Annotated in this window: 51 protein-coding genes (2 of these 51 running past the window's edge); 37 read left to right on the forward strand and 14 right to left on the reverse strand. The window is 72.8% G+C overall.

Going from position 1 to position 57671, the window contains the following annotated elements; all coding sequences use genetic code 11:
• The 5 genes from AB0B72_RS05535 to AB0B72_RS05555 all read right to left on the reverse strand — a co-directional run.
• Positions 1-809 carry the 5' portion of a S28 family serine protease gene (locus AB0B72_RS05535; RefSeq protein WP_367737111.1) on the reverse strand. 538 nt of this gene lie to the left of the window's left edge, so 809 of the gene's 1347 nt are visible here — the first part of the coding sequence; its start codon is at positions 807-809; the stop codon falls past the left edge of the window.
• Between the two features lie 161 nt (positions 810-970).
• Positions 971-2104 carry an LLM class flavin-dependent oxidoreductase gene (locus tag AB0B72_RS05540; protein ID WP_367737112.1) on the reverse strand — a complete coding sequence of 378 codons (1134 nt, stop codon included), beginning with the start codon at positions 2102-2104 and terminating at the stop codon, positions 971-973.
• Positions 2101-3090, reverse strand: coding sequence for an ABC transporter substrate-binding protein (locus AB0B72_RS05545; protein ID WP_367737113.1), 990 nt, complete (start codon positions 3088-3090; stop codon positions 2101-2103). Before AB0B72_RS05545 ends, AB0B72_RS05540 begins: the two co-directional genes overlap by 4 nt.
• Positions 3087-3848, reverse strand: coding sequence for an ABC transporter ATP-binding protein (locus AB0B72_RS05550; protein ID WP_367737114.1), 762 nt, complete (start codon positions 3846-3848; stop codon positions 3087-3089). Before AB0B72_RS05550 ends, AB0B72_RS05545 begins: the two co-directional genes overlap by 4 nt.
• Positions 3821-4654 carry an ABC transporter permease gene (locus AB0B72_RS05555; protein ID WP_367737115.1) on the reverse strand — a complete coding sequence of 278 codons (834 nt, stop codon included), beginning with the start codon at positions 4652-4654 and terminating at the stop codon, positions 3821-3823. The genes AB0B72_RS05550 and AB0B72_RS05555 overlap by 28 nt, the downstream gene beginning before the upstream one ends.
• A gap of 119 nt (positions 4655-4773) precedes the next feature.
• Here AB0B72_RS05555 and AB0B72_RS05560 point away from each other — a divergent pair, with 119 nt between their 5' ends.
• From AB0B72_RS05560 to AB0B72_RS05580, 5 genes are all read left to right on the forward strand, one after another.
• On the forward strand, positions 4774-5043 hold the full coding sequence (locus tag AB0B72_RS05560) for a DUF4031 domain-containing protein (protein WP_367737116.1): 270 nt from the start codon (positions 4774-4776) through the stop codon (positions 5041-5043).
• A gap of 75 nt (positions 5044-5118) precedes the next feature.
• Entirely contained in the window at positions 5119-5685 is a 567-nt protein-coding gene (locus tag AB0B72_RS05565) for a helix-turn-helix transcriptional regulator (protein WP_367737117.1), read from the forward strand.
• Positions 5633-7054 carry a DHA2 family efflux MFS transporter permease subunit gene (locus tag AB0B72_RS05570; RefSeq protein ID WP_367737118.1) on the forward strand — a complete coding sequence of 474 codons (1422 nt, stop codon included), beginning with the start codon at positions 5633-5635 and terminating at the stop codon, positions 7052-7054. The genes AB0B72_RS05565 and AB0B72_RS05570 overlap by 53 nt, the downstream gene beginning before the upstream one ends.
• Positions 7055-7269: 215 nt before the next feature.
• Entirely contained in the window at positions 7270-8805 is a 1536-nt protein-coding gene (locus tag AB0B72_RS05575) for an ankyrin repeat domain-containing protein (RefSeq protein ID WP_367737119.1), read from the forward strand.
• An 89-nt stretch (positions 8806-8894) separates the two neighbouring features.
• Positions 8895-9638, forward strand: a complete 744-nt coding sequence (locus AB0B72_RS05580) for a hypothetical protein (protein WP_367737120.1) — start codon at positions 8895-8897, stop codon at positions 9636-9638.
• 50 nt (positions 9639-9688) lie between these two features.
• Here AB0B72_RS05580 and AB0B72_RS05585 read toward each other — a convergent pair whose 3' ends face one another.
• Genes AB0B72_RS05585 through AB0B72_RS05595 form a run of 3 tightly spaced genes read right to left on the reverse strand, consistent with a single transcriptional unit; the run spans position 9689 to position 12213 of the window.
• Positions 9689-10369: a metal-dependent phosphohydrolase gene (locus AB0B72_RS05585; protein WP_367737121.1), complete on the reverse strand. Its 681-nt coding sequence runs from the start codon at positions 10367-10369 to the stop codon at positions 9689-9691.
• Entirely contained in the window at positions 10321-11940 is a 1620-nt protein-coding gene (locus tag AB0B72_RS05590) for a hypothetical protein (RefSeq protein WP_367737123.1), read from the reverse strand. The genes AB0B72_RS05585 and AB0B72_RS05590 overlap by 49 nt, the downstream gene beginning before the upstream one ends.
• A gap of 6 nt (positions 11941-11946) precedes the next feature.
• Positions 11947-12213 carry a CU044_2847 family protein gene (locus AB0B72_RS05595; RefSeq protein WP_367737125.1) on the reverse strand — a complete coding sequence of 89 codons (267 nt, stop codon included), beginning with the start codon at positions 12211-12213 and terminating at the stop codon, positions 11947-11949.
• A 331-nt stretch (positions 12214-12544) separates the two neighbouring features.
• On the opposite strand from AB0B72_RS05595, the gene AB0B72_RS05600 reads away from it, so the two are divergent.
• From AB0B72_RS05600 to AB0B72_RS05650, 11 genes are all read left to right on the forward strand, one after another.
• Positions 12545-13453, forward strand: coding sequence for an AAA family ATPase (locus AB0B72_RS05600; RefSeq protein ID WP_367737126.1), 909 nt, complete (start codon positions 12545-12547; stop codon positions 13451-13453).
• Positions 13446-14642, forward strand: coding sequence for a VWA domain-containing protein (locus AB0B72_RS05605; RefSeq protein WP_367737127.1), 1197 nt, complete (start codon positions 13446-13448; stop codon positions 14640-14642). Before AB0B72_RS05600 ends, AB0B72_RS05605 begins: the two co-directional genes overlap by 8 nt.
• Positions 14635-15747 (forward strand): XdhC family protein, encoded by a 1113-nt coding sequence (locus AB0B72_RS05610; protein WP_367737128.1) that lies wholly within the window; start codon positions 14635-14637, stop codon positions 15745-15747. The genes AB0B72_RS05605 and AB0B72_RS05610 overlap by 8 nt, the downstream gene beginning before the upstream one ends.
• Positions 15744-16358: an NTP transferase domain-containing protein gene (locus AB0B72_RS05615; protein ID WP_367737129.1), complete on the forward strand. Its 615-nt coding sequence runs from the start codon at positions 15744-15746 to the stop codon at positions 16356-16358. The genes AB0B72_RS05610 and AB0B72_RS05615 overlap by 4 nt, the downstream gene beginning before the upstream one ends.
• A gap of 62 nt (positions 16359-16420) precedes the next feature.
• A complete protein-coding gene (locus AB0B72_RS05620; RefSeq protein WP_367737130.1) occupies positions 16421-17455 on the forward strand; it encodes an LLM class F420-dependent oxidoreductase in 1035 nt (344 codons plus the stop codon).
• A 27-nt stretch (positions 17456-17482) separates the two neighbouring features.
• A complete protein-coding gene (locus AB0B72_RS05625) occupies positions 17483-18553 on the forward strand; it encodes a M24 family metallopeptidase (RefSeq protein WP_367737131.1) in 1071 nt (356 codons plus the stop codon).
• A gap of 23 nt (positions 18554-18576) precedes the next feature.
• Entirely contained in the window at positions 18577-19137 is a 561-nt protein-coding gene (efp, locus tag AB0B72_RS05630; protein ID WP_367737132.1) for an elongation factor P, read from the forward strand.
• A gap of 1 nt (position 19138) precedes the next feature.
• On the forward strand, positions 19139-19549 hold the full coding sequence (nusB, locus tag AB0B72_RS05635; protein ID WP_367737133.1) for a transcription antitermination factor NusB: 411 nt from the start codon (positions 19139-19141) through the stop codon (positions 19547-19549).
• 98 nt (positions 19550-19647) lie between these two features.
• Positions 19648-20367, forward strand: a complete 720-nt coding sequence (locus AB0B72_RS05640; RefSeq protein WP_367737134.1) for a methyltransferase domain-containing protein — start codon at positions 19648-19650, stop codon at positions 20365-20367.
• Positions 20368-20422: 55 nt separating this feature from the next.
• On the forward strand, positions 20423-21664 hold the full coding sequence (locus tag AB0B72_RS05645; RefSeq protein ID WP_367737136.1) for a DNA polymerase IV: 1242 nt from the start codon (positions 20423-20425) through the stop codon (positions 21662-21664).
• Positions 21665-21811: 147 nt separating this feature from the next.
• Positions 21812-22192: a DUF3040 domain-containing protein gene (locus AB0B72_RS05650; protein ID WP_367737137.1), complete on the forward strand. Its 381-nt coding sequence runs from the start codon at positions 21812-21814 to the stop codon at positions 22190-22192.
• 260 nt (positions 22193-22452) lie between these two features.
• Here the strand turns inward: AB0B72_RS05650 and AB0B72_RS05655 are convergent, their stop codons facing one another.
• The 3 genes from AB0B72_RS05655 to AB0B72_RS05665 form a co-directional block, all read right to left on the reverse strand.
• Positions 22453-24888 (reverse strand): DUF3488 and DUF4129 domain-containing transglutaminase family protein, encoded by a 2436-nt coding sequence (locus AB0B72_RS05655; protein ID WP_367737138.1) that lies wholly within the window; start codon positions 24886-24888, stop codon positions 22453-22455.
• 140 nt (positions 24889-25028) lie between these two features.
• On the reverse strand, positions 25029-26255 hold the full coding sequence (locus tag AB0B72_RS05660) for a DUF58 domain-containing protein (RefSeq protein WP_367737139.1): 1227 nt from the start codon (positions 26253-26255) through the stop codon (positions 25029-25031).
• A gap of 10 nt (positions 26256-26265) precedes the next feature.
• Positions 26266-27246 carry an AAA family ATPase gene (locus AB0B72_RS05665; protein WP_367737140.1) on the reverse strand — a complete coding sequence of 327 codons (981 nt, stop codon included), beginning with the start codon at positions 27244-27246 and terminating at the stop codon, positions 26266-26268.
• 470 nt (positions 27247-27716) lie between these two features.
• Between AB0B72_RS05665 and mraZ the strand changes: the two genes are divergently transcribed.
• The 18 genes from mraZ (at position 27717) to AB0B72_RS05755 (ending at position 49458) form a co-directional block, all read left to right on the forward strand.
• Positions 27717-28148: a division/cell wall cluster transcriptional repressor MraZ gene (mraZ, locus tag AB0B72_RS05670; RefSeq protein ID WP_367737178.1), complete on the forward strand. Its 432-nt coding sequence runs from the start codon at positions 27717-27719 to the stop codon at positions 28146-28148.
• Between the two features lie 238 nt (positions 28149-28386).
• A complete protein-coding gene (gene rsmH / locus AB0B72_RS05675) occupies positions 28387-29370 on the forward strand; it encodes a 16S rRNA (cytosine(1402)-N(4))-methyltransferase RsmH (RefSeq protein WP_367737179.1) in 984 nt (327 codons plus the stop codon).
• Positions 29367-30257, forward strand: coding sequence for a hypothetical protein (locus AB0B72_RS05680; protein WP_367737142.1), 891 nt, complete (start codon positions 29367-29369; stop codon positions 30255-30257). The genes rsmH and AB0B72_RS05680 overlap by 4 nt, the downstream gene beginning before the upstream one ends.
• A gap of 662 nt (positions 30258-30919) precedes the next feature.
• Positions 30920-32650 (forward strand): peptidoglycan D,D-transpeptidase FtsI family protein, encoded by a 1731-nt coding sequence (locus AB0B72_RS05685; RefSeq protein WP_367737143.1) that lies wholly within the window; start codon positions 30920-30922, stop codon positions 32648-32650.
• Between the two features lie 40 nt (positions 32651-32690).
• Positions 32691-34277, forward strand: coding sequence for a UDP-N-acetylmuramoyl-L-alanyl-D-glutamate--2,6-diaminopimelate ligase (locus AB0B72_RS05690; protein ID WP_367737181.1), 1587 nt, complete (start codon positions 32691-32693; stop codon positions 34275-34277).
• Between the two features lie 123 nt (positions 34278-34400).
• Positions 34401-35768 (forward strand): UDP-N-acetylmuramoyl-tripeptide--D-alanyl-D-alanine ligase, encoded by a 1368-nt coding sequence (gene murF, locus AB0B72_RS05695; RefSeq protein ID WP_367737144.1) that lies wholly within the window; start codon positions 34401-34403, stop codon positions 35766-35768.
• Entirely contained in the window at positions 35765-36835 is a 1071-nt protein-coding gene (mraY, locus tag AB0B72_RS05700; protein WP_367737145.1) for a phospho-N-acetylmuramoyl-pentapeptide-transferase, read from the forward strand. The genes murF and mraY overlap by 4 nt, the downstream gene beginning before the upstream one ends.
• Positions 36820-38205 carry a UDP-N-acetylmuramoyl-L-alanine--D-glutamate ligase gene (gene murD, locus AB0B72_RS05705; RefSeq protein WP_367737146.1) on the forward strand — a complete coding sequence of 462 codons (1386 nt, stop codon included), beginning with the start codon at positions 36820-36822 and terminating at the stop codon, positions 38203-38205. Before mraY ends, murD begins: the two co-directional genes overlap by 16 nt.
• Positions 38202-39500 carry a putative lipid II flippase FtsW gene (gene ftsW / locus AB0B72_RS05710; protein ID WP_367737147.1) on the forward strand — a complete coding sequence of 433 codons (1299 nt, stop codon included), beginning with the start codon at positions 38202-38204 and terminating at the stop codon, positions 39498-39500. Before murD ends, ftsW begins: the two co-directional genes overlap by 4 nt.
• 59 nt (positions 39501-39559) lie before the next feature.
• Entirely contained in the window at positions 39560-40639 is a 1080-nt protein-coding gene (gene murG / locus AB0B72_RS05715; protein ID WP_367737148.1) for an undecaprenyldiphospho-muramoylpentapeptide beta-N-acetylglucosaminyltransferase, read from the forward strand.
• On the forward strand, positions 40636-42033 hold the full coding sequence (murC, locus tag AB0B72_RS05720; protein ID WP_367737149.1) for a UDP-N-acetylmuramate--L-alanine ligase: 1398 nt from the start codon (positions 40636-40638) through the stop codon (positions 42031-42033). Before murG ends, murC begins: the two co-directional genes overlap by 4 nt.
• Entirely contained in the window at positions 42030-42701 is a 672-nt protein-coding gene (locus tag AB0B72_RS05725) for a cell division protein FtsQ/DivIB (protein WP_367737150.1), read from the forward strand. The genes murC and AB0B72_RS05725 overlap by 4 nt, the downstream gene beginning before the upstream one ends.
• A 266-nt stretch (positions 42702-42967) precedes the next feature.
• Positions 42968-44458 carry a cell division protein FtsZ gene (gene ftsZ / locus AB0B72_RS05730; protein ID WP_367737151.1) on the forward strand — a complete coding sequence of 497 codons (1491 nt, stop codon included), beginning with the start codon at positions 42968-42970 and terminating at the stop codon, positions 44456-44458.
• A 57-nt stretch (positions 44459-44515) separates the two neighbouring features.
• Complete coding sequence (locus tag AB0B72_RS05735) at positions 44516-45196, forward strand: YggS family pyridoxal phosphate-dependent enzyme (RefSeq protein ID WP_367737182.1); 681 nt, start codon at positions 44516-44518, stop codon at positions 45194-45196.
• A gap of 134 nt (positions 45197-45330) precedes the next feature.
• Positions 45331-45858, forward strand: a complete 528-nt coding sequence (locus AB0B72_RS05740) for a cell division protein SepF (protein ID WP_367737152.1) — start codon at positions 45331-45333, stop codon at positions 45856-45858.
• An 82-nt stretch (positions 45859-45940) separates the two neighbouring features.
• Complete coding sequence (locus tag AB0B72_RS05745; protein ID WP_367737153.1) at positions 45941-46228, forward strand: YggT family protein; 288 nt, start codon at positions 45941-45943, stop codon at positions 46226-46228.
• A gap of 49 nt (positions 46229-46277) precedes the next feature.
• The gene (locus AB0B72_RS05750) at positions 46278-47144 is read left to right on the forward strand and encodes a DivIVA domain-containing protein (RefSeq protein WP_367737154.1); all 867 of its coding nucleotides are present in this window, start codon (positions 46278-46280) and stop codon (positions 47142-47144) included.
• A 49-nt stretch (positions 47145-47193) separates the two neighbouring features.
• Complete coding sequence (locus AB0B72_RS05755; RefSeq protein WP_367737155.1) at positions 47194-49458, forward strand: hypothetical protein; 2265 nt, start codon at positions 47194-47196, stop codon at positions 49456-49458.
• A gap of 174 nt (positions 49459-49632) precedes the next feature.
• Here the strand turns inward: AB0B72_RS05755 and ileS are convergent, their stop codons facing one another.
• Positions 49633-52809, reverse strand: a complete 3177-nt coding sequence (gene ileS / locus AB0B72_RS05760) for an isoleucine--tRNA ligase (protein WP_367737156.1) — start codon at positions 52807-52809, stop codon at positions 49633-49635.
• A 658-nt stretch (positions 52810-53467) separates the two neighbouring features.
• Between ileS and AB0B72_RS05765 the strand changes: the two genes are divergently transcribed.
• The 3 genes from AB0B72_RS05765 to AB0B72_RS05775 are packed head-to-tail and all read left to right on the forward strand — an operon-like array spanning position 53468 to position 55324.
• Positions 53468-53863 carry a TraR/DksA family transcriptional regulator gene (locus AB0B72_RS05765; RefSeq protein WP_367737157.1) on the forward strand — a complete coding sequence of 132 codons (396 nt, stop codon included), beginning with the start codon at positions 53468-53470 and terminating at the stop codon, positions 53861-53863.
• Positions 53860-54402: a signal peptidase II gene (lspA, locus tag AB0B72_RS05770; protein WP_367737183.1), complete on the forward strand. Its 543-nt coding sequence runs from the start codon at positions 53860-53862 to the stop codon at positions 54400-54402. The genes AB0B72_RS05765 and lspA overlap by 4 nt, the downstream gene beginning before the upstream one ends.
• The gene (locus AB0B72_RS05775; protein WP_367737158.1) at positions 54395-55324 is read left to right on the forward strand and encodes an RluA family pseudouridine synthase; all 930 of its coding nucleotides are present in this window, start codon (positions 54395-54397) and stop codon (positions 55322-55324) included. Before lspA ends, AB0B72_RS05775 begins: the two co-directional genes overlap by 8 nt.
• Before the next feature lie 82 nt (positions 55325-55406).
• Here the strand turns inward: AB0B72_RS05775 and AB0B72_RS05780 are convergent, their stop codons facing one another.
• Both AB0B72_RS05780 and AB0B72_RS05785 read right to left on the reverse strand, forming a co-directional pair.
• A complete protein-coding gene (locus tag AB0B72_RS05780; RefSeq protein WP_367737159.1) occupies positions 55407-56966 on the reverse strand; it encodes a serine/threonine-protein kinase in 1560 nt (519 codons plus the stop codon).
• Between the two features lie 94 nt (positions 56967-57060).
• Positions 57061-57671, reverse strand: the 3' end of a protein-coding gene (locus AB0B72_RS05785; protein ID WP_367737160.1) for a protein kinase. Its footprint extends 1093 nt past the window's final position; the window shows 611 of its 1704 coding nt (coding positions 1094-1704); its start codon lies beyond the right edge, outside the window; it ends in the stop codon at positions 57061-57063.

Below are 57671 nucleotides of genomic sequence, written 5' to 3' on the forward strand. Positions count from 1 at the left end.
CGGTCGGCCGAGCCGAGGTACCGGCCGAAGGTGAAGTGCTTGCGCTTGGCGTAGGCCCTGAGACGGGGAACCAGCCGGGTGCGCCGCTTCAGCGCCTCCCGCTGCGCCGTTCGCAGCGCCGCCCGGCAGGACGGCGTGCCGACGGTGGCGAAGAACCGCTCGTACGCGCCGTCCTCGCCGTTCACCGCGTCGTTCGGCGCGACGTACGCCACCACCCCGTCGAGGTCGTCCGGGTAGAACCGGCGGTGGTAGACGGCCGTCATGCCGCCCTTGCTGCCGCCGGTGGCGATCCACGCCCCGCCGTAGACCGGCGTGAGCGCCTCGACGATCGCGTGCTCGTCGCTCGCCTCCTGCCAGATGTCGAGCTTCGACCAGTCCTTCCTCTCGGGGAACGACGTGCCGAAGAAGCGGTGCTCGACGGAGAGCTGGTTGGCCGACAGGATCGCCGCCGGCTCGCTGAGCGACGGGTGCCCGGACTCGCCGTACCCGCCGGTGTACATCACCATCGGCGCCTTCGCCGACCGGTGCTGCAGGACGAGCCGCTGCTTGAACGTCCCCTTGGCCGGGTTCCGGTGATCTATCGGCTGGGTGATCGTCAGCGTGTAGTCCGTGTAGCCGCCCTCACGCTTCTTCGACACGACCTTCAGGCCGGGGACGGCCTTGAGCCGGGATCCGATGTCGTCCCCCCGCGCCGTCCCCGCCTGGCCGGAAGCGGCCGCCGCGGCGGCCGGAAGGACGGCCGGGGGAGCGGCCGCGGGGATGACGAGCGCGGCCGCCGCCAGGACCGGCGGCAGCGCCGTCCGCGCCACCCGCACCGTCCGTGACAGGCGTGGGCTGCGTGCTCTGGGGCGTGGCGGCACGCCGGTACCTCCCGGGCCGACAGTGATCCGGAAGACTGTGCCGTATCACCAGATGTCACGGCAAGTCCGGGCGGACCGGAGTTATCGGACCGTGCTGGGCGCCCGCTCTCTCAGGCGCTGAGCCGTACGGGCGGGACGGTCCCGAGCAGGCCGCGGCGGCGCAGCTCGGGCAGCACGCCCTCGCCGAACCAGTAGGCCTCCTCCAGGTGCGGGTAGCCGGACAGGACGAACTCCTCGATGCCGAGCGAGGCGTACTCCTCGATCAGGCCGGCGACCTCGGCGTGGCTGCCGACCAGCGCCGTCCCGGCGCCGCCGCGGACCAGGCCGACGCCCGACCACAGGCCCGGGTAGATCTCCAGGTCCCGCGCCGCGCCGCCGCGGAAGCCCTCGTGCAGTGCGAGCATCCGCTTCTGCCCGACCGACTCGCTGCGGCCGAGGATCGCCCGGGCGGACTCGATGTCCTTGGGGTCGATCCGGGCGAGCAGCCGCTCCGCCTCCGCCCACGCCTCCTCGGAGGTGTCCCGTGTGATCACGTGCAGCCGGATGCCGAAGCGCAGCGACCGGCCCTCGGCCGCCGCCAGGCCGCGGATCCAGTCGAGCTTCGCCGCCACCTGCGACGGCGGCTCGCCCCAGGTGAGGTAGACGTTCACGTGCCGCGCCGCGACAGGGCCGGCGGCGGCCGACGAGCCGCCGAAGTAGAGCTCCGGCACAGGGGAGGGCCGCTCGGCGACCATGGCCCCCTCGACCTGGTAGTGCTCCCCGGAGAAGTCGAACGGCCCGTCCCAGGCGCCCCGGACGACCGAGAGGAACTCGTCGGTGCGCGCGTACCTCTCGTCCTTGGACAGGTGGTCGCCGAACCGCTTCTGCTCGGTCGCCTCCCCGCCCGTGACCACGTTGAGCAGCAGCCGGCCGCCGGAGATCCGCTGGTAGGTGGCGGCCATCTGCGCGGCCAGGGTCGGTGACAGGAAGCCGGGCCGGAAGGCCACCAGGAACTTCAGCCGCGTCGTCACCTGCGTCAGCGCCGCCGTCACCAGCCAGGCGTCCTCGCAGAACGTGCCGGTGGGGGTGAGCACGGCCTCGAAGCCGAGCTGCTCGGCCGCCCGGGCGATCTGGCCGAGGTAGTCGATCGTGGGCGGGCGGAACTCGGAGGCGGTGGGGTGGCCGTGACCGCGGTGCAGGCCGTGCCCGCCGCCGACGATGGCCCGTCCGTCGCCCGTAGTGGGCAGGAACCAGTGGAATCTCATTGCTGTGCCTTCGCCACGATGTCGTTGTACCGGTTGTCCACGAAGCCGGAGAACTTCACGCTGCCGGGGATGAGGCCCTCGGAGGTGAACGCGTCGGCTATCTGCTGCTCGGAGGAGGTGACCGAGTCGTCGATCACGATGGGGGTGGCGACGGCGTTGGCGACGGCGGCGTCGGCCACCTCGACCGGCAGGCCCGTCTCCTGCGCCCACACCTTCGCCCACTCGGCCTGGTGGGTGGCCGCCCAGTTGCGGGCCCGGGCGAGCCGGGTGAGGAAGTCGCGGATCGCGGCGTCCTTGCCCTTGTCCTCGACGGCGGACGGGGCGGCGACCTGGAAGTTCAGGCCGTTGACGTAGCCGGTGCCGTCGACGAGCAGCTTCGCCTTGTTCTGGATCCGCGCCTGGGAGGTGAACGGGTCCCAGATGGCCCACGCGTCGACCGTGCCGGAGGAGAAGGCCGCCAGCGCGTCGGCGGGCTGGAGGTACTGCGGCTGGATGTCCTTGAAGGACAGGCCCTCCTTCTTCAGCACGGCAAGCAGGTGGTAGTGCGCCGAGCTGCCCTTGGCCACCGCCACCTTCCTGCCCTTGAGCTGCACCGGGGAGGTGATCGAGGAGCCCTCGGGGACGATGATCGACGCCCCCGCGAGGTTCTGCCGGTACGCGGCGACGATCTTGATCTTGGAGCCGGACGCCGCGGCGAAGACGGGCGGGGTGTTGCCCACGCCGCCGATGTCGACGGCCCCGGCGTTGACGGCCTCCAGCAGCGGCGGGCCCGACGTGAACTGCGACCACGTGATCGCGTACGACGTGCCGCCGAGGAGCCCGGCGGCCTTGAGCAGTGCCTGCGACCCGGCCTTCTGGTCGCCGACGCGCAGAGTCACCGACGACCCCGACGAGCCCTTGGCGTCCCCGGAGGTGGAGCCCGTGGAGGCGCAGGCGGTGGCGGCGGACACGACGAGGATGAGGGCGGCGAGGAGTTTCCTGTTCATGGTGTTCCTTCGGGGGAAACGCCGAGTGCGGCCAGCAGGGCCGACCGGAGGGACACGAGGCCGGGGTGGTCGCGGTGGCGGGGGCGCGGGGTGGTGATGGCCGCCTCGTGGGCGATGCGGCCCCCGTCGAGCACGAGGACGCGGTCGGCCAGCAGCAGCGCCTCGTCCACGTCGTGGGTCACCAGGAGCACGGCGGGCCGGTGGGCCGCCCACAGGTCGAGCACCAGCCGGTGGATGGTGATCCTGGTCAGCGCGTCGAGCGCGCTGAAGGGCTCGTCGAGCAGCAGCAGCCCCGGCTCCCGGACGAGCGCGCGGGCGAGGCTCGCCCGCTGTGCCTCCCCGCCGGAGAGCGTGAGCGGCCAGGCGCCGGCCCGCTCCGCCAGACCCACCTCGGCGAGCGCCGCGTCGGCCTTCTTGTCGGCGTCGGGCACGGCGAGGCCGAGCGTGAGGTTGGCCCGCACGCGCTTCCACGGCACGAGGCGGGGCTCCTGGAACGCCACGGCCACCGACCCGTCGACCGTGAGGCCGCCCTCGACGTCGTCGTCCAGCCCGGCGAGCGCGCGCAGCAGCGTCGACTTGCCCGAGCCGCTGCGGCCGAGCAGCGCGACGAACTCGCCCCTGCCGATCTCCAAGTCCAGTTGATCGAGGACGGTCCGGTCCCCGAAGCGCCGGGTCAGGCGCCGTACGGATGCGGCCGGGGCCCCGTCCGAGGGGTGCGGCGCGACGGCCGTCACCTCGCCAGGAAGTCGCGCCGCCATGTGAGCGCCCTCCTTTCGAGCAGCCGCACGACGGCGTCGGTCAGCAGGCCGAGCGCGCTGTAGACGAGCAGGCCGACCACGATCACGTCGGTACGGAGGAACTCGCGGGCATCGTTGATCATGTAGCCGAGACCAGCGCTGGCGTTGACCTGCTCGGCCACGATCAGCGCCAGCCAGGCGACGCCGAGGCTCTGCCGCAGGCCCACGAGCATCTGGGGGAGCGCCCCGGGGAGCACGATGTGCCGGATGAGCTGGGCCCGCGTCAGCTTGAGCGTCCGCGCCAGCTCGGCGAGCTTGCCGTCCACACCCCGGATCCCGGCGAACGTGTTGAGGTAGAGCGGGAAGGAGACCGCCAGAGCCACCAGCAGGACCTTGGGCGCCTCGCCGATGCCGAACCAGAGGATGAACAGCGGGATCAGCCCGAAGAACGGCAGCGCGCGGAGCATCTGCATGATCGGGTCGACGGCGTTCTCGCCGGCGCGGCCGAGGCCGGCGACCAGCGCCAGCCCGAGGCCCGCGACGGCCCCGGCGGCGAAGCCCGCGAGGACGCGCTGGAGCGACACCGCGATCGCCGTCGGCAGCGTGCCGTCGCCGGCCAGGTCGACGGCGGTCGCCGCGATCGTGGACGGCGCGGCGAGCAGCCGGGTGGGCAGCAGCCCGGTCGAGCTGGCGATCTGCCAGGCGGCGACGAGGGCCAGCGGGCTGATCCAGCGCTGCCAGGATCTGCCGGGCAGCCGCCGGTGCTGGGGACGGGCATCGGGACGGGGATCGGCCCGGACCGCTGTCCCCAGTTCGAGGACGGACATGGACCACCTCGCAAAGGGGGTGATAGGGGATTTCTGCCCCACACTATTGTCTATATTTCCTATCGGGTCAATAGGTTAATTGCCGCTAGAGTCGTCGTCGGATCGACCGGGGAGGGCGCGTGGCCGTGCTGATCGACCGGCCCAACTGGCCGGGCCCCCGTGGCCTGCTCTGGTCGCACCTCGTCAGCGACCACTCCTTCGAGGAGCTCCACGAGTTCGCCCGTGCGCTGGACGTGCCCAGGCGCGCGTTCGACCGGGACCACTACGACGTGCCGGAGACGGTCTACGACAGGGCGCTCGCCCTCGGGGCCGAGGCCGTGCCGAGCGGGGAGCTGGTGCGCCGCCTCCGCGCCGCCGGCCTGCGCCGCCCCAAGCGCTATCTCAGGTAGGCGCCGTGTGCGCCGTTCTCCGTGCACGGCCATGCCTGGCTTGTGGGTTAATTTAACCTAGGTTACCGTGGACCCGTGTACTCCGACATAGTGATCCTGCGCGGGCTGCTGCAGGGTCCCAGGCACGGCTACGAGATCAAGAAGTACATCGCGCGCATCGACGGCGGCCTGCTCAACAACAACACCCTCTATCCGGCGCTGCGGAGGTTCGAGCAGCGCGGCGAGGTGGAGAAGGTGGCGGAGGAGGTCTCGCCCGGTCGGCCGCCGAGGAAGGTCTACCGGCTGACCGCGCAGGGCCGAGCGCGCCTGCTTTCCCTCCTGGCCGTCGCCGACCCGCTGGTCCTGATGAAAGAGGAGGAGTTCCAGGTCAGGGTGGGCCTGTTCGACCTGGTCGAGCCCGAGGTCAGGCGGCGGATCGTCGAGGCGCGCAGGGACTGCGTCGAGCACTCCCTCGCGCTCCAGGAGGAGCTGCTCCCCGGCTCGCAGGCCCACCCCTGGGGCATGCGCGTCCTCCGGTTCAACATCGAACGGCACCGCCTGGAGCTGGCCTGGCTGGACGAGCTGGAGGCGGCACTTGAGGAGACCCCCCATGACCCCACCGGAGACCCCACCGGAAACCCCACCGGAAACGCGGCAGGCTGAGCCGTCCCGGCTCATGTCGATCGGGCTGGTCGCCGGCCCCATCCTGTCCATGATCGACTCGTCGATCGTCAACGTCGCCGTCCCCGACCTCGTACGCGAGCTGGGGCGGCCGCTGAGCACGGTGCAGTGGGCGGTCAGCGGCTACCTGCTCTCCCTGGCGGTGGGCCTGGCCCTCACCTCGTACGCCGCCCGCCGGTTCGGCCTGCTCCCGGCCTACATCGGCAGCCTGGCCGGGTTCACCCTCGCCTCGCTCGCCTGCGCGTTCGCCCCCGGCGCCGGCGCGCTGATCGCCTTCCGGGCCGTCCAGGGGCTGTGCGGGGCGCCGATGGTGCCCCTCGCCGTGGGCCTGCTGATCGGCGGGGCCGCGGGGGACCGGCCCGCCAGGATGCCCGTCACCGCCGGGCTGGCGTTCTTCGCCGCGCCGGCCCTCGGCGTCTCCGCCGGCGGGCTGCTCATCAGCGCGTACGGCTGGCGCTCGATGTTCCTGGTCAACCTGCCCATCGGGCTGCTCGCCCTGCCCGGGGCCGTTGCGGCGTACCGGGCCGGCATGGGGACCGCCGCCGACCGGGGCACGCGGCTGGACGTTCCCGGCCTCGCCCTCCTCGCCTCCGGGCTCGCCCTGTCCACGTACGGCGTGGAGCGGGCGGCCGGCCACGGCTGGGCCGACCCCTGGTGGCCGGTGGGCCTGCTGCTGCTCGCCGGATACGTGCTGTGGGCCCGCCGCCGGCCGCAGGCCGCCCTCGCCCTGGACCTCGTCCGCGACAGCGGCCGCGCCCTCGTCCTGGCGCTGTGCACGGTGGCGAGCGTCGTGCTGTTCGCCGTGCTGTTCCTGGCGCCGCTCTACCTGCAGGGCATCCAGCACCGGTCGGCCACCGTCACGGGCCTGGCGCTGCTTCCCCAGGGGCTCGCCATGGGCCTGTCCGCTCCGCTGTCCGCCAGGATCGCGGAACGGTTCTCTGTGCGGGTCACGGTGGCGGCGGGGATGCTGTTCCTCGCCGTCATGACGGGGCTGATGGCCCTGTTCGGCGCGGGCACGCCCGTGTGGCTCACCACGCTGGTCCTGTGCGGGCGCGGCCTGGCCATCGGCTTCACCAGCCAGCCGCTCGTCCTGTCGCTGCTCGGCGGTCTCGCCCCCGAGCGCGTTCCCGATGGGAACACGCTGTTCAGCGTGGCGCAGCGGCTCGCGGGCTCCTTCGGGATCGCCCTGCTGGCGACCTTCTACGCCTCGCGCGGCGCGGCGACCGGCTCGCCGCTGACCGGGCTGCACGAGTCCGTGCTGATCCTGGCGGCCGTCGCCCTGCTCGGCGCGTTCGGCGCGGTGTGGCTCAGGACCGCCGCCCCCGCCGGCGCCCCCGTCCCAGCGGCCTGAAGGACGCACGGGCACGTACGCGGGAGGGGCCGGCGGGATCGGGTGGAGCGAGCCAGGGTGCGTGGCCGTCTGCCGAAGCTAGAATGGCGGTGGCTGCCAGGAAGCCACCGGTCCGCGGGAATGGGCTCAGCCCACCTGGTGCGTGCGGCAGGTGCCACCGTCGTTCTCCTTTCGGCCTGGTCGAGCGGACATCAGGCAGACGAGAGGAGTCCGCCGTGCCGACCCTGGACATGCCAGGCCGTCCCCGCCTCGACAACTTCCGCCGGCAGGCACGTGCCCTGCAGCGGGCCGTCCGGGCCGGCGAGCCCGGCGCCGTCGCGCGGCTGGCCCGCCACCATCCCGGTGGCGTGCCCGGTGACGCGAGGGCCCTGCGGCTCAGCGCGGCGCAGCTGGTCGTGGCCCGCGAGTACGGGTTCGCCAGCTGGCCCAGGCTGACGCGCTACCTGGAAACGGTGGCGGAACACGGCTGGGACACCAAGCTGGGCGCGGCGGCGTCGGCCGGCCCGGCGGGGGAGTTCTGCCGCCTGGCCTGCCTGACGTACAGCCGCGAGGACGGGCCGGAGCGCTGGGCGCGGGCCCGGCAGCTGCTCTCCCGGCATCCCGCTCTCACCGCGGGCGACATCTCGGCCGCCGCGGCGGCCGCCCGCCCGGACGACGTCGCCCGGCTGCTCGCCGAGCGGCCGGGGCGGGTGGCCGAGCGGAGTGGCCCGTTCGGCTGGCGGCCGCTGTACTACCTCGTCTACTCACGCTTCGACCCGGACGTGCCGGCCGGGCGTGTGCTCGCGGTCGCCCGGCAGCTGCTCGACGCGGGCGCCGACCCCGACGAGGGATACCTCTTCGACGCCCTGCCGTCGCCGTTCACGTTGCTGACCGGTGTGTTCGGCCACGGCGAGCTGGGCCGGCGGCGCCAGCCCCCGCATCCGCACTGGCGGGCCCTGGGCCGGCTGCTGCTCGACGCGGGCGCCGACCCCAACGACGCCCAGACCCTGTACAACCGGATGTTCGAACCGGACGACTCGCATCTGGAGCTGCTGTTCGAGTACGGGCTGGGCGCCGGCGACGGCGGCCCGTGGAAGGCGCGGATCGGGGAGCTGAGCACGCCCGCGGAGATGCTGCGCGTCCAGCTGCGCTGGGCGGTCGAGCACCACCAGCCCGCCCGGGTGCGGCTTCTGGTCGAGCACGGCGTCGACTTCCATTCACCGTTCGAGGGCGACGGGCCCGCGTGGAGCCCCGGCGACGGCCGTACGCCGGTCGAGCTGGCCCTGCTCAACGGTGACACCGAGATCGCCGGCCACCTCCTCGCGCGGGGCGCCGCGCCGCCCGCCCCCGACCCGGTGCGCGAGCTGATCGCCGCGGCGTTCCGCGCCGACCGGTCCACGCTGGACCTGATCATCGCCGAGCATCCCGGCGTCGTGGCCCAAGCCCGCCGCAGCCGCCCCGGGCTGATCGTGTGGGCCGCGACCCAGGCGTCCGCCGAGACGGTCGTGCTGCTGGCGGAGCTCGGCTTCGACGTCAACGCCCGCGGGCGCGGCGACGCCCCGGTCGAACAGGAGTGGGAGACCGCGCTGCACCACAGCGCCGCCAGGGGCGACGTCGAGCTCACCCGCCGGTTGCTCGGCCTCGGCGCCGACCCCGATCTGCGTGACCGGCGTTTCGGCGCGACCCCTCTGGACTGGGCGAGACACCACCACCAGCTGTCCACGGCCGCACTGCTCGAACCCGTCACCACACCACCGGCGAACGGCGGATGACCGCGCCAGGCGGCCGTGTGGCGCACGATCGGTCCGGCGCGTGGCACGAATCGGCCGCCCCGCGCGGGTGATGGTTGTAGAGATGAGGCATGAGGTTTCGCCGGTTCGGTCCGCTGCCGCGCCGCGTGGCGTTGCCCCGGCGTTCCCCCGGGCGGTGGATCCTGGTGGCGCTCGGTCTGGGGGTGCTCGTGGTGGCGTTCGCCGGGGGCGCCGGCCCGTACCGGCAGACCCAGGCGTTCCGCGAGACCGTGGCGTGCGAACGGAGCGCCGGCGGCTGTTTCGGCAGCGAGCCCGGCTCCATCGCCGGCCGGCGCACCTACACCACCACCTCGACGGAGACGTACACCGACGCCAACGGCGTGACGCACACGAGCACGTCCACGACCACCCACCATGAGGTCACCTGGCGGCGGGCCGACGGCTCCCGGCAGAGCCGCGATGTGGCGCCGGGCTTCTACGCCAAGGCCAAGGAGGGACTACCGGCCACACTGCGGCTCTGGCACGGGGAAGTCGTCGGCGTGGAGGTGATGGGCGGCGACCAGTGGTTCCTGCCGGCGTCCGGCGCGAGCCTCGGCCTCTGGCTGTACCTCGCCTTCTTCGGCCTCGGAGTCCTGCTGTGGGGGCTGCTTTTCGGCTGGTGGGACGGGTTCTTCATGCTCGCGTTCCGCACGTTCGCCTGGATGTTCCTTGCTTTCCTGCCGGTGTCCATGACGGTGGACGCCCTGGCCTACGGCCTGGCCACCGGAGGGGATCTCTACGTGCAGGTCGCGTTCGCCCTCTTCTTCGTCGCGATCGGTGGCTGGGTGCTGATCGGCTCGCTCGACACCTGGTGACCGGTGAGACCGGCCGGCCACCGGCCTTGTTGTGAAGGCGCCCGGTGACGCTAGGACGAGGCCGCGAGCGCCGCGAGCTCGCGGCGCATGTTCTCCCTCGCCCGCCGGTCCCACAGATCACGCCCCGCCTCGGTTCCGAACAGATGGTCGCCGGTGAGCAGCCGCGTCAGGACGGCGGAGCGTCCTGCCCGGAACGGCTCGTCAGGTATGTGCCGGTACTCCTCCCGCACCGCTCTGGCGTACGCGTCGTACTCCTCGGGGGCGCTGCCGAGAACGGCCAGGTCGGCGTCGCACAGTACGGCCGCGTCGGCGTCCCCTGGGTCGTAGGAGTGGGTCGCGGTCATCCGCACGAGCCTGGCCACCTCGCGGACGCGCCCAGGGGCCGCCCCGCACGCCGGGAGCCTCGCCTGGGCGAGCTGCGCGCTCCGCTCCTCGTCCCAGCCGGGCCGTCCCTCGTACACGGCGTCGTGGAACCACGCGGCGAGCCGTACGGCGTCGGCGTCCCCTGCCAGGGCGGCGAGCGGTTCGACGGCGGCGAGGACGGCCCGCAGGTGGGCGGTGGTGTGGTAGCGGCGGTGCGGCTCGGCCCAGCGGGCCAGGAGCTCCGCCGTCAGCGCCCGTCCCGCCGGGGAGCCGGCGAGCCCCGGAGGCGGGGGCAGTGCCCTCCCCTGAGCCGGGAGTCTCAGCCCGGCGCTGTCCGCACGTTCTCCGACGCCTGAAACGGTATCCACCTCTCCCACAAGCACCATGCGGCGATCACGCAGTCCGCTGTGGACGGTGCCCAGTCAACCAGCCTCGCGGTGGTCCGGGAAAGGCGGATGCCCCGGGCGGGGTCGGCGCGTGAGGCGAAACGGGGGATGCGGTCCAGTGTCTTCGTGGGAAGGGCGGTGACGACGGCGACCCGGTCGAGGTCGCGTGCCTTGAACGTGACGAAGGAGTACTCGTCCGGGAACCCGGAGGGCCGCACCAGGTATTCGATGTCCCGGAGCCCGCATATCCCACCCGACACCGTGAGCTTCAGCCACAGCTGCGCGAAGGACGTGACCGCCACGACCGCATGCGGCACCTGGGCGAGGATCTCACCGGTGAAATCGGCCTCGCCGAAGTCATAACCGACGCTGGAGACCACGGTGTGCGTCTTCACGCCGGGGCCGGCCCCCGCCGCCAGGAAGCCTCTGATGTCGTGTGCGGACGTCAGGAATCCCGTCGCCATGCGGGTGCCGACGCTGTACATGCTCACGTCGCACTCGTCCGGGCCGAACACGGCGGCGCCGGTGAATCCGGCGAGGTCCATGACGCCCGGCTCGCGGTGGATCTGGCAGATGAGGCTCCCGTCGAGGCGCGCGGCGAGCGAGGCGTGCGCGGCGGGCACGGCGTTCAGGGGCCTGCTGGGCTGCAGGACGGCCACCTGCGCGTAATCGTCGACGTCCGGGTTGTAGAAGTCGATCGCGCGGATCAGGTCGCGCATCTCGCCGTCCGTGACGCGATCGAGGTCGGTGGCGAGCTCGGCACTCAGCTGGGACACCAGCGCCCGCCATCTAGCGCCGCCCACCTGAGGCCGGGCCGAGACGGGTATGGGGGCGTGCTTGACGATGTCGCCGCGCCGCGACAGGCGCACGACGTCCCGGATCCGCGACAGCGGCTGCCGCTGCGCCCAGGGGAACAGGGAGAGGAACCGCTTGGTCGGCTGGTTCTCCGCGCTCCTCAGCAGCGCCTGGAAGGCCTCCGCCTCAGGGAAGCCGGACTCCAGGGTGCCGATCAACCCCGCCGGGCTGAGCGCCCAGACGGCCATCGCCTGCACCAGCGCCGCGTAGTTCAGCGGGTGCGCGCCGGGATCGAGGCTGCCGTCCGCGCGCTGGGTCCGGGCGGCGGACACCAGGTAAAGTTCGGTCGCCAGCGCGCATCCCGCCGAGTACGCCCGCGGCGTTTTCGGAATCCGCACCTCGCCCACCGGTAACCCCAGGGCATGGAGCTTCGGGTTCATCAGCTCCATCATCTCGGTCAGCGTCCACGCGGCGGTCTCGTGCACCTGGTCCGTGCTGCGCTGAATGATTCCCGCGTACGACTTCAGATGTTCCAGGGCCGCGAGGTCGGAACGCGTGGCGGCGTGAAGCGCGCACGCGCGAAGCGCCTGCTGGACGAATCCGAGAACGCTGAGATCCACCAGTCGCGCGTGAACCAGCTCGTGCTGGACGACCGCGTCCACAGAAAAGCCGGCGCCCGGAACGAAGGAAATGGTGTTGCCGCTCTCAAAGAAGCCGTACACGCCCTGAGCGCTGTCCCGGCTCCAGTAGACCGACACCCGCCCTCAGTCTTTCGCGCGCCAGGTGGCGGTCACGACGAGATGGCAGGTGGCGCGACCCTGCGCGATGACGGGCAATCCGGCCGAGCTCTCCAGTTCCACGCCGAACTCCACGGTGACCTCCTCGGGGCGGCTCGCCGCCTGCCGTAACTGCGAACCCAGGTCGTCGATTCTCTTCTGCAGTTCGCCCGCCACGTCGCGGAACTTGGACATCACGTCGACGGCCTCGGCGCGCATGCCGTATTCGGCCCTCTCGGCGGCCGTGTCGGTCACCGAGACCAGCGTGCCGTCGGCATATTGGATGACAGGCATTCTCACGCCCTTTTGTATCGGAAGGAATCAGCCGTCCACCGAGCCCCGGAAGGACCGGGACGGGACGGGTGACTAATCGCGGGTGCCCGTATCCTAACGCCGCCCAGGACGCTTCCGACGGTCCGCTGAACGACCGCCGGAAGTTCGCTTTCCGGGTGAATTCGGGATTCGCCCGGAGAATCGACGCCGGATACGCGCCCTGTGCGATCGTTGTGCCGACGGCCTCGCCGCACGCCCGTATTTGGCGGAATCGGACAGGGCCCCGCCCGCCCCGGGCACGTAGCCTGTCCCTGTGCTGGTGCGAACAGGTGAAACGGCGGGGATCGAGTCGCCGGCGAGGCTGGCGGAGCTGCTCGACGGCCACGACTACCTCGCCGGCGACGGCCTGGCGACCGCCGCCTTCCTGGCGGTGCGGATGGGCCGGCCGCTCTTCCTCGAAGGCGAGGCGGGCGTCGGGAAGACCGAGCTGGCCAAGAGCCTCGCCGCCGTGTTCGGGGCTCCGCTGATCCGGCTGCAGTGCTACGAGGGGCTCGACGCGGCCCAGGCCCTCTACGACTGGGACTTCGCCCGCCAGCTGCTGCACCTCAAGGCGGCCGAGGCCGCCGGGGCCGCGGACGTCGCCGCCCTGGAGGGCGAGATCTACGACCGGCGGTTCCTGATCGCCCGGCCGCTGCTGCGGGCCCTGGAGACCCAGCCGTGCGTGCTGCTGGTGGACGAGATCGACCGCGCCGACGACGAGTTCGAGGCGTTCCTGCTCGAGGTGCTGTCCGACTTCACGATCTCCATACCGGAGCTGGGGACGATCAGGGCGGCGTCCCCTCCGCTTGTCGTCCTGACCTCCAACCGGACGCGCGAGGTCCACGACGCGCTCAAGCGGCGCTGCCTCTACCACTGGCTCGAACACCCCGGCTTCGAGCGGGAGGTAGCGATCCTCCTGCGGCGGCTGCCGGGCTGCACGGAACGGCTCGCCGCCGGCGTCGCGAGGGCGGCCGCGCGGCTGCGCGAGGCAGGCCTCGTCAAGCCGCCGGGCATCGCCGAGACGCTCGACTGGACCGAGGCCCTGCTCACGCTCGGCGCGGCCGAGCTGGACCCGGGCCTGGCCGCCGCGACCCTCGGCGCCGTGCTCAAGTACCGCGAGGACCAGGAGGCCGTACGGGTGCGTGGGCTGCTCGCCGCCGGCGGGGACGGCCGCCATGCCTGAGAACGGCGTCCGCGGCCCGGCCCCCGCGGGAAACGACGCGGCGAGGGGCGGTGAGCGGCGGGGCGTGGCCGCCACCATGACCGGCTTCGCGCGCACGCTCCGCGCCGCCGGGGTGGGGGCCGACCACCAGCGCACCCAGAGCTTCCTGGCCGCCGTGGGGCATCTCGACGTGGCGGACGAGCGGGACGTCTACTGGGCCGGCCGCCTCACGCTCTGCGCCGGCCGCGACGACCTCCCCGTCTACGACCGGTGCTTCGCCGCCTACTTCTCCGGGGTCCGGCCGCGCGCCCCCCGTCCCGCCATGACCGTGTCCGTGACCCGCCCGGCCGCCACGCCGTACGGCTCCCGCGAGCCCGAGGACGCCGGCGAGCGCAGCGCCCCGCCGGCGACCGCGAGCGAGACGGAGGTGCTGCGCCACCGAGACGTCGCGCGGATGAGCGAGGAGGAACGGCGGGAGGTCCACCGGCTGCTCGCGATGCTGCGGGGCACCCGGGCGCGGCGCCGGTCGCGCAGGTTCCGGCCGTCGTACCGGGGGACGCTCGACGCCCGCCGCACGGTGAGGGAGGCGCTGCGGCACGGCGGGGAGCCGGCGCGGCTGCTGTCGCGTGCCCGCAGGGACCGGCCGTGGCAGGTCGTCCTGGTCGTCGACGTGAGCGGCTCGATGGCCGCCTACGCCGACACCCTGCTGCGCCTCGCCCACGCGCTCGTCGTGGCGGAGCCGGGGGCGACCGAGGTGTTCACCGCCGGGACGCGGCTGACCAGGGTCACGGCCCCCCTGCGCCACCGTGACCCCGAGACCGCGATGGAGGCGTGCTCGGCGGCGATCCCCGACTGGAGCGGCGGCACCCGCCTCGGCGAGGAGCTGAGGGAGCTCCTCAGGCTGCCCGACCCTCGCGGCGCCGTCGTGGTGATCGCCTCGGACGGCTGGGAGCGAGGCTCTGCCGACCTGCTCGGGGCCCAGATGGCCCGCCTGTCCCGGCTCGCCCGCCGGGTGATCTGGGTGAACCCCCACAAGGGCGACCCGGCGTACCGGCCGCTGACGGCGGGGATGCGGGCGGCGCTGCCGTACGTCACCGACTTCGTGCCGGGCCACAGCCTGGCCGCGTTCGAGCGCCTGGCCGCCCTCCTCGCGGACGGGCGGGCGGGCCGGGCGGGCGGGCCGTTCAGAGGGGGGTGCGCTGATGCGTGACGTGCTGCACGAGATCATGCGGTGGTGGGAGTCGGGGGAGCGCTTCGCGCTGGCCACCGTGGTCGGGACGTTCCGCAGCGCGCCGCGCCCGCCCGGCGCCGCGATGGCGGTGCTCGGCGGGGACGTCGCGGGCAGCGTGTCCGGCGGATGCGTGGAGGGCGCCGTCTACGAGCTCGCCCAGGAGGTGGTGGCCGGCGGCGCGCCGGTGCTCCAGCGGTACGGCGTGAGCGACGACGACGCCTTCGCGGTCGGCCTCACCTGCGGCGGGATCATCGACGTGTTCGTCGAGCCGGTATCCAGGGACGGCTACCCGGAGCTGGGGGAGATCGCCGCGTCGGTGGACGGCCACCGGCCCGTGGCCGTCGCCACGATCGTGTCCGGCCCCGGGCGGGTGGGGGCGCGCAGGGTGATCTGGCCCGGCCGTTCCTCCGGGTCGCTCGGCTCGGCCCGGCTGGACGACGCGGTGGACGACGACGCGCGCGGCATGCTCGCCCAGGGGCTGACCGGCGTCCGGCGCTACGGCCCCGAGGGGGAGCGGCGGCTGGACGACCTGCAGGTGTTCGTCCGCTCCTTCGCGCCGCCGCCCCGCATGCTCGTCTTCGGCGCCATCGACTTCGCCGCGGCCGTCGCCAGGATCGGGAAGTTCCTCGGCTACCACGTGGTCGTCTGCGACGCCCGGCCGGTCTTCGCCACCGCCAAGCGGTTCCCCGAGGCGGACGAGGTCGTGGTCAGGTGGCCGCACGACTACCTGTCCGAGGCCCGGGTCGACGAGCGGACCGTGATCTGCGTGCTCACCCACGACCCGAAGTTCGACGTGCCGCTGCTGGAGGTGGCGCTGCGCACCCCCGCGGCGTACGTCGGGGCCATGGGCTCGCGCCGCACGCACGAGGATCGACTGACGCGGCTGCGCGAGGCGGGCCTGACGGACGCCGACGTCTCCCGGCTGAGGTCGCCGATCGGGCTGGACCTCGGAGCCCGCACACCCGAGGAGACCGCCGTGTCGATCGCCGCCGAGCTGATCAAGCTGCGCTGGGGCGGCAGCGGCATGCCGCTCACCGACACCACCGGCCGCATCCACGGCGACCAGCTCCACGAGCCCGGATGACGGGCCCCACGAGCGAGGTCGCGGGCGTGCTGCTGGCCGCCGGGGGCGGCAGCAGGTTCGGGGGGCCCAAGGCACTGGTGGAGTTCGAGGGAGAGCGGCTGGCCGACCGCGGCGTGCGACTGCTCGCCGACGGCGGGTGCGGACCGGTCGTCGCCGTCCTCGGGGCCGCGCCGACGGCTCTCCCCGGCGCCGTCACGGTCGTGAACCCCGACTGGGCCACCGGCATGGGCTCGTCCCTGCGTGCCGGGCTGCGGGCGGTGCCCGGCTCGGCCCGGGCGGCGGTGATCGCCCTCGCCGACCAGCCGCTGATCCGCCCGGCGGCCGTGCGGAGGCTGATCGAGGCGTTCGAGGCCGGGGCGGAGGTCGCCGTCGCCGAGTACGGCGGACAGCCGCGCAACCCGGTGCTGATCTCCAGGGCGCATTTCGCGGAGGTGTGCGCGCTGGCCGAGGGCGACGTGGGGGCGCGCCCCTTCCTGCGCGCACGGCCCGAGCTGGTCACCCGGGTCGCCTGCGACGACGCCGGCGACCCGGCGGACGTCGACACCCTTGAGGACCTGCGCCGCCTGTCCGCCGTACGGGCTGATGTCGACCGGCGCCCGCCCGGCCGTTAGCCTTGGGTCCCGGTAACGGAACATAGTTCGGTTCCGTTGGGTGCGCCGAAGGGACGAAACGGATGCGGATCGGGATGGCCCTCAACTACGCCGGGGGCTTCAAGGAGACGGTGGCCGAGCTCGCCGACCACGAGAAGGCCGGGCTCGACATCGTGTTCGTGGCCGAGGCGTACACCTTCGACGCGGTCAGCCAGATGGGCTACATCGCGGCCAGGACCGAGCGCCTGCAGATCGCGTCGGGCATCCTGCCCATCTACTCCCGCACGCCGGCGCTGCTGGCGATGACCGCCGCCGGGCTCGACTACGTCTCCGACGGCCGGTTCACCCTGGGCCTGGGCGCGTCCGGCCCCCAGGTGATCGAGGGCTTCCACGGCGTGCCGTACACCGCGCCGCTCGCACGCACCCGGGAGATCATCGAGATCTGCCGCAAGGTCTGGCGTCGCGAGCGCCTGGAGTACGAGGGCACCCACTACACGATGCCCCTCAAGGGCGGCACCGGCCTCGGCAAGCCGCTGAAGCTGATCAACCACCCGGTGCGGGAGCGCATCCCGATCGTGGTCGCCGCGATCGGCCCCAAGAACGTCGAGCTCACCGCCGAAATCGCCGAAGGCTGGGAGCCGATCTTCTTCATGCCGGAGAAGGCGGCCGACGTGTGGGGGGCGTCGCTGGCGGCGGGCAGGGCCAGGCGTGCCCCCGAGCTCGGCGAGCTCGACGTCGTCGCCCAGGCCGTGCTCGCGATCGGCGACGACGTGGACGACGTCCTGGAGTTCGGCCGCCCGATGGCCGCCCTCTACATCGGCGGCATGGGCGCCAAGGGGAAGAACTTCTACAACGACCTCGCCCGCCGCTACGGCTACGAGAAGGAGGCCGAGCGCATCCAGGACCTCTACCTGGAGGGCAAGAAGGACGAGGCGGCCGCCCATGTGCCGCGCGAGCTGCTGGAGAAGATGTCACTGGTCGGCTCGGAGGGCCACGTCAGGGAGCGGCTCGCCGCCATGCGGGAGGCCGGGGTGACGACGATCAACGTGGCGCCCTTCGCCGCGACGCACGCCGAACGGGTCCGGCTCATCGAGAAGGTCAGGGACCTGGCGGGCTGACGCGGCCACGGGCGTAGAGTCCCCTACGTGATCCACGCAGAGCGCCGCGCGCGGCTGGCCGCCGCGCTCCCGGAGCACGACGCCGGCGCCGTGCTCGTCACCTCTCCCGTCAACGTCCGGTACCTGACCGGTCTTTCCAGCTCGAACGCCGCGCTCCTCGTGCCCGCGGAGGGCGACGCGGTGCTTGCGACCGACTCGCGCTACATCCAGACCGCCCGGGAGACGTGCTCCGGCCTGGAGCTGGTCGAGGAGCGCGACGTCGCCGGGGCCCTGCTGGCCCGCGACGGCCTCCCGGCGGCGATCGCCGTCGAGGGCGGTCACCTGCCCGTCGGCCGGTTCCGGCGGCTCGCCGGGGCACTCCCCGCCGGGCGCCGCCTCACACCGGCCGACGACCTGGTCGAGACGGTCAGGGCGGTGAAGGACGCCGGCGAAATCGAGGCCCTGCGCCGGGCGTGCGCGATCACCGACGAGGCGTTCTCGCAGGTCGTCGGGCGAATCGCCCCCGGCGTCACCGAGCGGGAGATCGCCCGGTGGCTGGAGGCCGCCATGATCGACCTGGGGGCCGAGAAGCCGGCCTTCGACACCATCGTGGCGTCCGGGCCGAACGGCGCGATCCCGCATCACTCGCCCACCGACCGGCCGGTGGAGGCGGGGGATCTGGTCACCATGGACTTCGGGGCCCGCCACGAGGGCTACCACGCCGACATGACCCGCACCGTGGCCGTCGGGCCCCCCGCCGGCTGGCAGCGCGACCTCTACGAGCTGGTACGGCTCGCGCAGCGGGCCGGGCGCCACGCCGTACGGCCCGGGGCGGCGGCGCGCGAGGTCGACGCGGCGGCGCGCGGCGTCATCGCGGAGGCGGGCCACGGGGGGCACTTCGAGCACGGTCTGGGCCACGGCGTCGGGCTGGAGATCCACGAGCTTCCGTTCCTGGGCCCTGACAGGACCGGTAGACTAGAGGATCGAGTTCCGATCACCGTCGAGCCGGGGGTCTACCTGCCAGGCAGGGGCGGTGTGCGCATCGAGGACACGCTGGTGACGCGTGACGACGGGCCGGAGCTCCTCACACTGACGACCAAGGAGCTGCTCGTCCTCTAGGGCAGCCGCACGCAGGAGACCACGTGGCGACGACGAACGACCTGAAGAACGGACTCGTGCTCAAGCTCGACGGCGGGGAGCTGTGGACCGTCGTCGAATTCCAGCACGTCAAGCCCGGTAAGGGCGGCGCGTTCGTCCGGACCAAGCTCAAGAACGTCATGTCCGGCAAGGTCGTCGACAAGACCTTCAACGCCGGCGTGAAAGTCGACGTGGCCAACGTCGACAAGCGCGAGATGCAGTACTCCTACCTCGACGGCGAGGACTTCGTGTTCATGGACACGCAGACCTACGACATGGTCAACGTCGGCCGCGACGTGGTCGGCGACGCCGCCAACTACATGCTGGAGAACACCACGGCGACGATCGCCTTCAACGAGGGCGTCCCGCTGTACGTGGACCTCCCGGCCGCGGCCGAGCTGACGATCTCGCACACCGACCCCGGCCTCCAGGGCGACCGCTCCACCGGCGGCACAAAGCCCGCCACGCTGGAGACCGGCGCGGAGATCAAGGTGCCGCTGTTCATCACCACCGGCGAGAAGGTCAAGGTCGACACTCGCACCGGCGAGTACCTCGGCCGGGCCTGACGTGTCGGCTCGGGGGAAGGCCCGCCGCCGCGCGCTGGACATCCTCTTCGAGGCCGAGGCCCGCACCGAGAGCCCGCTGGACGTGCTCGCCGAGCGGGTGGAGCGGTCGGACCCCCCGGTGAACGAGTACACCTCCTTCCTCGTGGAGGGCGTGTTCCGGCATCTGGACCGCATCGACGAGCTCATCTCCACCTATTCCGAGGGGTGGACGCTGGAGCGGATGCCCGCCGTGGACCGCAACGTCCTGCGCGGCGGCACCTACGAGATGCTCTGGTCCGACGAGGTGCCGGAGGGCGTGGTGATCAGCGAGTGGGTGCATCTGGCGGCCGAGCTGTCGACCGACGAGTCGCCGCAGTTCGTCAACGGGCTGCTCGCCCGGTTCAAGCAGCTCAAGCCCTCGCTGTCCCTGTGAGCGGACCTGTGAGCAGAGCTGTGAGCAGAGCCGCGAGCAAACTGTGAGTGGAGCCGCGAGCGGATTCGTGAGCGGACTTGTGAACGGGGAGGCCGCAGATGCGTGACGCCACGCGGAGGACCGTCGTCTGGGAGGCCCTGCGCACGGTCCTGTCTGAGCGGGCGGAGTCCACCGGGCGCCGGACGCTGGACATCGTCGACGCCGGGGGAGGGACGGGCGGCTTCGCCGTCCCCCTGGCCGAGCTCGGGCACGTGGTGACGGTGGTCGACCCGACGCCCGACTCGCTCGCGGCGCTGGAGCGCCGGGCGGCGGAGACCGGTGTCGGCGTGAAAGGCCTCCAGGGCGACGCCGCCGACCTCGGTGAGCTGCTGGAGCCGGGCAGCGCGGACCTGGTGCTCTGCCACAGCGTGCTGGAGTACGTGGAGGACCCGGCGCGCGCCCTCGGCGCCGTCCGGGGCATCCTGCGGCCGGGGGGCGTGGTCAGCCTGCTCGCGGCCAACTCCGTCGCCGTGGCCCTGCACCGCTCGCTCGCCGGGCACTTCGACGAGGCCCGCCGGTCCCTGTCCGACCCGGACGGGCGCTGGGGCGACCGGGACCCCACCCCGCGCCGGTTCTCCCGGGAGACCCTCTCCGGGCTGATGGAGGCGGCCGGATTCACCGTCCGCGACGTGCACGGCGTACGGATCTTCGCCGACCTGGTGCCCGGCATGCTCGCCGACGGCGACCCGGACGGGCTGATCGCGCTTGAGCAGGCGGCGGCGGCCCACCCCGTGCTGCGCGACATCGCCACCCGGCTCCACGTCATCGCCTGCCGGTGAACGCCCCGTCCCGTCCGCCCTTCGAATAGAAACGGTGTTCGGGTAGGGTGACGGTGTGTCCCGGAACCAGCTGCTGCCTCGGGAGCCGTCCCCGTCCGGCGGTCCCGGAGACGACAGCGGCTGCCCGATCCTGCACGTGGACATGGACGCGTTCTTCGCCAGCGTCGAGCTGCTCGATCGGCCGGAGTTGAAGGGCGCCCCCGTCATCGTCGGCGCCACCGGGGCCCGCGGCGTCGTGCTCAGCGCCACGTACGAGGCCCGCCGGTTCGGCGTGCACTCCGCGATGCCGATGACCCGGGCCCGCCGCCTCTGCCCGCAGGCGACCGTGATCCCGCCCAGGCACGCCAAGTACGCCGAGGTCTCCCGGGGCGTCATGGAGCTCTTCCAGGCCATCACGCCGGAAGTGGAGCCGATCGCCTCCGACGAGGCGTTCCTCGACGTGGGCGGCGCCCGGCGCAGGCTCGGCCGGCCCGCCGTGATCGCACAGATGATCCGCGAGCAGGTCGCCGACCGGTACGGCATCACCTGCTCGGTCGGGGTGGCCGGCAGCAAGTTCGTGGCCAAGCTGGCCTCCCGCCAGTGCAAGCCGGACGGCCTCCTGGTGGTCCCGGCCGGCTCGGTGGTGGAGTTCCTCCACCCGCTGCCCGTGGCCGCCCTGTGGGGCGTGGGAGAGCGCACGGAGCAGGCCCTGGTGCGGCTCGGCATCCGCACCGTGGGCGACCTGGCCCACGTGCCGGTCGCCACGCTCCAGCGCGAGTTCGGCGCCGTCGGAGCCCACCTCGCGGCGCTCGCCTGGGGCCGCGACGAGCGGCCGGTCGTGCCGCACGTCCCCGACAAGAGCATCGGCAACGAGGAGACGTTCTCCCAGGACGTGGACGACCCGGAGACGATCAGGCGGGAGCTGCTGCGGCTGTCGGAGCGGGTCGCGGCCCGGCTGAGGGCGGCCGGGCACGTCGGCCGGACGGTCAGCGTGAAGCTGCGCCGCTCCGACTTCTCCACGATCACCCGGTCCCGTACGCTGCGGGAGCCGACCGATGTCGCGAAGGAGATTTACGACACATCATGCGAGCTTTACCGGGCCGCCGGGCTGGAGCGGGTCCGCCTGCGGCTCGTCGGCGTCCGCATGGAGAACCTCAGCCCGGCCGCCACGGCCAGCCGCCAGCTCGGCCTCGGCGAACGGGAGACCGGCTGGCGGGAGGCCGAACAGGCCATGGACCGGGCGGTCCGAAGATTCGGCCAGAACGCGGTGGTTCCGGCCTCGCTCGTACGCCGTCCGTTTGGTCCAATGGATCCATGACGTCACCTCCGGTTTGGACCGCGTTGGACGTTTTCTTTCGCCTACGTCTACAGCCTCGTATTCTGGGGATAACCGACCGCGAGGTTCGGACACCCCGTGTCGTCCGTTGCCGTCTTCCCCTGAATGGGGCCGTCCTTGGGAGGCGCCGTGCCGCTGTCTGAGCACGAGCAGCGCTTGCTCGACCAGATCGAGCAGGCCCTCTATGCCGAGGACCCGAAGTGGGCCAATACCGTCCGGATCAGCAATCCGCGCAGCCATTACAAGCGCCGCCTGGTGAAGGCCTCCATCGGCTTCGCACTCGGCGTGGTTCTGCTGATGGTCGGCGTCGTCGCGGCCCAGATCCCGCTCGGTGCCGCCGGCTTCGTGGTCATGCTCGCGAGTTGCCTGTGGGGGTTGTCGAGCTGGAAGCGGATGAACGGGCTGGGCGACACCTCGTCGGCACCCCAGGCCCGTGGCCGCCGCCCGCAGCGACAGACCTTCATGGAGCGCATGGAGGAGCGCTGGCGCCGCCGCCACGACGAGCGCTGAGCGCCGCGTCCCGGGAGTCCTGAGCACCCCCCGCGCTCAGGACACCCGCCGCGGCCCGCACGTCCGTTCAGGAGCCTGGGCGGGTGGTGTAGCCGCTCAGGCTGAGAACGGGGGCTTCTCGTGATGCCGGACGTTGTTCATCGCCTGATTCAGGCGTGCAACGATCACGACCTGGACGGGTTGCCGCGGTGCTACGCGACGCGGGTGGTGCATGCCCGGCCCGCGTGGGGGCCTTCGGCCCCCACGCCCCACCACGCGAGCTAGCGGCGGCCGCCGACGAGGGGCCGGTCCTCCCGGGCGGCCGTGTCGTTGGCGAAGCCGTCCTGGCCCGCCGTACGGGCGCCGGTCCCGCCGGGTGCTGCGTCGCGGGCCCTGCCGGGCCACAGGCGCAGGCCCTCCAGCCGGTCCATGACGTCCAGCGCGCCCGCCCCCGCCGCCCGCAGGCGCAGCAGCGTGGACATCGGGGCCACCAGGGCGCCGAACCGCCGCCACCGGGACACCGTCGCTCCCAGGCCGCGCCTCAGCCGCCGCAGGTCGGCGGGGCGCGGCCCGTCCGCCGCCGGCGACGGAGCGTACCTGAGCCGTTCCTCCGCGGTGACGACGCGCGCGAGCGACGCCGCCGTCTCCGGATCGAGCTCGTGCCGCTCCCTGAGCCGCAGGCCCAGCGCCCGCGGGCTCTCGTCCGGCCGGCGGGGCATCCCGAAGTCGGTCAGCGTGTCGCACAGCTCCGCCCAGGCCGCGTTCCGCACCCGCGCGGGGCGGTGGCGCCGCAGCCGCACCAGCAGACGGGCCACGGCGGGCAGGAGGGCCAGCAGCAGGGCGGCGGCCAGGCCGATGCCCACCTTGGCGGTCACCGGCAGGCCCGGGTCCACGACGACGGGCGCGGCGCCGAGGTCACGGTCGAGCTGCCGCGGGTTGGGCCGGACGGGCCGGGCGTTGCTGGACGTGTCGTCCGCTCCCCCGGAGGGGTTCGCGGACGGGCCGGCCGAGGGGCCGGTGGTCGGCGCCACGGGGATCGTGTACCGCGGCACCTCCGCGGTTCCCTGACCGGCCGCCCCGGCGGGGGTCGGCTCGAACCGCAGCCATCCGACGCCCTCGAAGTAGAGCTCCGGCCATGAGTGCGTATCGTGCGTCCGCACGGTCCACACGTCACCGATCTTGGTCCCGCCCGTGTACCCGACCGCGACCCGCGCCGGGATGCCGAGCATCCGGGCCATGACGGCCATCGCGCTCGCGAACTGCTCGCAGTAGCCCTTCCGGTCACGCAGCACGAATCGCGACAGCGCGTCGGCGCCCGAGCCCGCCGCCCGCAGGGTGTAGGTGAACTTCCCGCTCTTGGTGAACCACTCCTGGAGCTTCACGGCCTGCTGGTACGGCGAGGCCGCGCCCGCGGTGACCCGGGCGGCGAGCGCCGCCACCTCGGGGTCGAGCTCCTGCGGCAGCGCGAGGTAGCGCCCGTCGGGTGGCGACGGGGCGGCCAGGTTCAGCTGGTCGATGCTCGGCTGCGGCTCACCGACGACGGCCCGGTAGTCCAGGCCGGACGCCTCGTCCTTGGTGGAGAACACCATGAGGGAGGCCCGGTCGGCCCGCCAGTCGCCGTCGGCCTCGACCTGCGTCGCCGGGTACGGAAGCGGCAGGAACCTGAGCTGGTCGAGGTCCTCGCTGACGCTGATCCGGGCCTCCGCCCGGCCCACGGCGATCCCGGGGCCGAGCCCCGGCGCCGGGGGCAGCGGCCCCTCCGACACCCGGTCCTCCGGGCGTCCCCGAAGCGAGCTGAACGTCCACTTCTGCCCGTCGAACACGTCGAGCGAGTAGATCCGCAGGTAGCGCGGCTTGTCGTCGCTGGTGGTGTACGTGAGGACGGTCGAGTTGGCCTGCTGGCGCAGCTGGCCGCCGAGCTTGGCGATCGCGTCGGGGACGCCGATGTTGCCGCCGCCCCCGCCCAGGCCGTTGCCCACGCCGAACCCGAACACCGGGTCGGGCGCCAGCGCCGGCAGCAGCGCGGGGACCACGACCGCCAGCACGATCGCCATCACGCCGATCCGCTTGCCGGACAGGGCCAGCCGTTCGGTGTCCGGTGTGGTGGCCGCCGACGTCGTGCTCCTGGAGCGGCGCACCACGACGGCCTTGCCCCACCGGGTCAGGCGCTCGCGCCCGTCGGCCACGAGCAGCCCGACGTACCCCAGCGCGCCGATCATGAACGCCGGCCAGCCGATCGGATCGGTCATCACGGCGGCCGGCACCGTGAACAGGGCCAGCAGCGGCAGCCCGGCGAGCGCGGCCCGGCGCAGCCGTACGGCGAACACGTCGACCAGCAGGGCGATCAGCCCGACGCCGGCCGCCGTGAGCAGGGTGATGCCCGAATTGGCGGGCACCGGCGCGGCGTACCGCTGGATGTCGTCGAAGCCGGAGGCGGTCAGCTCGGCCAGCCTGGCCAGCGAGCCCTTCGTCGGGATGACCCGCAGCCACGCCTCATGGCTCGTGAAGGCGGCCGTCAGGTAGACCAGCAGCGCGGGCAGCATCGCGACCGGCGCCACCCAGGGGCGCGCCCCCAGCCGGGACGCCGCCACGCCCGCCAGCGCGGTCGTCAGGACCGCGCCCATGCTCGCCCAGAACCAGCCGCCCCCCTCGAAGAGCGGGTAGAGCGTGATGGTGACCGCCGCCGTGGCCAGCGCCGCCGCAACCGGCAGTTTCATAGGTCGCTCACTCCTCGTCCGGCTCGCCGCCGGTCCTCACCCGCGGGGCACGGCGCGCGGTCCGCCGGCCCTTCTCACACGTTCGCCGCCGTCTCGTGTGCCGCCGATCACACGGCCCGCCACCGCGCCGTCGCCGCCGATCACGCGGCGCTCCTCCTGTACGCGGCCTCCGGCCACACGGTCGCCAGCGACGTCCCGGCGGGCAGGCGGAGCACCCGCCAGCCGGCCGAGGTCAGCACGCCCCGCGCCTGCTCCGCCGCCTCGTCGGGGAAACCGTCCCAGCCCTCGACGTCGAGCAGGACCGCGACACCGGTCACGCCCGGATGCCTGAGCTTCGCCAGCGCCTGCGCCTCCGCGGAGTCGATCGACCCGAGGACCGCGATGACCAGGCCCTCGCCGCCGCCCTGGCGCAGCGCCGCCACCCCGTGCTCCAGTGATCTCGCCGAGCTCTGCCGTACGACGGCGAGGGCGTCGAGCAGCGACCACGACTGGCCGGCGTCGGGCAGGTGCTGCGGGCCCTGGTCGGTGACCAGCCGCAGCCCGAGGCCGTCGCCGGAAAGGTGCACGCCGATCGACGCGGCGGCCGAGACCGCCACCTCGAACGACGAGCGCGGCCCCTCGCCGCGGTGGGCGTGCCTGCGGGTGTCGAGCAGGAGCGCGCCCCTGCTCTGCCACTGCTGCTCCTCGCGCCTGACCATCAGCTCGCCGTGGCGCGCCGTCGACCGCCAGTGGACCCGTCGCAGGTCGTCGCCCTGGCGGTAGTCGCGCGGCGCCACGTCGTCGTCGCCCGCCGACGCGACCGACCGGGTACGGCTGTCGCCCCCGCCCGACCACTCGCCGGACAGCCGCACCGGCGGCAGCGGCACGACCTGGGGGACGACCACCAGCGTGTCGGTGATCGTGAACGACCTGGCCAGCTCGACCAGCCCGAAGGGGTCGGTGATCCGGATCGACAGGGGCCCGATGGGGAACCGTCCGCGCAGGTCGGAGCGGACCTTGTAGTCGATCTCCCGGACGCCGCGCGACTCCACCCGGTCGAGGACGAACCTCGGCCGCGTGCCCAGCGCGTACTGAAGCGTGTCCTCGACGAGCAGCAGGCCGGTGGGCAGCCGGGTGACGTTCTCCAGCCGCAGCGTGACCGTGCTGTCGGTGCCCACGGGGGCGCGTGCGGGGTCGAGGCGCCGGGCGCAGCTCAGCCGGTAGCGGGTGCGGGCCACGACGACCGACGCCATCAGCGGCATCGCGATGATCAGTACGGCGACCCGCAGCAGGTCGTGCTCGCCCAGCACGAACGCGCACAGCAGCGCGGCCACGCCGGCGGCGAGGAACGACCGCCCGCGGGGAGTGAGGGCCTTCAACCCCGTCATCGGGCCTCCGTCACCTGGTGTCCGGGACCGGTACGCGGCGCACCAGGTCGGCGATCACCTGCTCGGGCTGGCGGCGCTGCCCCTGGGCCTCCAGGCTCGGCAGCAGCCGGTGGGCCAGCACGGGCACGGCGAGCTCCTGCAGGTCGTCCGGGATGACGTAGTCGCGGCCGGACAGCGCCGCGTGCGCCCGCGCGCTGCGGAGCAGGTGGAGGGTGGCGCGCGGGGAGGCGCCCAGCCGCAGGTCGGGGGAGTGCCGGGTGGCCGCGACGACGTCGACGGCGTACCGCTTCACCGGCTGGGAGGCGTAGACGGCGCGCACGGCCTCGATGAGCGACTGCACCTCGGCCGTCGTGGCCACCGCCTCCATCTTGTCGAGCGGCTGGGAGGCGCCGTGCACGTCGAGCATCTCCAGCTCGGCCGCGGGCTCGGGATAGCCCATGGCGATCTTCGCGGTGAAGCGATCGCGCTGGGCCTCCGGCAGGGGATAGGTCCCCTCCATCTCGATCGGGTTCTGCGTCGCGATGACCATGAACGGCGATTCGAGCTGGTAGGTGACGCCGTCGACCGTGACCTGGTGCTCTTCCATGCATTCCAGGAGCGCGGACTGCGTCTTGGGGGAGGCCCTGTTGATCTCGTCGCCGACGACGATGTTGGCGAACACCGGCCCCGGCTTGAACTCGAACTCCCGGGTCTGCTGGTTGTACGCGCTGACCCCGGTGATGTCGCTGGGCAGCAGGTCGGGGGTGAACTGCACCCGCTTGACGGGGCAGTCGATCGATCGGGCCAGCGCCTTGGCGAGCATCGTCTTGCCCACGCCGGGCACGTCCTCGATCAGGAGGTGACCCTCTGCCAGGAGCACGGTGAGGGTGAGGCGGACGACCTCGCTCTTGCCCTCGATCACGGCTTCGATCGCGTGGCGGATCCGGTGGGCGGTGTCCACCAGCTCCTCGAGCCGGGCTCCCGCATCGGTGACGTCGGGTGTTACTGCCACCAGGCCTCCATGAGGGTACGTCCCCGGGAATGGGGCGTTAAACGTTCTTTTTCCATTCTGTGTACAGACCCTATGTCTCCTGCGGTTCTTGAGCGACTTTGTCCGGAAATCCGGATGAACTGCCGGGCCGTTGTCCCACGCCATCTCGGTGCAGAGCCGGACGCATGGGAATCCTGTGACAATCGCCCGCTCCACTTTCCTCCACGCAGCTCTCGCGCGTCCCCGGAATCCCGTGCCCGCCGGGCTTTGCCCGTACGGGAGTGAGGCTGGGGACACGCCCGCCGGGGTGCGGGGGAGGGCGCGGCGCCCCACTCCACACCACCCGCCTTTACCTGCGGAAACGCGGCCGAATTCGAATGCCGGCACGGCCTGAATCAGTTGACGGTGGGGAGAAGTGGAGTATGGTGGTGCGCAGTGGAGGGCAGAGGCTACAGCGCTGAGCGCTCCGCAAGGCACGGGAGGTGGATCCGCTGTTCCTCGGCACCCACCACCCGCGCCTAGATGACAAAGGACGGCTGTTCCTGCCGGCGAAGTATCGCGAGGAGCTGGCGGAGGGTCTTGTGATCACCAAAGGCCAGGAGCGCTGCCTCTACGTCTTCCCCGTAGAGGAGTTCCAGCGCATCACCGAGGCCCTGCGCACCGCACCGGTGACCGCCAAGGCGGTCCGCGACTACAGCCGTGTCTTCTTCGCCAGCGCGTCGGACGAGGTGCCCGACAAGCAGGGACGGATCACGATCCCGCAGAGCCTCCGGCAGTACGCGGGATTGGAACGTGACTGCGTGGTCATCGGTGCCAACACCCGGCTGGAGATCTGGGACGCCCAGGCATGGGACACCTATCTGGCCGCCCAGGAGCCGGCGTTCTCCGAGCTCTCGGAGGAGGTGCTGCCCGGAGTGCTGTAGATCGACACTGATCCTTTCTTGATCACATATGACCCGTCGGTGACGTTCGGCGAGGTCTCCACCCGCTCCCATGTGGCAGCTGATGCACCTTCCCCGGTGTCAGACGCCACGGTCGGCGACGCGGATGGGGACCTGGCCGGGCGGGTTGGCCAAATTTTCCGACAAAGGCCGACATGGGTGGGGACCCGTTGGGTAATCACCGGCGGCAAGCCGCGCATCCGCGAGCACAGAAGCGGCGATATGGGGGTTGGCAGCTTTGTCGCAAGAGCCCGTTCACTCGGGTGGTCACGTTCCGGTCATGCTCGATCGCGTGCTGGAGTTGCTCGGCCCGGCTCTCGCGGGGCCGGACGCTGTCGTCGTCGACGCCAACCTCGGCCTCGGCGGGCACGCCGAGGCGCTCCTCGCGGCCCACCCCTCCCTCCATCTCGTCGGCATCGACCGCGACCCCACCGCCATCGAGAGGTCCGCCGCGCGGCTCGCGCCGTACGCGGACCGGACGACGCTCGTACGGGCCGTGTCCGACGAGCTGGCCGACGTCCTGCGGGAAGCCGGTCGACGCCGTGTCGACGCCGCGCTGTTCGACCTCGGAGTGTCCTCCCCTCAGCTCGACGAGGCCGAGCGCGGTTTCGCCTACTCCTACGACGCCCCCCTCGACATGCGGATGGACCGCGAGCAGGAGCTCACCGCCGAGCGCGTGGTGAACACCTACTCCGCCGCGGAGCTCACCCGCATCCTGCGCGTCTACGGCGAGGAGAGGTTCGCGGCGCGCGTCGCGAGCTTCATCGTCAAGGAGCGCGCCAAGGACCCCATCACCACGACGAAGCGGCTCGCCGAGCTCGTCCGGGCGGCCATCCCGGCCGCGACGAGGCGGACCGGGGGCAACCCCGCGAAGCGAACCTTCCAGGCCCTGCGCATCGAGGTGAACGAGGAGCTGACCGCGCTGGAGCGCGCGCTCCCCGCCGCCCTCGACGCGCTGGCGGTCGGCGGCCGCGTGGTCGTGCTCGCGTACCACTCACTGGAGGACCGGCTCACCAAGCAGGTCCTCGCGGCGCGAACCAGGGACACCGGCCCCCCCGGCCTCCCGGTCCTCCTTGAGGCTCACCAGCCCCGGTTCCGCCTACTGACGAGGGGAGCAGAGCTCCCGGACGACGAGGAGGTGGCCCGCAATCCGCGGGCCGCCTCGGCCCGGTTGCGGGCGGCAGAGAGGATCCGCCAGGGATGAGGACAGAACAGGAGACCAGGAGGGCGCCCGCCGCCCGCCGCGCGCCGGTCCGCACGCCCGGTGACCTGACCGGCGACGCGCCCGGCCGTACGGCCACGGCGGCGGAGGCCCCGGAGGGGACCCCCACGCCCACGGCGGCTCCGCAGCGTCCGGCGGCGGGGCGCGGGCGCGTGGACGCGGCCCCTCCTCGCCCGGACCGGTCCGCGCCACGCGAGACGGCCCGCCAGGCGGCTCCGGCCGCCCGTCCCGGCACGGCGCCGGGCCGCGCGCCCAGGCGGACCGCGCGGCCGGCGGGCCCGCCGGTGCCCGGTGCCGGATCGCCGCCGGCCGCTCCCGGGGCGCGCCCGCCACGGCGCGGCGCGGCCGACGCCTCCGGCTCCACGGCGGCCCCTCGTGCCACAATGGCGCGGCGGGCGTTCCGGCGCCCCGCGAGGGCTCCGTTCGTCCTGCTCGTCGTGGGTTTGATGTGCGGCGGCCTGGTGTCCCTGCTCCTGCTGAACACGGTGCTCGCCCAGGACTCGTTCAAGCTGAGCGACCTGCGGTCGAGCATCGACGAGCTGCATGAGCAGGCCGCCGAGCAGGAGAGCCGGCTGCGCGAGTGGAGCCAGCCGCCCGCGCTCGCCGAGGCGGCCAGGCCGTACCTCAGGGAGGACAAGTCGGCCCCCTCGTTCGTGACCACCGGCCCAGATGGCGGCACGGACGACGGCACGGACGGCGGCACAGGTACGGAGACGGGCTCGGCGGCCTCGGAGACGGGGTCCGTGACGGGCGGCCCGACGGGCAGCCCTACAGGCGGCCCTACAGGCGGCCCTACAGGCGGCCCTACAGGCGGCACGGCAGGCAGTGAGACAGGCGGCGCAGGCTCGGAGGAGGGCACGAACCGGTGAGAGAGAGCGGCCGGAATCCGGGTCCCGGCCGCGGCGGTCCCAGTGGGCGTGGCGGTCCGGGCCCGGCCGGCGGCAGGAGGGCTCCGGGCACCCCGGGGCGTCCCGGCCGCCCGGACGGCCCGTCCAAGCCCGGCCGTCCGGACACGCCCATCCCTCCCGGCCGCGACGACCCAGCGGAGCACCGGGGCACGCGCAAGGGGCGCCCCGTAGGACCGGACGATCCGGCCGGGAATCGTGGTGCCCGTAACGGCCGTCCCACCGGGCCGGACGACCCGGCGGGGCTTCGTGGTGCCCGTAACGGCCGCCCCGTAGGACCGGACGACCCGGCCGGGAGTCGCGGTGCCCGTAACGGCCGTCCCACCGGGCCGGACGATCCGCGGCGCGGCGCCCGCAACGACGGCGACGGGCCCGCCTCCGCCAGGCCCTCGGCTCGCGCGGCCCAGCCCGGTCGCACGGCACAGACAGGTCGCACGGCGCCGCCCGGCCGCCCGCCGCAGCCGGGCCGTACGGGACAGGGCGGCCGGCCCGTCCCACCCGGACGCACGCTCGGGGAGGAGCCGACGCGAGCCTCAGGCCCGGGGGAGTGGCGCCCCAGGCGCCCGGGAGACGGCCCACGGCCCCCCCGCCCGCCCCGTCCGCCGGCCCCGCCCCGTCCGCCGGCCGTGCTGCGGCTGGGCAACCCTTCGCGGCGGCTGAACGCCGGTCTGATCGTGATGGCCTTCGTGCTGTCGCTGTTCGCCGGCCGCCTGGTGCAGCTGCAGGGGCTCGACTCCAAGGTCCTGCAGGCGCGGGCCGCCCAGCAGCGGGTGCAGCCGGAGACGCTCCCCGCCCGGCGCGGGTCGATCACCGACGCCGCGGGACACGAGCTGGCGGTGACGATCGAGGCCCGGGAGATCTATCTCGACCCCAAGGACATCGATCCGGCCAAACGCGACCTGATCGCCAAGACCCTCGCCCAGGAGCTGAACCGCCCCCTGGAGGAGGTCTCGGCCCAGCTGGCCAAGACGACCCAGCGGTACATCCCGCTGTCACGCGACGTCGACCCGCTGCGCGCCAAGCGGATCATGGGCTTCGGGTTCAAGGGCGTCGGCTCCAAGCCCACCTACCAGCGCCTGTACCCGGGCCGCACCCTCGCCGGGGGCCTCATCGGCTTCGTCGGCGTCGACGGCGGCGGCCTGGCGGGGCTGGAGAGCTCCTACGACAAGATCCTCGCCGGGCGCGACGGCCAGCAGAGCATCGAGATCGGCCGGGACGGGCAGCGCATCCCCATGACGCGCAGCACGCGGCAGTCCCCGGTGCCGGGCCGTGACGTGCGGCTGACGATCGACCGGGACATCCAGTGGGCCGCCGAGCAGGCGATCGCCAGGCAGGTCGACGCCACCAAGGCGAGCGGCGGCAGCGTGATCGTCATGGACGTGCGGACCGGGCAGGTCCTCGCGATGGCCAACGCCCCCCAGTTCGACGTCAACAAGTGGCAGGACAGCCCGGTGACCGCGCGGGGGAACCGCGCGGTCTCCGAGGTGTTCGAGCCCGGGAGCACGAACAAGGTGATCACGGCGGCCGCCGCGATCGAGTCGGGCGCCGTCAGCCCCGGCACCGTCTTCCGCGTCCCGGACCACTACCAGTGCGCGGACCGGATGCTCAGGGACGCCCACCCGCACCCGCCCGAGATGCTGACGTTCACCGGGATCATGGCCGAGTCCAGCAACATCGGCACGATCATGGCGTCCGAGAAGGTCACGAGCCAGCGGCTGTACGACATGTTCCGGTCGTTCGGCTTCGGCGGGAAGAGCGGGTCGGGGCTCGCGGGCGAGGAGGCCGGGCTGCTGCCCGGCTGGCAGACCTGGTCGGGCAGCCAGCGCTGTACGATCGCCTACGGCCAGGGCATCTCGGTCACCGCGCTGCAGATGGCCAGCGTCTACCAGACGATCGCCAACGGAGGAGTGCGGGTGACCCCCACGATCGTCGCGGGCACGACGGACGAGCACGGCAGGCTCGTCCCCGCCGCGGCGCCCAAGAAGACCCGGGTGATCAGCGACGCGACCGCCCGGGAGATCGCGCTGATGCTGGAGGCCGCGGTGGGCCACGACGGCACGGGTGAGGCCGCCTCCATCGAGGGGTACCGCGTCGCGGGCAAGACGGGCACCGCCATGCGGTACGACCAGGAATGCGGGGGATACTGCGGATACACGGCGACGTTCGTCGGCTTCACCCCGGCGGACGCGCCGCGGCTGATGACGCTCGCCGTCGTCCAGCATCCCAAGAAAGGCCACTACGGCGGCATGGTCGCCGCCCCGGTGTTCAAGGACGTCATGACTTTCGCGTTGAAGAGCAGGAAGATCCCGCCGACCGGTACGAAGGCGCCCACCGCCGTCCTTCAAGCCGGACGCTGACCGGGGACGGTACGCTCTCGCCGTGCGTCCCCCGTCGTCTATGCGTCCCGCCGCCACGCAGGCCCGCCCGCTGTCCGGGCTCGCGGCTCTGCTCGGCGCGGTCTCGGCCGTCCCCTCTCCCGGCGCCCGTGCCGTGCGCGGCGCCGTCACCGGCATCACCATCGACTCGCGCCGGATCCAGCGCGGCGACCTCTACGTGGCGCTGCCCGGCACCACGGTGCACGGAGCGCGGTTCGCCTCCGACGCGCTCGCCGCGGGCGCCGCGGCCATCCTCACCGACGAGGAGGGCCGCGAGGCGGCGACGGCCACCGGGCTGCCCGTGCTGGTCGTCCCCGACCCGCGGGCCGTGCTCGGCCAGGTCGCGGCCTGGGTGTACGGCAGGCCGGCGGCGGACGTCATGGTCATCGGCGTCACCGGCACCAGCGGCAAGTCCACCTCCACCTTCCTCATCGAGGCCGGCCTGCGGGCGGCCGGCCACCGCACCGGCCTCATCGGCGGCGTGGAGATCCGTGCGGGCGACGTACGGTTCGTCCCCGACCTCACCACTCCCGAGGCGAGCGACCTGCACGGCCTGTTCGCGCTGATGCGGGAGCAGGGCGTCACCGCGGCGGCCATGGAGGTCTCCAGCCACGCCCTCGCGCTCGGCCGGGTGGACGGCGTCTTCTACGACGTGTCGATCTTCACCAACCTCTCCCAGGATCACCTGGACTTCCACCGTGACCTCGACGACTACTTCGCCGCCAAGCGACGGCTGTTCACCCCCGAGCTGTCGCGGCTCGGCGTGGTGAACATCGACGACGCCCACGGCCGCGAGCTGGCCGGCCTGGCGAAGATCCCGATCACCACGTTCTCCGCGCTTGGAGCCCCGGAGGCCGACTGGCGCGCCGAGGACGTGCGCCTCGGCCCCGACGGCAGCTCCTTCCGCGTCGTCGGCCCCGGCGGGGTCGAGGCGCGGGCCGACGTCACCCTGCCCGGGCCGTTCAACGTGGCGAACACGCTGGGCGCGCTCGTGGCGCTCGTCGAGGCGGGCGTCCCGCTCCAGACCGCCGTCACCGGGGTCGGAGGCTTCACCGGCGTCCCCGGCCGCATGGAGCGGGTGCCCGGCGGCGAGGGTTACGAGGTGATCGTCGACTACGCGCACAAGCCCGGCGCGGTCGAGTCCGTGCTGCGCTCCCTGCGCGCCGTCCTCGACGACGGGCCGGGCGGCCGCCTGTCGATCGTCCTGGGCTGCGGCGGCGACCGCGACAGGGGCAAGCGGCCCCTGATGGGCGAGGCCGCGGCCCGGCTGGCCGACGTGGCCATCCTCACCAGCGACAACCCCCGCACCGAGGATCCGCTTGCGATCCTCGCCGCGATGCTGGAGGGCGTGCTCAACGTGCCCGCCGGTGAGCGGGCCCATGTGATCGTCGAACCGGACCGGGCGGCCGCCATCGACCTCGCGATTTCCGGTGCGACGCCCGGAGATGTGGTAGTTGTGGCTGGCAAGGGGCACGAGCAAGGGCAGTATGTCGGGGGTGAAGTGATCCCCTTCGACGACCGCGAGATGGCCGCCCGGGCCATCGCCGGGCGAGGCCGGGTACACGCACACCGGGCCGGGCCGGTCACCGAGCGGCCCGCCGGTGGATGACGCGGCGCCGGGCCGGCCACACGGCCGGGCGCCGGGCCGACCATCGGGCCGAACACCCAGCCGAACACGGGGCCGCGTGAGCGGCAGCCGACCGACAGGCGCGAAAGAGAGCAGGAACGACACATGATCCCGATGCCGCTGGCGCGGGTCGCCGAGATCACGTCGGGGGCCCTGACCGGCATGGCCGATCCCCGGGCCGTGATCCGCGGCCCGGTCGTGATCGACTCCCGGGCCGCCGGGCCGGGCGCGCTGTTCGTGGCGATCAAGGGTGAGCGCGCCGACGGGCACGACTTCGCCCGGCAGGCCGTCGAGGCCGGCGCCGCCGCCGTCCTCGCGTCGCGGCCCGTCGAGGCCCCCGCCGTGATCGTGGGCGACGTGCTCGCCGCGCTGGCCGGCCTCGCCAACGCCGTGGTGTCCGCCCTTCCGTCCGCCACCGTGGTCGGCGTGACCGGCTCCGCGGGCAAGACGACCACCAAGGACCTGCTGGCCGGCCTCGCCGCGCGGATCGGCCCCACGGTCGCGCCGGCCGGCTCCCACAACAACGAGATCGGCCACCCGCTGACGGTCCTCAAGGCCGACGAGGGCACCCGCTTCCTGGTGCTGGAGCTCAGCGCCAGGAACGTCGGCCACATCGCCTACCTCGCGCGGATCGCGCCGCCCCGCATCGGGGTGGTGCTCAACGTGGGCACCGCGCACCTCGGGGTGTTCGGCGGCAAGGAGGCGATCGCGCGGGCCAAGGGTGAGCTGGTCGAGGCCCTCCCCTCCGACGGCGTGGCCGTCCTCAACGCCGACGACCCCCTCGTCGCGGCCATGGCCGGCCGTACGGCGGCCAGGGTGACGTGGTTCGGACGCTCGCCGCAGGCGGTCATCCGGGCCGAGGACGAGTCCGTCGACGCCCGCAGCCGGGCGTCGTTCACGCTGCGGACGCCGTCCGGGTCCGCGGCCGTGCGGCTGCGCCTCCACGGCGCCCACGCGGTCGAGAACGCCCTGGCCGCCGCGGCGGCGGCCTACGAGCTCGGCCTGCCGGTGGCCACGATCGCCGACGAGTTGTCCCGGGCCGAGCCGCGCAGCCGATGGCGGATGGAGGTCACCGACCGGCCCGACGGCGTGACCGTGATCAACGACGCGTACAACGCCAACCCCGACTCGATGCGGGCGGCGTTCCGCAGCCTGGGCGCGCTGGGCGAGGGGCGGCGGCGGTTCGCGGTGATCGCGGCGCTGCGCGAGCTCGGCGAGGACGCCGACACGCTCAACGAGGGCGTCGGGCGGCTCGCCGCCGGCGCCGGGCTCGAGGGGCTGATCGTGGTCGGCGACGGCGCCGAGCCCGTCCTGGCCGGCGCCCCCGGCGCGATCCACGTCCCCGACGCGGCGGCCGCCGCCGAGGAGCTGTCCGCCAGGCTGGCGCCGGGCGACGCGGTGCTGGTGAAGGGGCCGCGCGCGGCCGGGCTCGAGCGGGTCGCCGAGGCGATCCTCGGAGGTGACGCCCGGTGAGGAACATCCTCATCGCGGCGGCGGTTTCGCTGCTGCTGTCCATGGTCGGCACGCCACTCGCCATCCGGCTGTTCGCCAGGCGCGGCTACGGCCAGAACATCCGTGAGGAGGGCCCGTCGGGGCACTACGACAAGAAGGGCACCCCGACGATGGGCGGCACGGTCATCGTGATCGCGTCGCTGATCGGCTACTTCGTCGCCCACCTCACGACCGTGCTGTCGTCCACCGCCGACCCGCCGACGGCCTCGGGACTGCTGGTGCTGTTCCTGATGACCGGCCTCGGCGCGGTCGGCTTCCTCGACGACTTCATCAAGATCTACAAGCAGCGCAGCCTCGGTCTGCGCAGCGGCGCCAAGGCCGCCGGGCAGCTCGTCGTCGGAGCCATCTTCGCCGTGCTCGTCCTGCAGTTCCCCAACGGGTACCAGGTCACGCCGGCGGTGACGCAGGTGTCGTTCCTGCGCGACATCGGGCCGTCCATCGGCCTCATCGGCTTCATCATCTGGGTGCTGTTCTTCATCGTCGGCTTCTCCAACGCGGTGAACCTGACCGACGGCCTCGACGGACTGGCCTCCGGCGCCACCTGCCTGGTCCTCGCCGCGTACGTGCTGATCGGCAACTGGCAGCTGCGCAACAGCTGCACGGTCCTGCTGGGGCCCGGCTGCTACTGGGTGCGAGATCCGCTGGACCTGTCGGTGGTCGCCGCGGCGGTGCTCGGCGCCTGTTTCGGCTTCCTGTGGTGGAACGCGCCGCCCGCCAAGATCTTCATGGGGGACACCGGGTCGCTGGCGCTCGGCGGCGTGATCGCGGGCCTGGCGTTCACCACCCGCACCCAGCTCCTGCTGGTCATACTGGGCGGCCTGTTCGCGATCATCACGATGTCGGTGATCATCCAGGTGGGCTTCTTCAAGATGACGCGAAAACGCGTCTTCCGCATGGCCCCCCTCCAGCACCACTTCGAGCTGTCGGGGTGGGCGGAGACCACGATCGTCGTCCGGTTCTGGCTGATCGCCGCGCTCTGCGTGGCCGCCGGGCTCGGCCTGTTCTACCTGGAATGGATGCCGAAGTAGTGAGCGTCGTCGTCGCCGGCCTGGGGATCTCCGGCACCGCCGCCGCCCGGGCGCTCGCCGAGGGCGGCGAGCACGTGGTGGTGCTGGAGTCGGTGGACGGCAAGCGTCAGCGGGCGGCGGCCGCCGCCCTCGCGGGGCTCGGCGTGGAGGTGCGGTTCGGCGAGCCCGCCCTGCCGGAGGGCGTCTCGCTCGTCGTCACCTCACCCGGCTGGCGGCCCGGCCATCCCCTGCTGGCCGCGGCGGCGCAGGCCGGCGTCGAGGTGATCGGGGAGGTCGAGCTGGCCTGGCGGCTGCGCGGCGAGAAGGCCGCCCCGTGGCTGGCCCTCACCGGCACGAACGGCAAGACCACCGCCGTCCGCATGCTGGCGTCCATCCTGTCGGCCGCCGGGCACAGCACCCTCGCCGTCGGCAACGTCGGCGTCCCGATCGTCGAGGCGGCCCGCGAGCCGTACGACGTGCTCGCCGTGGAACTGTCCAGCTTCCAGCTCCACTGGTCGTCGAGCCCCGCGCCCCTCGCGGCGGCCGTGCTCAACGTCGCGCCCGACCACATCGACTGGCACGGCTCGCTGGAGGAGTACGCCGCGGCCAAGGCCCGGATCTTCTCCCACGCCGGGACGGTGATCTGCAACGCCGACGACGAGAGTTCCTCCCGCCTGGCCGCGCCGTACGAGGAGGGGCGCCGCGTGGTCGGCTTCACGCTCGGCGTGCCCCGGCCGGGGCAGCTCGGCGTCGTCGAGGGGCTTCTGGTCGACCGGGCGTTCGTGGCGGACCCGGTCCGCGAGGCGGAGGAGCTCGCCGAACTGGCCGACGTGCGGCCGTTCGCCCCGCACAACGTCGCCAACGCGCTCGCGGCCGCCGCGCTCGCCCGGGCGTACGGCGTGCCCCCGCCGGCCGTACGGCGGGGCCTGGCCGGGTTCGTCCCCGACCCGCACCGGATCGCGCACGTGGCCCGGGTCGGCGAGGTCGACTACGTGGACGACTCCAAGGCCACCAACCCGCACGCGGCCGCCGCCTCCCTCGCGGCCTATCCGTCCGTGGTGTGGATCGCGGGCGGCCAGCTGAAGGGCGCGGACGTCGACGACCTCGTACGGCGGGCCGCCCCCCGCCTGCGCGGCGCCGTGCTGCTGGGCGCGGACCGGGAGCCCATCAGGCGCGCATTGGCGCGACACGCCGCGAATGTCCCCGTGGTGGAGGTGCCGGGGCAAGACACTGGGGTGATGGACCACGTCGTCGCCGAAGCCGCCCGCCTCGCCTCCCCGGGGGACACCGTGCTGCTCGCCCCCGCGGGGGCGTCCCTGGACATGTTCGCCGGTTATGGAGCGCGTGGGGAGGCCTTCGCCCGCGCCGTGCGCCGCCTGGCGGCCCGGTGACCGCCGGCAGGGCCGCGGCGACCGTGCCCCAGGCCGCCGGCGACCGCGACGCGGTCGCGGGAGGGCGGGCGGCGCCCGGCTGGGCCCGGACCCAGGTCACCGCGCTGAGGGAGCTGCTCAACCGCCCGCTTACGTCGTACTACCTGGTGCTCGGGTGCAGCGCGCTGCTGCTCGCGCTGGGCCTGATGATGGTGCTGTCGGCCTCCAGCATCGAGGCGATGCAGAAGACCGGCAACCCGTTCTACTGGTTCGTGAAGCAGTCGACGTCGGTGGCGTTCGGCATCCCCCTGATGTGGCTGTGCTCGCGCGTGCCACAGCGGTTCTTCCGGCTGGCCGGCTATCCCCTCATGGCCGTGTCGATCATCGGCCTGCTGATGGTGATCTTCATCGGCCAGGAGCTGCTCGGCGCCCAGCGGTGGATCGCGATCGGGCCCATCTCGGTCCAGCCCTCGGAGCCGGCCAAGCTCGGCCTCGTCCTGTGGGGCGCCGACCTGCTCGCCAGGAAGGCACGCGCCGGCCGGATCGAGTGGCGGCACCTGCTGATCCCGCTGATGCCCGGCACCGCGATCATCGCCGTGCTGGTGATGCTCGGCCGCGACCTCGGCACCACCATCGTGCTCATGCTGATCTTCCTAGCGCTGCTGTGGGTGGTCGGCGCCCCCGTACGGCTGTTCGGCGGGATCCTCGCCATCCTCGCGATGGCGACCGGCGTGATGATCCTCGTCGAGCCGTATCGCCTGAGCCGCGTGACGAGTTTCCTGAACCCCTGGGGGGACGCCCAGGACACGGGGTTCCAGGCCGTCCAGGGACTCATGGCCATCGGCTCGGGCAGCTGGTTCGGCCTCGGCCTGGGCAGCAGCCGCCAGAAGTGGGACTGGGTGCCCCACGCCGAGAGCGACTTCATCTTCTCCATCCTCGGGGAGGAGCTCGGCCTGATGGGGACACTCGTGGTGATCGCGCTGTTCGGGCTCCTGGGCTACGCCGGGCTGCGCATCGCCTCCCGGACCCGCGACCCGTTCACCCGGCTGGCCGCCGCGGCGGCCGTCGCGTGGATCGTGGGCCAGGCCATCGTCAACATCGGCGCCGTCATCGGCCTCTTCCCGATCACGGGCATCCCGCTGCCGCTGGTGTCGTACGGCGGATCCGCGCTGTTGCCGACCCTCGGCGCGCTCGGCATGTTGCTGTCGTTCGCCAAACGGGAGCCCGGCGCGGCCGAGGCCCTGCAAGCCCGTGGCCCCGGACCGGCCGCGCGGGCTCTAAGCTGGCTGGGCCTGGGTGGCCGCACCGGGCTCTGACGGGGGAGCGGCGAGCCGCAACGCGGAACGACACGACTGACGCGGGAACAGGGAGTGACATGAGGGTGGTCCTCGCCGGCGGCGGGACGGCCGGCCATATCGAGCCGGCGCTCGCGCTGGCCGACGCGCTTCGCCAGCAGGACCCGGCGATCGGCATCACCTGCCTCGGCACGGAGCGAGGCCTGGAGACCCGGCTGGTGCCCGCCCGCGGCTACGAGCTGGCCCTGGTGCCCGCCGTGCCGCTGCCCCGCGCGATCACGCCCCAGCTCCTCACCGTGCCGGGCCGGCTCGCCGGGGCGATCAGCGCGGCGGCCGGCATCCTCGACCAGGTCCAGGCCGACGTCCTCGTCGGGTTCGGCGGCTACGTCGCCACGCCCGCCTACCTCGCCGCCCGGCGGCGGGGCGTCCCCATCGTCGTCCACGAGGCCAACCCCCGGCCCGGCCTCGCCAACCGGCTCGGCGCCCGGATGACCGACCACGTCTTCACCGGCCACCCCGACACCTCGCTGCCCGGCGGCCAGTACGTCGGCATCCCGCTGCGCAGGGACATCGCCCAGATGGACCGCCTGTCGCTCGGCGACAAGGCCAGGTCGTACTTCGGGCTGGAGTCCGACCGGGTGACGCTGCTGGTGTTCGGCGGCTCCCAGGGGGCCCGCTCGGTCAACCAGGCGGCGCTGGAGGCCGCGCCCTGGCTGCGGGCGGCCGGCGTCCAGGTGCTGCACGTCATCGGCCCCAAGAACACGGTCGAGGCCGAGCCGCCGCCGGGCGACCCCCAGTACGTGATCCTGCCGTACGTCGACCGCATGGACCTCGCCTACGCCGCCGCCGACCTCGTGCTGTGCCGCAGCGGCGCGATGACGTGCGCCGAGCTCACCGCCGTGGGGCTGCCCGCGGCGTACGTGCCGCTGCCGCACGGCAACGGCGAGCAGCGGCTCAACGCCGAGCCCATCGTGCGCGCCGGCGGCGGGCTGATGATCGACGACGCGGACCTGTCGGCGGCCTGGATCGTCGAGACGCTGCTGCCCATCCTGAGCGACCCGGAACACGTGGTCGCCATGTCCGAGGCCGCCTCACAGATGGGCCGCAAGGACGCCGACGTGACGCTCGCCCGCAAGGTGCTGGAGATCGCTTCCCGATGAGTCTCGTCAAGCTCGTGGACCCCATCCCGTCGGCCGACCTGGGGCGGGTGCACTTCATCGGCATCGGGGGAGCCGGCATGTCCGGCATCGCCAGGATCCTGCTGAAGAGGGGGGTGCCGGTCTCGGGCAGCGACGCGCGGCCCTCCGACATCCTCGCGGAGCTGCGCGACCTCGGCGCGGCCATCCAGGTCGGCCACGCCGCCTCCCACATCAGGGACGTCGACACGGTCGTCGTGTCCACCGCCATCCGCGACTCCAACCCCGAGCTGGGAGAGGCGCTGCGGCAGAACCTCCGCGTCATCCCCCGGGCGGCCGCGCTCGCCTCGGTGATGGCCGGCCGCACCGGAATCGCGATCGCCGGCACCCACGGCAAGACCACGACCACCTCGATGCTGACGGTCGCGCTGCAGAAGTGCGGCGAGGACCCGTCCTACTGCGTGGGCGGCCAGCTCGTCACCACCGGGCTGGGCGCCGACGACGGCGCGGGGAAGGTCTTCGTCGCCGAGGCCGACGAGAGCGACGGCTCGTTCCTGATGCTGGCGCCCAGCATCGCCGTGGTCACCAACGTGGAGGCCGACCACCTCGACAACTACGGCGACCCGCAGGCCGTGTACGACGGCTTCGCCCGCTTCGTGGAGCGGATCGGGTCGCTGCTGGTCGTCTGCGCCGACGACCCGGGCGCCGCGGTGCTCGTCCCGCTCGCGCGGGAGCGCGGCCTCACCGTCGTCACGTACGGCGAGGCCCCCGAGGCGGACTTCCGCATCAGCGGCATCGTCCCCCGTGGGCTCGGCGTGGAGTTCACCGTGGCCGGTCACGGCGACGTCCGCCTGTCCGTCCCCGGCCGGCACAACGCGATCAACGCCACCGCGGTCATCGCCGTCGCGCTCCACCTCGGCCTCCGGTTCGACGACGTCAGGGCGGGCCTGGCGGCGTTCACCGGCGCCAAGCGGCGCTTCGAGTCCAAGGGCGAGGCGCGGGGCGTGTCGGTCTTCGACAGCTACGCCCACCACCCCACCGAGCTGACGGCCGACCTGCGCGCCGCCCGCGACGTCGTCAACGGCGACGGCAGGGTGATCGCCGTCTTCCAGCCCCACCTCTACTCGCGCACCCGGTTCTTCGCCGACGAGTTCGGCGCGGCGCTCGGGCTGGCCGACGAGGTCATCGTGCTCGACGTGTACGGCGCCCGCGAGGACCCCGAGCCGGGAGTCTCCGGCGCCCTCGTCGCCGGCAAGGTGCCGCTGCCGCCCGATCAGGTCGCGTACGCCCCCGACCGGGGGGCCGTGCCCGCCCTGGTGGCCGGCCGGGCACGCGCCGGGGACATCGTCTTGACGATGGGAGCGGGGGACGTGACCGAGCTCGGCCCCCGCATCGTCGCGGAGCTGTCCGCCCGGTGATCCCCGCCGTACGGCGCACCGCCCTGACCGTCCTGCTCACCGGCGGGGTGGTCGGCGTGGCCACCGGGGTGGTGTTCTTCTCGCCCGTCCTCGGAGTGCGCGAGGTGGAGGTGACCGGCAACACCGGTGTGCCCGCCGAGCAGATCCGCGCGGCGGCCGGGGTGCGGAACGGGACCCCGCTCGCCACGGTCGACCTCGGCGAGGTCGAGAGCCGGGTGCGGGGGATGCGGGCGGTGGAGTCGGCGCGTGTGGAGCGGGGCTGGCCCGGCACTCTCCGGGTGAGCGTCGTCGAACGCGTCCCCGTCGCCGCCGTGCCGATGGGAGCGGTGACCGCGGTCGTCGACCGCTTCGGCGTGGTCCTCCGGCAGGTCGCCGTGGCGCCGCCCCGGCTGCCGGTGCTCCGGGTCCAGCGCGCCGCCGCCCAGGACCAGGCCACCCGCGCCGGGCTCGCCGTCCTGCGCGCGCTGCCCCAGGACATCCTGGACCGGGTGCAGGAGGTGCGGGCGCCGTCGCCGGCCTCGATCACCCTGCGGCTGGCCGACGGCCGGACCGTCATCTGGGGCGACGACGCGCGGGGCGCGGAGAAGGCGCGGGTGCTGCGCGCCGTGCTGGTCGAACCGGGGAGCTCCTACGACGTCAGCTCGCCGAAGGTGGTGACCGTCAAGTGAAAAATGTCACCCGTACGGCGGCACCGGACGGGCCCGCCGGGCGTCATGTAAAGGGAAGCCCGGGGCTTCGTGCGAAAAGGACAGGGCGCGACACGCCGGGCGGCCTCGCGGCGCGGTTAGTTGACCCTGGGGGAGGCCCAACCCTACTGTCCGTATCAATCCTCAGGTTGACATAACTCTAAATCTCAACTTGAGGGTGAGAGTTACGCAGGCAAACGCGGGCCCCGCCCGCATGAAAACGTAAACGAGCGGAAAGGCCCCTCGTCGTGGCAGCACCGCAGAACTACCTCGCGGTCATCAAGGTCGTCGGCATCGGCGGCGGCGGAGTGAACGCCGTCAACCGGATGATCGAGGAGGGACTCAAGGGCGTCGAGTTCATCGCCATCAACACTGACGCCCAGGCGCTGCTGATGAGTGACGCCGATGTGAAGCTCGACGTCGGGCGCGAGCTGACCCGGGGTCTCGGCGCGGGTGCCAACCCCGACGTGGGCCGCAAGGCCGCCGAGGATCACCGTGAGGAGATCGAAGAGGTCCTCAAGGGCGCCGACATGGTGTTCGTCACCGCCGGCGAGGGCGGCGGCACCGGCACCGGCGGCGCGCCGGTCGTGGCGAGCATCGCGCGCTCGCTGGGGGCGCTCACGATAGGAGTCGTCACCCGCCCGTTCAGCTTCGAGGGCAAGCGCCGGGCCATGCAGGCCGAGGCCGGGATCGAGACCCTCCGCGAGGAGGTCGACACGCTGATCGTCATTCCGAACGACCGGCTCCTGTCGATCTCCGACCGGCAGGTGAGCGTGCTCGACGCCTTCAAGGCGGCCGACCAGGTGCTGCTCTCCGGTGTGCAGGGCATAACCGATCTGATCACCACGCCCGGCCTCATCAACCTGGACTTCGCCGATGTGAAGTCCGTCATGTCCGGCGCCGGCTCGGCGCTCATGGGCATCGGCCACGCCCGGGGCGACGACCGCTCGGTCGCGGCGGCCGAGATGGCCGTGTCCAGCCCGCTGCTGGAGGCCAGCATCGACGGCGCCCACGGCGTGCTGCTGTCGATCGCCGGCGGCTCCGACCTCGGCCTGTTCGAGATCAACGAGGCGGCCCAGCTCGTCTCCAGCGCGGCGGCGTCCGACGCCAACATCATCTTCGGTACGGTCATCGACGACGCGCTCGGCGACGAGGTGCGGGTGACGGTCATCGCGGCCGGGTTCGACGAGCCCGCGCCGGTGAAGCCGGTCGCCGCGCCGCTGTCGCGGCCCCAGCAGAACCGCCCGGCCGCCCAGGCGCCGCCGTCCCGGCCCGCTCAGGCTCCGGCGAGGCCGGAGCCGCGCGCCGAGCAGCCGCAGGCGCGGCCGGTCGGCGGGGCCGCTCCGGCGCAGCCCGCTCCCGTGACTCCTCCGGCGCACCCCGCCCCTCCGGTGAACCAGCCGGTGAACGAGCCGGTGGGCCAGCAGACGGGGCAGGGCGCTCCGGCGCCGCAGGCCGCGGCGCCCGACTCGGGCACGCCTTTCACCAGGGAGCCCGAGACCGCCCGGGCCGAGCAGCCGCCGCCGGCGCAGGGGCAGGGGCACTTCGCGGCGCAGGGTCAGGGACACACGCAGGGGCAGGGGCAGGGTTCCGCCACCACCGGCCCGCTGTCGATCCCGCGTCCCGCTCCCGAGCCGCCGACCCCGATCGCCTCCCGGGTCGGTCAGCCCGCTCCCCGGCGCCCGGTGGTGTTCGAGGAGCAGGAGGAGGAGCTCGACGTGCCGGACTTCCTCAAGTGACGCCGTCCGGGCCGCCGGTCACCCGTGGGTGACCGGCGCGACGAGCTCACGGCGGGCCTGGCGGAGGTCGAGCGGCGCATCGTGGACGCGTGCCGCGCCGCCGGGCGGCCGCGATCGGAGGTCACCCTCATCGCGGTGACCAAGACCTACCCCGCCTCCGACGTGCGGCTGCTCGCCTCGCTCGGGGTGACCGACATCGGGGAGAACCGTGACCAGGAGGCGGCGGCCAAGGCCGCCGAGGGCGCCGATCTCGGCCTCACCTGGCACTTCATCGGTCAGTTACAGACGAACAAGGTCCGGTCGGTCGTCTCCTACGCTCACATGGTCCACTCCGTGGACCGCTCCCGGCTGGTGGAGACGCTCAGCCGCGAGGCCGTGCGGGCGGGACGCGAGGTCGGCTGCCTGGTCCAGGTGGGGCTGGAGGCCGCGCCCGTGGCGGGGCCCGGCGGGCGGGGCGGGGTCCCGCCCGGGGACGTCCCGCGGCTCGCCGAGCTCATCGCCAAGGCGGAGGGCCTGCGGCTGCGTGGCGTCATGGCGGTCGCCCCGCTGGGGGAGGACCCGGGCGAGGCGTTCGCCCGGTTGAGGACGGTCGCCGGGGCCGTGCGGAGAGACCATCCCGAGGCGGATGTGATATCCGCCGGTATGAGCGGTGATCTGCGCGAGGCGATCACGAACGGCGCGACACACCTGCGTGTCGGTACGGCGTTGCTCGGCCGCCGGACGCCCTTCGTCAGGTAATGTCCCCCAAGCGGACCATGGTGTCCGCACTCAGGCAGAGGTCGATCAGCGGTGAGCTCAAAGGGGGGTAAGGCTACCGCCCTGGCCTTCCAATGGGACCTTGAAGGCACCAGAAACGCGGAGGACGACGAGCGATGGCCGGCGCGATGCGCAAGATGGCGGTCTACCTCGGTCTCGTGGAGGACGACCGCTACGAAGACAGGTACGCCGCGGAGTACGGCGCCGACGACGAGTACGGCGACGACGACTACGAGACCCCCCGGCGGCCCTTCGCGGGGCCGGTCGCCGCGAACGCGGCGCCCCACGACCGCGAGGAGGACGGCGAGAGCGCCGTCCCGGCCCCCAGGCCTCCGACGGCCGTCCTCGAGCGCCGTACGACCGATCTGGCGCGGATCACGACCCTCCACCCCCGGACGTACAACGAGGCGCGGACGATCGGCGAGCACTTCCGCGAGGGCACACCCGTCATCATGAATCTGACAGAGATGGTCGACAGCGACGCCAAGCGCCTTGTCGATTTTGCGGCAGGTCTCGTCTTTGGCCTACACGGCAGCATCGAACGTGTTACCAACAAGGTGTTCCTGTTGTCCCCCGCCAACGTTGAGGTGACCGCCGAGGACAAGGCCAGAATCGCGGAACGCGGCTTCTTCAACCAGAGCTAGAGTTCCATCATGAACAGTGACCCGCTCGGCGGTGCCCCCACGCACCCGAGGCGGCGGAACGAGATGGAGGCGGGGCGCGACCGTGCGCATCATCGGTGAGATCTTGTTCATCGCCCTCACCCTCTACCTGGTTCTGCTGATCGGCAGAATGATCATAGATACGGTGCAGGCGTTCGCCCGCTCCTGGCGGCCTACGGGCATCGTCCTGGTGCTGGCGGAGGTCATCTACACGGTGACCGATCCCCCTCTCAAATTCCTCCGCCGTTTCATTCCGCCCCTCAGGTTGGGTACGGTGGCCTTTGACCTGAGCTTCACAGTGCTGTTCCTTGTGGTTTTGCTCTTGATCCAAGTCGTGAACGCGCTTCGTTGATCGGGCCCCGTCCGAGCGGACAGACTCCAAGCGCGCCAAGGAGACCCAAATGCCGTTGACGCCCGCCGATGTGCGGAACAAGCAGTTCAGTACCACCCGGCTCCGACCGGGGTACGACGAGGAGGAGGTGGACGCGTTCCTCGACGAGGTCGAGGCCGAGCTCGACCGGCTCATCCAGGAGAACGAGGAGCTGCGTGCCAAGCTGGCCGAGTGCCTGAGGGGCAAGGTCCCCGGAGGCATGGGCATGGGCAACTCCATGCAGATGGCCCCCGCCCCGGTGGCCGAGCCGAAGCCCGAGATGATGGCTCCCCAGCCTGAGCCGATCAAGCCCCCGGAGCCCGCGCGTCCCGAGCCCGTCCCCGTCGGCATGGGCCTGCCGCCCGCCGAGGACAACATGGACACCGCGGCCCGCGTGCTCGCCCTGGCGCAGCAGACCGCCGACCAGGCGATCGCCGACGCCCGCCGTGAGGCCGACGAGACCGTCACCCGCGCCCGCCGTGAGGCCGACGACATCCTCGGCAAGGCCCGCAGGCAGGCCGAGCAGATCATCGGCGACGCCCGCGCCCGCGCGGAGACGCTGGAGCGCGACGCGCAGGAGCGGCACCGTCAGGCCATGGGGTCGCTGGTGCAGACCCGCGACGAGCTCGAGCGCAAGGTCGAGGAGCTGCGCAGCTTCGAACGGGAGTACCGTAGCCGTCTGAAGCTGTACCTGGAGAACCAGCTCGCCGAGCTGAACGTTTCAGCCGAGGGTAGCGGCGGCTTCCCGATCGTGGGAGGCGGCGCGCCGGCCATGGCGCACGCTGTCGCCCCCGGTCCCCAGCCGATGTCGGCCAACCCGAACCCCTTCGCCCAGGAGCCCCCGCAGCACTCCGGCGCCTTCCCCGGTTCCGACGGTCCCCACAACGACCGCCGGTAAAGCTGTGCCCGGGTCCCGCCCCGGGGCCCGATAGCCCGGAGATCCCCCAGTGATCCTCATCAGTGCCGCCCTGGTCCTCGCCGCCATCGTCCTGCTCATCGCGGGCGTGGTGCTGGCGACGCCACCCCTCGTGATGTGGTCGATCGTGGTCAGCGTCCTGTCCGCGGTCTGCCTGCTGATCGGTGCACTGCTGAGGCGCCATGAGCTGTTCCCCGCAGGCGGGCGTGCCGCCGACGGGCCGGCTCCCACCCCCCCGGGCTCGCCCGTGCCCCAGCTCGCCGGGGCGGCCGGCGGGACCTATGGCGGGGCGTTCGGCGGGATGGCCACCCATCCGGTGGCGACCCCCATGCTGGCGGCACCACCGGTGACCCATCCCGGGACGCTGCCGCCACAGCCGTACACATCGCATCGTCTCCAGCCGGGCGGCCCCATCCCGCGGTCGCCGGCGCAGGCGGCTCGCGGCCTGGCGCCCGACGCGATCGTGCTGGTGATTCCCGGCCGCAAGCGCTTCCATCTGGCGACCTGTCGTCAGCTCGCGCAGCGCGAGGTCGAGGAGCTCACGCATGAGGAGGCCCGCGAAGAGGGCTTCACACCCTGCACCACCTGCCTTCCCGAGCTGACCGCCCGTCTGGCGGAGCAGGAGGAGGCCGCGGAGCGCAGTGGAAGCTTCCGTGCCGAAGTCGGTCCCACCTCCACCGCGCCGGCCCTGGAGAAGACCACAGATTCCGAGGCTCCCGAGGCGCGCGGGCGTACCGAGCAGGAGCCGGCCCGTCCGGCGGTGGGCGGCTTCGAGTCCAGCGGCTCCCGGGCTTTCAGCCCCCCTTCGCCTTTCCCGTCGCCCATGGCCGGGTTCCCCGCGGTCGCGCCGTCGGCGGCCGTGCCCGCTCCCGCGACGCCGCCGGGCCGTTCCGAGGGGGACGCGCCCGAAGAGCCCGAAGACAGGGCCGACCAGAGCGCCGATCGGGTGTCCGGCGACGCGGACGCCTCAGCGGCGGGCGATGACGCCGGGGACGCGCCGGGCGACGTGGAGGCCTCCACGCCCGCCGAACCCGCGAGCGAGCCGTCCTCACTCGACTGGTTCAGGAGGGACGCGTTTAGGTCCGCCGCTCCGGAGCAGACGAGGAATGACGACGACGTCGAGACGTCCCGACCGGGCGGTCCGGCCGAGTCAGGGGCGGCGCCGGAGCCGGCGTCCGAGCTGCGATCCGAGCCGCGATCCGAGCCGGGGGCCGGGCCGGGGCCCGAGCCGATGTCTGAGCCGAGGTCTGAGTCGGACACCGACACGGCGGAGCACGACTGGTTCCGGCCGGGCAGGTTCAGGCCCCTCAAGTGGGACGCCGCCACGTCAGGGGCCGCAGCGCCACACGACGCTCAGACGGCCGGGGACGGGCCGGTCGAGCCCGGCATGGGCGAGCGGCCCGCCGCCTCCGGCGACGGCGACGGTGGCGAGGGCTCGCCCATGCGTGAGCGGGCGGCGGGTACGGAGCCGGTGGAGCCGGCCGAGGACAAGGGAGCCGGGCGCGCCGGGTCCCCGGTCTTCGCGGGCTCCGCCTCCGGATCCTCCCCTGTACGGCCTTCGGGCGGCTCGCCGGCATCGGAAGCAGCCGGCCGCTCGGACGACCGGGCCCTCGATGAGCCCAACGAGCACGACGAGCAAGACGACCGGGCTGATGACACGGACGATGACCGGACACACGGCGACCGGACACACGGCGACCGGACACACGACGCGCACGGTGATCAGGTCCACGACGAGCACGACGATGCGGGCGACGATGCGGGCGGCGTCGAGGGCGGCGCGGTGGAGTCCGGCGACTCCGCCAGCACCACGACCTTCTTCACCCCCGCCCGCCCCGCCGCTCCTGCCCGCCCCGCCGCTCCTGCCCGCCCCGCCGCTCCTGCCCGCCCCGGCGCCCCTGCCGGTTCTGAGGACCGTGCTGGTTCTGAGGATCGTTCTGAGGCCGGCTCCGTGGAACCCCCGGCGTCAGAGACCGATGGCGGTAGCGCGGACGAAACGGCCGACGGCAGCCCTCTCAAGGGCGGCGATGACGGGCACAGCCCAGGGGATGACGGGCACAGCCCGGAGGACAAGGGTCAGCCAGAGCCCGACCGGGGCGACCGCACGGCCGAGGCGTCCGGGCCTTCCCCGGAAGCTCCGCCCGGGTCGGTCAAGGTGATGGTCGGCACCCGGCGGTTCCACAGCTCCGAATGCCCGCTCATCAGCGGCATGGGCGAGAGCGGCATCGAGGTCATGACCAGGGCCGAGGCCGAGGAGGCCGGGCTCACCCACTGCTCGGTCTGCCAGGGCGGCTAGCCTGACGCCCGCGCGGCCGGCGGGCCCTCGTGGTTCCGGCGGGCCCTCGTGGTTCTAGCAGGCCCCGTGGTTCCGGCGGGCCTCGTGGTTCCGGCTCGTGCCCGGGCGGTCTCCCCGCCCGGGCACGTGCGGCAGCTCAGGCCCTGCGGCTCGCGCCTTCACGGCCGCAGAGGCTCAGGCCTTGCGGAGCCGGAAGGAGAGGCCGAGGTCGGTGTCCTCGTGCACGGGGAGGCCGCCCTCCTGCGGCACACCGGTGGATCCGGAAGCCGCTTCCGTGAAGCTCGCCGCGAGCACCTCGTCGGCCACGATGCCGCCCCCCTCGCGCAGCGCCTCCGCCAGCTCGCCTTCCGCCGACCACCACAGGTCGATCCGGTCGGTGATCGACAGGCCGGTCGCCTTGCGGGCCTCCTGGACCAGCCGGACCACCTCCCGCAGCAGACCGGCCCGGCGCAGCTCGTCGGTGATCGTCAGGTCGAGCGCCACGGTCTCGCCGGTGCCGGTGTCGATCGCGCCGGTCTCCACGGCCCAGCCCGTACGCGGCTGCTCGGTGACGATCACGTCGTCCGGGCCCAGCTCGACCGTCCCGATCTCCTCCACCTCGACGGCGGCGGCCGTACCGGACCGGAGCGCGCGGGCCAGCGCGCCCGGGTCGGCGGCCGTCACCGCGGCGGCCACCAGTTTGGTCCGGGGCCCGAACCGCTTGCCGAGCGTGCGGAAGTTGGGCTTGACCGTGAAGGTCACCAGGTCGGCCGAGAAGCCGGACAGGTCCTCCAGCCGCTGCACGTTCAGCTCGTCGGCGATCAGCTCACGGAGCTCCGCGGGCAGCGAGGCCCACCCGGAGGCGCCGATCAGCGCCCGGCCGAGCGGCTGGCGGGTCTTGACCGACGACGAGGCCCGCGCCGACCGGCCCAGCTCGACGAGCCGCCGCACCAGCCCCATGCGCTCCGACAGCCCGGGGTCGACCAGGGCGGCGTTCACCTCCGGCCAGGACGCCAGGTGCACCGAGGCCGGGGCGTCGACGTCGCGCAGCACCTCCCACACGTAGTCGGTGGTGAACGGCACCAGCGGCGCCATCAGCCGCGTGACGGTCTCCAGGCACTCGTAGAGCGTCGCGAAGGCCGACACGTCGCCCGTCCAGAAGCGGCGGCGGGACCGGCGGACGTACCAGTTGGACAGGTCGTCCAGGAACTCCGTCAGCCGCCGGCCCGCCCGGGCCGTGTCGAACTCCTCCAGCGAGGCCGTCACCTCGGCGACCGTCCGGTTCAGCTCGGCCAGGGCCCACCGGTCGATGAGCGGGCGGTCCGCGTACGCCGGGGCGTCGGGCAGCAGGGACGGCCCCCACGACTCGGCGTTGGCGTACAGCGTGAAGAACGACGCGGTGTTCCAGTAGGTCAGCAGGACCTTCCTGACGATCTCCTCCAGCGCGGCGTGGCCGATGCGCCGGGGGGACCAGGGGGAGCCGGAGGTCGCCATGTACCAGCGCAGCGAGTCGGCGCCGTGCTGGTCCATGAGCGGCATCGGCCGCAGCACGTTGCCCAGGTGCTTGCTCATCTTCCGGCCGTCCTCGGCCAGGATCAGGCCCAGGCACAGCACGTTCTCGTACGACGACCTGTCGAACACCAGCGTGCCGACGGTCATCATCGAGTAGAACCAGCCGCGGGTCTGGTCGATCGCCTCGCAGATGAACTGCCCGGGATAGGACTTCTCGAAGACGTCCTGGTTGACGTGCGGTGCGCCCCACTGGGCGAACGGCATGGCGCCGGAGTCGTACCAGACGTCGATCACGTCCGGCACCCGCCGCGCCTCGGCCCCGCACTGCTCGCAGGGGATGGTCACGTCGTCCACGTACGGCCGGTGGGGGTCGAGCCCCGACAGGTCCAGGCCCGCCTTCTCGCCGAGCTCCTTGAGGGAGCCGACGCATGTGACGTGGTCGTCGTCCTCGGAGCAGACCCACAGGGGCAGCGGCGTCCCCCAGTAGCGGGACCGCGACAACGCCCAGTCGACGTTGTTCCGCAGCCACTCGCCGTACCGGCCGTGCTTGATCGTCTCCGGGAACCAGTTGGTGTGCTCGTTCTCCTCGAGGAGCCGGTCCTTGATCGCGGTGGTCCTGATGTACCAGGACGGGAGCGCGTAGTAGAGCAGCGCGGTGTGGCAGCGCCAGCAGTGCGGGTAGCTGTGGTCGAAGTGGGACCCGCGGAACAGCAGGCCGCGCTCCCGCAGGCTGCCGGTCAGCGGCTCGTCGGCGTCCTTGAAGAACATCCCGCCGACGAACGGCACGTCCGGCAGGAAGCGGCCGTCGGGCCCGATCGGGTTGACCACGGGCATGCCGTACCGCTTGCAGACCGACATGTCGTCGGCGCCGAAGGCGGGGGCCTGGTGGACCAGGCCGGTGCCGTCCTCGACGGTGACGTACGTGCCGAGCACCACATAGTGCGCGCCCGGGATGTCCACAAGGTCGAACGGCCGGGAGTACGTGGTGTGCTCCAGCTCCGCCCCGGTGAAGGTCGCCAGCACCTCGGCGTCCTCGCCGAGGACCTGGGCCAGCAGCGGCTCGGCGACCACGAGCACCTCGTCGCCGTGGCGGGCGGCCACGTACGTCACGTCCGGGTGCACGGCGACGGCGGTGTTGGACACCAGCGTCCACGGGGTGGTCGTCCAGATGAGGAACGAGGCCCCCAGCTCGGCGAGCGGCCCGGAGGTGGCGGGCATGCGGACGTAGACCGAGGGGCTGGAGACGGTCTCGTACCCGCCCGGCTGGCCCAGCTCGTGGTCGGACAGCCCGGTGCCGCAACGGGGACAGTAGGGCGTGATCCGGAAGTCCCGGAACAGCAGCCCCTTGTCGAAGATGGTCTTCAGCGACCACCAGACCGCCTGGACGTACTGCGGGTCCATCGTGCGGTAGGCCTGGGACATGTCGACCCAGTAGCCCATCCGCTCGGTCATCTCCTCGAAGGCGTCGACGTGCCGCAGCACGGACTCGCGGCAGCGCGCGTTGAACTCCGCGATGCCGTACGCCTCGATCTCGGGCTTGCCGGAGAGGCCGAGCTCCTTTTCGACGGCGACCTCCACGGGCAGGCCGTGGCAGTCCCATCCGGCCTTGCGCGGCACGTGGAAGCCGCGCATGGACTTGTAGCGGGGGAAGACGTCCTTGAAGACCCGCGCCTCGACGTGGTGGACGCCGGGCATGCCGTTGGCGGTGGGCGGGCCCTCGTAGAACACCCAGGAGGGGCCGTCCGCGTTCTGCTCCAGGGAGCGCTCGAACACCTTCCCGTCCCGCCAGTGTTCGAGGACCTCACGTTCGAGGGCCGGCAGGTCGACCTGCGCGGGAAGAGGGCGGAAGTAGGAAGACATCGTCGGGCGGGACCTCCACGCGTGTGCTGACATGGCGTGAAGGGACGAAGCCGGGAACGGCTCCGCGGTACCACCCTTCTTGACACCCGCGTCGCGGGCGCCCTCTCGTTTCTTCCGCTGCCGGTTCTACTCGGCCCACGGAGGGCCTTTCTTCCGGCGGCTCCGGGGTGATCTTCCCTCCGCGGCTCGCCCCGGGCTCGCACCATCCCCGGGTCGCTCCTGCGAGTGGGTACGGAGGTACTCGTCCCCATCAACGCCGTGCAGACTCAAACGATAACGCAGACGCGGCGGCGAGGCTTCCCGATAAGCGGCGGCCGGAGCTCAGGCGGAACATACGGAGGCACCTCCGGTGTTGTGAGGGTGTGACCCGCGAGCCGGTGAAGCGGTGGCGGAGGCGGCCTCCCGCGGCCGTCCCCCCGGTTTCCGGGTCTCCGGCGTACGGCGGCGCGCAAATGGTTCGTGTCGCGGGCCGCACGGGCCGCGACAACGTAGTAGATATCCAAGGGAAAGAGGAGGAACCGGCCGAACGTGCCGTGCGGTTACGGGTGGGGTAAAACCCTCGGCAGGTCCATTGCCGATCTGTAATCAAGCGGCCTAAGCTGCCCGGACCTGCTCGAACTGCTTGATCAACCGCTCCTTAACAACGGGGAGGCCCGCCATGGCCACGCGCGCGGCGAGAACCGCCACCAGCGACGACATCTGGTCCGACGACGAGCTCGCCGAGGTCCGCGAGCGGCTGCTGCACGAGATCGAGGAGCTCAGGGCCGACATCAGCCGTGCGGAGGCTCAGCTGGCGTCAGGCGACGTCAGCCAGGGAGCGGGCGACGATCCGGCGGACGCCGGAGCCAAGACCTATGAGCGAGAGCGTGAGATCGCCCTTACCCTGAATGCGCGCGATCTGCTCGCGCAGAACGAGCGGGCGATCGCCCGTGTCGACGCAGGGACATACGGAGAGTGCGAATCGTGCCACAAGCCGATCGGCAAGGAACGCCTCCGGGCGTTCCCGAGGGCGACGCTGTGCGTAGCGTGCAAGCAGCGGGAGGAGCGCCGCTGAGCGATGGAGCCGCGGCGACGCCGCCGCCCCGCGCGCGCAGGGTCGCTCTCCTCGTCATCGTGGCCGCCGTGATCTACGCGCTCGATCTGGCCAGCAAGTTCCTGGTGGTCGAGTTCCTGGAGCACAAGGCCCCCGTCACCGTCGTCCCCGGTGTGCTGGTGCTGAACGTCATCCGCAACCCGGGCGCGGCCTTCAGCGTCGGCACCGGGATGACGATCGTCTTCACGGTGATCGCCGTCGGAGTCGTCGTCGCGATCATCCGTACGGCACGGCAGCTGCGCAGCCTGCCGTGGGCCATCACGCTCGGGCTGCTGCTCGGCGGGGCCCTCGGCAACCTGACCGACCGCCTCTTCCGCTCGCCGGCCCCCTTGCAGGGGCACGTGGTCGACTTCTTCCAGGCGTTCCCCGCCACGGGGTTCCCGGTGTTCAACATGGCCGACTCGGCGATCGTCTGCGGCGGCATCCTCGCCGTGTTCCTCGCCTGGCGCGGCTACCAGGTCGACGGCGGCCGGCAGACCGGGGAGACCGTCGATGAGTGACCGCCGCACCCTCCCCGTCCCCGACGGCCTGGAGGGTGAGCGCCTCGACGCGGCCCTCGCCCGGCTCTTCGGGTTCTCCCGCACGCGGGCCGCAGAGCTCATCGCCTCCGGCGAGGTGCTGGTCGACGGATCCGTCCCCGCCAAGTCCGACCGGGTCCACGCGGGCGCGTGGCTCGACGTGACCGTCCCGCCGCCCCCGTCCGCCCCGGTGCCCGTCGCCGAGCCGGTGCCAGGCATGTCGATCGTCTACGAGGACGACGACGTCGTGGTGGTGAGCAAGCCCGTCGGTGTCGCCGCGCACCCCACCGTCGGCTGGACCGGCCCGACCGTCATCGGAGGCCTGCTGGGCACCGGGCACCGGGTCTCCACGAGCGGCGCGGCCGAGCGGCAGGGCATCGTCCACCGGCTCGACGCCAACACGACCGGGGTGATGGTGGTCGCCAAGAGCGAGCGGGCGTACACCCACCTGAAGAGGGCGTTCAAGGAACGCACGGTCGACAAGCGCTACCACGCGCTCGTCCAGGGGCACATGGACCCGCTGCGGGGCACCGTCGACGCCCCCATCGACCGGCACCCGTCCGGCGACGGCCGGTGGGGCGTCGTGGCCGGGGGCAAGGAGTCGATCACCCACTACGACACGATCGAGGCGTTCCGGGCGGCCTCGCTGCTGGAGATCAAGCTGGAGACAGGCAGGACGCACCAGATCCGCGTCCACATGTCCGCGCTGAGGCACCCGTGCGTCGGCGACCTGCAGTACGGCGCCGACCCCACCCTCGCCGCCCGTCTCGGCGTCACCCGGCAGTGGCTGCACGCCGTCTCGCTGTCGTTCGAGCATCCCGCGACAGGGGAGTGGATGACGTTCACCAGCGACTACCCGCCGGAGCTGGCACGGGCGCTGGAGATCGTCGGCGACGAGGGCTGAGCCGCTCCTCCCGGCCGAAACCCGTGCCGGGGACGCGACGTGCGAAGGCGCCGCCCTTCCCGGCCGTCCGGCCAGGTGTGACTCATACGTGCACCTTCAGACCGTGCTCGCCCAGGCCGGGAACGTCCAGGGAGGTCTTCTTCTCCTTCTTGGAGCCCTTGCCGTTGTTCTGGCCGTTCGCCTGGCCGTTGCCCTGACCGTTCGCCTTGCCGTTCGCCTTGTCGTTCGAGGGCTCGGCGGGGTCGTCTCCGGGGCCGGCGTCCGAGTCGCCGGAGCCGGCAGAGGGCTTGGGCGGGGTCGGCTTCGGCTTCGTCTTGGGCTGTGGCGTGGATCCCGCGTCCGATTCCGGCTTACGCGTCGGACCGGCCGTGCCGCCGCGCGCTCCCGAGCCGGTGGATCCGTCACCGCGCACGTCCGTCACCGACCGCGCCTTCGCGGAGGAGGTCCCCTCGCCGACCGGCGAGGCGGTCTTCGTCGCGAAGACCGTGACAGTGGGAGTGCTGACGACCGTGGCGTCCGCCGCCCCGCCGGGAGTGCGGGCCGTCACGAAGGCGACCACCCCCACGGTCATCCCGACGACGGCCACCAGGGCGCCCGACCCGAGGGCCAAGCCCCATGGGCCGCGCCGGGGCCGGGTGCCCGCCGGAGCGGGGGCCGGGACGGAGGTGGGCGTCGGCGTCCTGGCGGGTACCGGGGTCGGCGCGGAGACGGCCGCCGCGACGGGCACGGGAGTGGCCGCCGTGTGCTCGAACCGCGGCCGCAGGCGGGAGAAGCGGGCAGGAGGCCTCGGGGGCGGGGCCGTCGCACCCGTCACCTGGCCCGTGGCCACCGCGTGCAGGTGCTGCGCCGCCTGCTCCGCCGTCATCCTGAGGTCCGGGTCCTTGATCAGGAGCCCCTCGATCACCGGGGCCAGCGGTCCCGCCCTGTGCAGTCGCCCGGCGTCCTCGTACATCACCGCGGCCAAGGTGGCGAGCGCGTGCCCGCGGTGGAACGGCGACCGCCCCTCGACGGCCAGGAAGAGCGTCACCCCCAGGGACCACAGGTCGGAGGTCCGCGCCGCCAGCGCGCCCGCCGCACGCTCCGGCGCGATGAAGGCGGGGGTGCCGACCAGCATGCCGGTCCGCGTCACCGGCGAGTCGTCCTCCAGCGCGGCGATGCCGAAGTCGGTCAGCACGACCCGGCCGTCCTCGGCCATGAGCACGTTGTCCGGCTTGACGTCGCGGTGCAGCACGCCGGCCGCGTGGGCGGCGCGCAGCGCCGCGAGCACCCGTGACCCGATCTCCGCCACCCGCCGGGGCGGCAGGGGCCCCTCTTCGCGGATGATCGACCCGAGCGTCCTCGACGGGATGAGCTCGAGAACGATCCAGGGGTATCCGTTCTCCTCGAAGGCGTCGTAGACCGCGGCCACACCGGGATGGCTCAGCCGTCCGGCGGCTCTCGCCTCCCGGAAGGTCCTTTTGGTGAAGATCTCCCGCTCGGGTCCGGTCAGCTCGGCGGACGCCAGGAGCTCCTTGACGGCGACCTCCCGCTCGAGCACCTGGTCGACGGCCCGCCAGACCGTCCCCATGCCCCCGCTGCCGAGCGGCTCGATCAGGCGATAGCGTTCCGCCACAACTCGGTCGGAGGTCTTCGCATCAGCCATGGTCATCGCGCTACCCCGCATCACGGAGGGACATGCGGCGGAGTCACCCTTGATAGTGAAATATGGCTCTGACCTGGACATCTTCACTGAATCGTTATTTTGGCTGAAATGTGGTCATGAAAGAATCTAAGTACGGCAAGCGGGATGTCCAGCGGGCGTCGGCGACCTGCCAGTAGATGGTGAAGTGCCGCCCGTCGGGCATGCGGAACGCCCGGTCGAGCACGCGGACCTTCCCGTAGCTCGGGACGAAGGTGAACTCCCAGTCGGCCGCCGGGACCTCCTGGTAGCGCGTCGCCTCCAGGCGGAGGCGCTCGTACCCCGGCAGGAACCCCTTCCCCGTCGACGCGGCCTCGACGACGGTGAGGGCGGACACGGGGTCGTCGTCCTCCCACGGCGTGAGGTCGACCTGCAGGTAGTCGCGCGTCCCCGGGCCGTGGAAGCGCACCCGTGCCCCTTCCCGCTGGTACGGGACCCAGCCGGGGGGCAGGGCGACGGAGAAGCCGAGCCGGTCACGGTGCACGGCCCAGCCGTCGGGGACCTTCACTCGCGGCGTCGGCCCGGCCGAGGCGGACTCCTCCGGCGTGGGCGTGGTCTCCGGAGATGTCTCCGGTGAGCTCGCCTGCGACGTCTCCGGCGTGAGCGATACGTGAGGAGTGGGGGACGGCGAGGCGGTCGTGCTCACCAGGGTGTGATAGCCGTACCAGC

Source organism: Microbispora sp. NPDC049125 (assembly GCF_040802045.1).
GTDB lineage: Bacteria > Actinomycetota > Actinomycetes > Streptosporangiales > Streptosporangiaceae > Microbispora.

Excerpts from the sequence above, each read along its gene's own strand:
- AB0B72_RS05540 (WP_367737112.1), bottom strand. The coding sequence starts at position 2,104 with ATGAGATTCCACTGGTTCCTGCCCACTACGGGCGACGGACGGGCCATC.
- AB0B72_RS05545 (WP_367737113.1), bottom strand. The coding sequence starts at position 3,090 with ATGAACAGGAAACTCCTCGCCGCCCTCATCCTCGTCGTGTCCGCCGCC.
- AB0B72_RS05550 (WP_367737114.1), bottom strand. The coding sequence starts at position 3,848 with ATGGCGGCGCGACTTCCTGGCGAGGTGACGGCCGTCGCGCCGCACCCC.
- AB0B72_RS05555 (WP_367737115.1), bottom strand. The coding sequence starts at position 4,654 with ATGTCCGTCCTCGAACTGGGGACAGCGGTCCGGGCCGATCCCCGTCCC.
- AB0B72_RS05570 (WP_367737118.1), top strand. The coding sequence starts at position 5,633 with ATGACCCCACCGGAGACCCCACCGGAAACCCCACCGGAAACGCGGCAG.
- AB0B72_RS05580 (WP_367737120.1), top strand. The coding sequence starts at position 8,895 with ATGAGGTTTCGCCGGTTCGGTCCGCTGCCGCGCCGCGTGGCGTTGCCC.
- AB0B72_RS05605 (WP_367737127.1), top strand. The coding sequence starts at position 13,446 with ATGCCTGAGAACGGCGTCCGCGGCCCGGCCCCCGCGGGAAACGACGCG.
- AB0B72_RS05610 (WP_367737128.1), top strand. The coding sequence starts at position 14,635 with ATGCGTGACGTGCTGCACGAGATCATGCGGTGGTGGGAGTCGGGGGAG.
- AB0B72_RS05615 (WP_367737129.1), top strand. The coding sequence starts at position 15,744 with ATGACGGGCCCCACGAGCGAGGTCGCGGGCGTGCTGCTGGCCGCCGGG.
- AB0B72_RS05620 (WP_367737130.1), top strand. The coding sequence starts at position 16,421 with ATGCGGATCGGGATGGCCCTCAACTACGCCGGGGGCTTCAAGGAGACG.
- AB0B72_RS05640 (WP_367737134.1), top strand. The coding sequence starts at position 19,648 with ATGCGTGACGCCACGCGGAGGACCGTCGTCTGGGAGGCCCTGCGCACG.
- AB0B72_RS05655 (WP_367737138.1), bottom strand. The coding sequence starts at position 24,888 with ATGAAACTGCCGGTTGCGGCGGCGCTGGCCACGGCGGCGGTCACCATC.
- AB0B72_RS05660 (WP_367737139.1), bottom strand. The coding sequence starts at position 26,255 with ATGACGGGGTTGAAGGCCCTCACTCCCCGCGGGCGGTCGTTCCTCGCC.
- AB0B72_RS05680 (WP_367737142.1), top strand. The coding sequence starts at position 29,367 with ATGAGGACAGAACAGGAGACCAGGAGGGCGCCCGCCGCCCGCCGCGCG.
- AB0B72_RS05690 (WP_367737181.1), top strand. The coding sequence starts at position 32,691 with ATGCGTCCCGCCGCCACGCAGGCCCGCCCGCTGTCCGGGCTCGCGGCT.
- murF (WP_367737144.1), top strand. The coding sequence starts at position 34,401 with ATGATCCCGATGCCGCTGGCGCGGGTCGCCGAGATCACGTCGGGGGCC.
- murD (WP_367737146.1), top strand. The coding sequence starts at position 36,820 with ATGGATGCCGAAGTAGTGAGCGTCGTCGTCGCCGGCCTGGGGATCTCC.
- murG (WP_367737148.1), top strand. The coding sequence starts at position 39,560 with ATGAGGGTGGTCCTCGCCGGCGGCGGGACGGCCGGCCATATCGAGCCG.
- murC (WP_367737149.1), top strand. The coding sequence starts at position 40,636 with ATGAGTCTCGTCAAGCTCGTGGACCCCATCCCGTCGGCCGACCTGGGG.
- AB0B72_RS05740 (WP_367737152.1), top strand. The coding sequence starts at position 45,331 with ATGGCCGGCGCGATGCGCAAGATGGCGGTCTACCTCGGTCTCGTGGAG.
- AB0B72_RS05750 (WP_367737154.1), top strand. The coding sequence starts at position 46,278 with ATGCCGTTGACGCCCGCCGATGTGCGGAACAAGCAGTTCAGTACCACC.
- ileS (WP_367737156.1), bottom strand. The coding sequence starts at position 52,809 with ATGTCTTCCTACTTCCGCCCTCTTCCCGCGCAGGTCGACCTGCCGGCC.
- AB0B72_RS05765 (WP_367737157.1), top strand. The coding sequence starts at position 53,468 with ATGGCCACGCGCGCGGCGAGAACCGCCACCAGCGACGACATCTGGTCC.
- AB0B72_RS05775 (WP_367737158.1), top strand. The coding sequence starts at position 54,395 with ATGAGTGACCGCCGCACCCTCCCCGTCCCCGACGGCCTGGAGGGTGAG.
- AB0B72_RS05780 (WP_367737159.1), bottom strand. The coding sequence starts at position 56,966 with ATGGCTGATGCGAAGACCTCCGACCGAGTTGTGGCGGAACGCTATCGC.